This window comes from Qipengyuania citrea (genome assembly GCF_024171405.1).
GTDB classification, from domain to species: Bacteria; Pseudomonadota; Alphaproteobacteria; order Sphingomonadales; family Sphingomonadaceae; genus Qipengyuania; species Qipengyuania profunda.
On record NZ_JALJZT010000002.1, the window covers coordinates 899542 to 953976 of the forward strand.

Consider the following 54435-nt stretch of genomic DNA (forward strand, 5'->3'; position numbering starts at 1 on the left):
CTGCGCATCCGGACCCGAGATGAAGGAGGTCTGCGTCACCGCGAACTGCTTCTCGTCCTCGGTATAGCGCAGGCCGCCGGTCAGCTTGAGCGCAGGGGTGATTTCACCCGTCACCTGGCCGAATACCGCCCAGCTTTCATTGGTGTGGTTGACGGTGACCGGCGGCGGGAACGGGAAGCCGATGGTGGTGACGTCGAAATCGCTGTCGAAGTAGAAGCCGCCGACCTGCCATTGCACCGGGCCGTTCGAATTCGAGGCGATGCGGACTTCCTGCGTGAACTGCTCGAGATCGATCGAATCCTGCGTATCCGATTCAAACGGGATGAAACCGGGACCGGTCTCGATCACATCGCCATTTTCATCGCGAACGATCCATCCACCGTCGATATCGCCGCGGCTGCGGCCTTCGCTGTTGGCCCAGCTGGTGATGCTGGTGAAGGTCGCGAAATCGGCTTCGTAATCGACCTTGGCACTCGCGATCTCGGCCTTGTAGGCGGCTTCGTTACGCCCGCCGGCGTCGTAGAACACCGTGTCGCGGTCGTAATTGTCGTTCAGCTCGTTGTCGCCCGGGCCGAGGATATTGGCGCGGAACAGCGTCGACTGGCCGTCGAGGTCGCGGATCGAGTAGCTGCCGAGGATCGACAGGCGATCGCCGGGAGTGATGAGCAGCTGCGCGCGGCCGGCGACTTCGCTGTAGGCGCCATAGGCATCCTCTTCACCGGTGAAGCCGTTGTCGACCCAGTTGTCGCGCTGCTGCCACAGGCCCGACAGCCGCAGCGACACCACGCCGGGTGCGAGCGGCAGCGTCACGCCGCCATCGGCCGAGATGCTGTTGAAGCTGCCGTAGCTGACCGAACCGTCGACTGCGAATTCGTCACCCGGCTTGACCGTGTCGATCTTGACGATGCCGGCGGGCGTGTTGCGGCCGAACAGCGTGCCCTGCGGCCCGCGCAGCACTTCGATGCGCTCGACGTCGAAGATCGGGAAGGATTTGAGCGTGACGTTTTCCATCACGACGTCGTCCATCACCACCGAGACCGGCTGCGAGGCGGCGAGATCGAAATCGGTATTGCCGAGCCCGCGGATATAGAAGCGCGGTGCGGCGCGGCCGTTCGAGCTTTCGACGAACAGACCCGGCACGCGTGCGGCCAGCGCGGTGATTTCGGCACCGGCATCGAAGATCGTGCGCACGGTGCTGGCATCGAGAGTCGCAGCCGAAACCGCGACATCCTGCAGGTTTTCCTCGCGCCGGTTGGCGGTGACGATAATCGTGTTGAGCTGGCCCGCGCCGGCTTCTGCGGTGCCGGAGGTTTCGGCATCGACATCCTGCGCGAGGGCGGGTTGCGCAGCGAACGCCGCGAAGGCGAGCGTGCTGGCGCCGAGAAAACGGGCAGCGGTGGATCGAATGGTCATGTAGGGAAGTCCTGCTTGAGCGCGCACATGGGGGGCGGCATTTGGAGGGAAGCGGCACGATCGCCGTGCGCATCCCCTAGCAGGTTGCGCGGAAAATGGGCGTGCGACGGGCCGGATCGCGTCAGATTGATTGCAAATGTTGCAATCGCGCTACAATCCGTCGCGCATTTGTCACTCTGATGGCCATCCCCGCTGCGCATGCGCGCGGGCTTGAATGCGCGCGGGTGCTGCGCCATAGGCGCGCCAACACGAAAGGCCTGTCGATGAATATCCGCGTCCATGTTTCGCTCAAGCCCGGCGTCCTCGATCCGCAGGGCCGCGCCGTCCACCATGCCCTCGAAGGGCTTGGTTTCGACGGGGTTGCCGATGTTCGCGTGGGCCGGCTGATCGAACTCGAAGTCGCCGATGGCACGAGCGACGCGGCGCTGACCGATATGTGCGAGAAGCTGCTCGCTAATACGGTGATCGAAAACTACCGCATCGAGAAGGTCGGCTGATGGCCCTGCGCGCCGCCGTCATCACCTTCCCCGGTTCCAATTGCGACCGCGACATGGCGGTGGCGATCGAGCGGGTTACGGGCACTGCCCCGCTGCGGGTCTGGCATGCCGATGCCGAACTGCCCGAGCGGCTCGATTTCATCGCCCTGCCCGGCGGCTTCTCCTATGGCGACTACCTGCGGTCGGGCGCGATGGCGGCGAACAGCCCGGTGATGCGCGGGGTCAAGCAACAGGCCGAACGCGGCGTGCCCGTGCTGGGCGTGTGCAACGGCTTCCAGGTGCTCACCGAAGCCGGCCTCCTGCCCGGTGCGCTGATGCGCAATGCCAGCCAGAACTTCATCTGCCGGACCGTCCCGCTGACGGTCGAGAACAACCAGTCGCTGTTCACCGGCGGCTACGACCAGGGCCAGACGATCCATATCCCGGTGGCGCATCACGATGGCAATTACTTTGCCGACGAGGATACACTCGACCGGATCGAGGGCGAAGGCCGCGTGGCGTTCCGCTATGTCGAGAATTGCAACGGTTCGCGCCGCGACATCGCGGGCGTGCTCAATGCCGCGGGCAATGTGCTCGGCATGATGCCGCACCCCGAACGCGCGGTCGATCCGGCGCATGGCGGAACCGATGGCCTGGCGCTGTTCGAAAATGCCCTGAAAGCGCTGGCCGAAGCCTGATCAGGCGCTTTTGAGCCGCTGCTCCGCTGCCCGGCGGGTAAAGACGCCCGCAACGTCGTCGCGCGGCATCGGGCGACCGAAGTGGAAGCCCTGGATCTTGGTGCAGCCCATGCTGCGGATCATTTCCGCTTCTTCCTCGTTCTCGACGCCTTCGGCGGTCGTGGTCATGCCGAGACTGTCGGCCATGGCAACGACAGCGCGAATGATGGCAATCGATTCGGGGCTCTGCTGCGCGGCACCCTGTACGAAGGTGCGATCGACCTTGATGGTCGAGAACTTGAGCTTGCGCAGGTAGCCGAGCGAGGAATAGCCGGTCCCGAAATCGTCGAGCGCGACCGAGCATCCCAGTGCCATGCATTCTTCGAGCGCGTTACGCGCCACGCTGGCATCGCGCAGGAAGATGCTTTCGGTCACCTCGATCTCGAGCCGCTTGGGATCGAGCCCGCTGTCCGACAGCGCGCGCACGACCGTGGCGGAGAAATCGGTTTCGAGCAGCTGTTCGGGCGAGACGTTGACGTTGACCTTGATGTTGGTCGGCCAGTTCTCGGCTGCCTCGCGGCAGGCCTCTTGCATCACCCAGGTGCCGATCGGCACGATCAGGCGGGTATCTTCGGCCAGCGGGATGAACTTGCCCGGGCTGACGAAGCCGTGATCGGCGCTGTCCCAGCGGATCAGCGCTTCGAAGCTGACGATCTCTTCGGTCGTGGCGTCCACCACCGGCTGGTAGTGCAGCAGCATCTCGTCGCGTTCGAGCGCATTGCGCAGCGAATGTTCGAGCTGGCGTTTCTCTTCGGCATTGGCGTGGAGCGAGGGTTCGTATTCGCGGTGCATGCCGCCGCCTTCACCCTTCGCACGGTACAGCGCGAGATCGGCGTTGCGGAGCAATTCCTCGACCGTGCGCCCGTCGCGCGGACCCAGCGCCGAACCGACGCTGGCACCGACATAGAGCACCTGGTTTTCGATGTGATAGGGTTCGGAAAGCCGCTGGATGATGTCACGCGCCAGCGTGTCCATGCGTTCGCGGTTGGCAATGTCGCGGATGACCACTGCGAATTCGTCGCCGCCCAGGCGGCCCACGACCTCGCCTTCGACGACCAGGCTTTTCAGCCGCGCGGCGACTTCGCCAAGCATCCGGTCGCCGACCAGGTGTCCAAGCGAATCGTTGATTGCCTTGAACCGGTCGAGGTCGATCATGAGAAACGCACAGCGCGAGCGCCATTCGGCGGCATATTTGAGCGCCTCGCCCAGCGCCTCGTTGAGCATGCGGCGGTTGGGCAGCTGGGTCAGCGTGTCGTAGCGCGCAAGATATTCGATCTTCTCCGAGGATTCGCGCTGCTCGGTGACATCGGAGCCGACCCCGCGGAACCCCTGATAGGTTCCCATTTCGTCGACGATCGGTGTGCCCGACAGCTCCCACCAGCGGTCCTGGCCGTCGATCGAGACCCTGACCACGAGGTTGGAGAAATTCTTCTTTCGCTTCAGCTTATCGGCCAGCTCGTGCAGGCTCGGCGGGAAGCGGCCGGTTTTCCAGCCGTCGCCCGAAATCAGCTGGAGGAAGGATTCCCCCTCGATCTCGCTGGGCTGCTTGCCCAGCGAAAAGGCGAAACGCGGCGATACCGACTTCAGGCGCCGGCGCGGATCGATCTGCCACAGCCAGTCGGCCTGGCCTTCCTCGAATTCGCGCAGCAGCATCGAGACGACTTCGCTCTTCTCCTGCATCGCCGATTCGGCGAGCCGTGCAGCCACGCGGATTCGCGCGCTTTCGATAACGCCGAAGATTGCCAGCAGCGTCGTCAGGAAGACCACCGCGGCGAGCGCGTACTGGGAGGTGATCAGGCTGGCTGCGAGGCCGCCTGCTCCGGCGGCCAGCGTAAAGGTAATCGAGCTGAGCGGCGCGCCGAAGCGGCTCGCGCTGCTCGCCACGACCAGCATGGCAACGACGGCCCAGACGAGCACGACCGATGCCGGATCCGCAAGCCAGGCGCAAGCAAGCATGCCCGCCGACCACACCGCACCCTTGGTGCCCGTGGCCATCGCATGGGATTTCATCTCTCCGAGTTCGATAAAGCGATTGTCGGCATCGCCCAGCCCGAGGTCGGAGCGGGAGGCGAAGCCCACCGCAACAAGCAGCGCAAGCCCCCACAACCCCAGCACTACTGTCGGAAGCGAACCATAGAGCGTCACCGCAACCAGCACGAAGCTAGTCAGATGCAGGCCGATACGGACCTTCACCCGTTCCTGCAGCAAGGCATATTGCTGCCCGTGAACCACGCCCCAATCGGAGCCCTCGGGCGCTTCAAGCCCGATGACCTGCCGAGTCGACAGCGCAGGTGCACTGGTTTGTTGGGGGTTTACCGGCTCGCTCACCCGGGGACGATTAACCGCAAAACCTTATCCTCTGGTAAAAGACGGACCAAACAGTTGAGGCAGGAAAAAACGGTTAAACCGGCCCTAAGTTACTCCACAGTAACGGATTTCGCCAGATTTCTCGGCTGATCGACATCGGTGCCTTTGACGCAAGCCACGTGATAAGCGAGCAATTGCACCGGTATCGCGTAAACCAAAGGTGCGATCAGCGGATGGACGCGCGGCATCTCGATCGTCGCGAGACAGCCCTCGCCCGCAGCTTCCAAACCCTCGGCATCGGAGATCAGCACGATCTGTCCGCCACGCGCACGTACCTCTTCCATATTCGACACGGTCTTTTCGAACAGCGGACCCGAAGGCGCGAGCACGATCACCGGAACATCGTCGTCGATCAGCGCGATGGGGCCATGCTTCATTTCCCCGCTGGCATAGCCCTCGGCGTGGATATAGCTGATCTCCTTCAGCTTCAGCGCCCCTTCGAGCGCGAGCGGATAATCAGGTCCCCGGCCCATATAAAGAACGTCGCGCGCCGGGGCGATCAGATGCGCCATGCTAGCGATATCGTCATCATGGTCGAGCGCGGCGTTGAGCGCGGCAGGCGCTTCGAGCAGATGCGCGACCACTTCCTGCTCCTCGGCGCGGCTCATCAGCCCCTTCTTCACTGCCATATGGGCGGCGAGCGCGGCGAGCACGGCAAGCTGGCAGCTGAAGGCCTTGGTCGAGGCGACGCCGATCTCGGGCCCGGCATGCGTCGGTAGCAGCAGGTCCGCCTCGCGCGCCATCGAACTGGTCGGCACGTTGACGATCACGCCGATCGTCTGGCCGTTTTGCTTGCAGTGGCGCAGCGCAGCGAGCGTATCGGCGGTTTCGCCGCTCTGCGAAATGAACAGTGCCAGTCCGCCTTCCTCCAGCACCGGCTCGCGATAGCGAAACTCCGATGCCACATCGATATCGACCGGCACGCGGGCGAAGCGTTCGAACCAGTATTTTGCCACCATGCCGGCATAGAAGGACGTGCCGCAGGCAACGATGGTGATGCGCCTGACGCTGGAAATGTCGAAATCGAACTGCGGCAATGCGACCGAATTGTCCGACTGGCGCAGGTAGGAGCCGAGCGTCTGCGCGACCACGGTCGGCTGCTCGAAAATCTCCTTCTGCATGAAGTGGCGGTAATTGCCCTTCTCGACCGCCGCGGCCGAGGCACCCGAACTGCGCACCTCGCGCTCGACCGCCTGGTTCTCCGCGTCATAGATAGCGGCGCCATCGCGCGACACGACCACCCAGTCGCCTTCTTCGAGATAGCTGATCTGTTGCGTCAGCGGGGCCAGCGCCAGCGCGTCCGACCCGATATAGGTCTCGCCATCGCCATAGCCGACGACCAGCGGCGAGCCGCGGCGGGCGCCGATCAGCAGATCGGGATGGTCGCGGAAGGCGATCGCCAGCGCAAAGGCCCCGCGCAGGCGCGGCAACACCGTGGCGACGGCTTCCTGCGGACTGCTGCCCGTTTCGACCAGCCGCGACACCAGATGCGCGACCACTTCGCTATCGGTATCGCTTTCGAGCGTGCGGCCATCTGCGCGCAATTCGGCGCGCAGCTCCTTGTAATTCTCGATGATCCCATTGTGCACCAGCGCCACCTGCCCGGTCGCATGCGGATGCGCATTCTGCGCAGTCGGCGCGCCGTGCGTGGCCCAGCGCGTATGCGCGATCCCGGTGTCGCCGGGGGCGGGATTGCCCGCCAGTTCGACCACCAGATTGTTGAGCTTGCCCTCGGCGCGCCGGCGGATCAGTTCGCCCTGGTCGAGCGTGCAGATCCCGGCGCTGTCATAGCCGCGGTATTCCATCCGGCGCAGGCCATCGACCAGCCGTTCCGCGACGGGTTCTGCCCCGACGATCCCGATAATTCCGCACATGCGCCGTATTCTCCGATTGGCTGTGTGGCGCGAGACTTAGCGGTTCCTGACGGGCAATCAATCGGTCCGGCAGAATGGGCGCGCGCGGTACGCCTTCATGATGGGCAATCGCCGCGCGCGAAGGACGTGCTTACGCGTCACCCCCTATTAGGGAATAATCAAGGTTTCCAAATTATTCACCACGCTTCGAGAGGCGGACTTGGGCGCATAAGCGCAAGGTTCCGCTGGGCGAATCAAGAGTTTCTTCGGGGGTTACCGGAATGAGCGCATTCGGACGGAAAAACGGGCCGGCAGGTATGGGCGCCGGTGCCCGTCCGCAATTTGGTGTGGCCAAACCCATGCGGGGCGGCTCGCCCACCCCTTCGCCATCAAAGCCCGACCGGGACGATGGCGGAGACCAGTTCCCCCCGCTGCCTGAAAACGACGTACCTTCCGCCGCGCCTAACAGCACCGGCGATGCGATGTCGCGGCTCGAAGAGCGGATGAATTCCACGCATTCGGGCCAGAGCGAAGTCGGCGGGTTCGAAGCCAGCGTCCACAAGATCAAGGAACAGGTGCTGCCGCGCCTGCTCGAACGCGTCGATCCCGAAGCCGCGGCGACATTGTCCAAGGATGAACTGTCGGAAGAATTCCGCCCGATCATCATGGAAGTGCTGGCCGAACTGAAGGTCACGCTGAACCGCCGCGAGCAATTCGCGCTCGAAAAGGTCCTCGTCGACGAACTGCTCGGCTTCGGTCCGCTCGAGGAACTGCTCAACGATCCCGACGTCTCGGACATCATGGTCAACGGCCCCGACCAGACCTATATCGAGAAAAAGGGCAAGCTGATCATCGCGCCGATCAAGTTCCGCGACGAGACGCACCTGTTCCAGATCGCGCAACGTATCGTGAACCAGGTCGGCCGCCGCGTCGATCAGACCACGCCGCTGGCCGACGCCCGTCTAAAGGACGGCAGCCGTGTCAACGTCATCGTTCCGCCGCTGTCGCTGCGCGGCACTGCGATCTCGATTCGTAAATTCTCCGAAAAGCCGATCACGCTCGACATGCTCAAGGACTTCGGTTCGATGAGCGACAAGATGTGTACCGCGCTCAAGATCGCCGGTGCCTGCCGGATGAACGTGGTCATTTCGGGCGGTACCGGTTCGGGTAAGACGACCATGCTCAACGCCCTGTCGAAGATGATCGACCCGGGCGAGCGCGTGCTGACGATCGAGGATGCGGCCGAATTGCGCCTGCAGCAGCCGCACTGGCTGCCGCTCGAAACGCGTCCGCCCAACCTCGAAGGCCAGGGCGCGATCACCATTGGCGACCTCGTCAAGAACGCCCTGCGTATGCGTCCCGACCGCATCATTCTGGGCGAAATTCGCGGCGCGGAATGTTTCGACCTGCTCGCCGCGATGAACACGGGCCATGACGGTTCGATGTGTACGCTGCACGCCAACAGCCCGCGCGAATGCCTCGGCCGTATGGAAAACATGATCCTGATGGGCGACATCAAGATCCCCAAGGAAGCCATCAGCCGCCAGATCGCCGAAAGCGTCGATATCATCGTTCAGGTCAAGCGCCTGCGCGACGGTTCGCGCCGGACGACCAACATCACCGAGGTCATCGGGATGGAAGGCGACGTGATCGTGACGCAGGAACTGTTCAAGTTCGAATATCTCGACGAGGGCGATGACGGCAAGATCATGGGCGAATACCGCTCGTCGGGCCTGCGTCCCTACACGCTCGAAAAAGCGCGCCAGTTCGGCTTCGACCAGGCGTATCTGGAAGCGTGTCTCTGACGCGCGCCCTCTGGTGCAGACGATCTAAACCCGCGGAATTGTAAGAACGCGCCGCACAAAGGCGACTTCTTACAATCACGTACCGTCCGGCCGGCGTATACCCGCTTTAAGGGTAGGAACACGCCATGTTGAACAAGCTTCTCTTTCTGGGCCACCGCAAACCGAAGCGGGACACGCTGCGCGACCTCGCGCGCGAGCGGCATTTCGAGGCGCTGTACATGCAGAGCTTCACCGAAATGCGCGCGCGCAGCCCCAAGGCCGAGCACGCTATCCCTGGATGATCGCGGGGATCGACGCTGCCAGCAGTCCGCCGGCAAACACCGCAAAGGTCAGGAACAGCCCCGTCCACGGCATCCAGCCGACGCGGTTGAGCACCGTCCGCTTCATTCTGCGCCGCTCCATCGCAAGACAGAATAGCGCCGCCACCAGGAAGGCCGCGGCCCAATAGGCGGCGAGTTCGGCATCGCTTGCGAACAGCAGGAAATCGGGTTCTTCCATTACGCGGCCATATGGGCAGACCATGCACCGCCTGCAATCTCCCGTTTGCACACCGCCATGGCTGGGCTAACCGCCCCGTGCGATGCAGCCCGAAAGCGATCATCCCCACCATCGGCCCCTGCTCGCGCTGGGACTGCGTCTTGCCGCCGCTTTCGTGCTCGCCGCGCTGCTCGCCTGCGTCAAGCTGGCCAGCGACAAGGGCATCCATCTCGCCGAAATCATGTTCTGGCGGCAATTGCCGACGATCCCGATCCTGTTCGGCTGGTTCGCGCTGCGCGGCCGACTCGATGTGCTCGCCACGCGCCGCACCGGATCGCACCTGCGCCGCTCGGGCTTCGGCCTCGTCGGCATGGCGATGAATTTCGGCGCGGCGACCCTGCTGCCGCTCGCGGTCGCGACCACGCTCAATTACAGCTCGGCGATCTTCGCGGTGCTGCTGTCCGCGCTGATCCTGCGCGAACCGACCGGCGTGTGGCGCTGGAGCGCGGTTGCGCTGGGCTTTGCCGGCGTGGTGCTGATCGCACAGCCATGGGGCGGCGAACTGCCGCTGTTCGGCGCGGCGATCGCGCTCGGGGCCGCGCTGATGATCGCCCTGATTTCGGTCCAGTTGCGCGATCTGGGGCGAACCGAGCATCCCTTCACCATCGTGTTCTATTTCTCGCTCTTCTCGGTCCCGGTGCTCGCGCTGGCAATGCCCTTCATCGGCAAGGCGCATGCGCCCGAGGAGTGGCTGCTGCTGCTGGCCTGCGGGGTCATCGGACTGCTGGGGCAGGTGCTGCTGACCGCAGCGCTGCGCTACGGCGCGGTCGCGAATGTCATCGTGATGGATTATTCGGGGCTGATCTGGGCGACGCTGTTCGGCTGGCTGGTGTTCACCAGTCTCCCGCCCGTCTCCTTCTGGTTCGGCGCGCCGCTGGTGGTGGGGGCCGGACTGCTGATCGCCTGGCGTGAACACCGGCTCGGCCTGGCGCGCAGGGCATTGATGGAACCGAAGGAAGCATGATCCGTTGAATCTTTCGCACCCCGCGATGGGAGCCCTTTGGGAAGGAAACGATGATGATCAAGAAAATCCTGCTCGCCCTCGGCATCACCACGATGACGCTGACCGCCGCCGCCTGCAACACCGTGCGCGGTGCGGGCGACGACCTGCAATCGGCCGCCAACACGGTCGACGACGCGACCTGAGCCGAGCCAACAGTTGACAGCGAGACGCCCGCCCTCACCGGCGGGCGTTTTCGTATGCGGGCTATTTCCCCGTCAGGCGTTTCCACACCCAGCGCCAGAAGCGGGCCTCGAGTACCATCAGCCGCGCGATCACCGGCGGGATGCCTTGCCGTTCGAGGGCGGCAGCGCTCGGCACTGCGCCAAAGACGATCCGCAACATGGCCATGATCGCGGCGGCTTCGAACAATAGCAGTACGATAAGCCCGACCCAGCGCAGACCCGCGCCGAAACCCAGCAAGCTGTGCGCATCGGGAGGGACGATCTGGCCCGCCAGCCAGATACCGCCGCAAAACAGCGCAAGCATGCGCAGCGCGAGCGCCCGGCGCGGCATGTCGCGATAACAGATCGCGAACAGCACCGGCATGAAGATGCACCAGTCGAACAGGATGATCGCTTCGCCCAGCCGCGGTTGCTGGTTCCACATAGGCGCCCCGCGCAAGGACCAGGAGGCGGCAAGCCACACGGGCAGCAGCAGATAGAACCAGTGGCGGCTGGCGAGTTCACGAATGGATAGGGCGGTCATGAGACGTCTCCCTCCTGCGACACTCTATCTGCGGAACGCGGCGGTGCAAGGATGCTCATCCGGAGCAGGAGACAATCGGGCCGCCTGCGATCAGCCCGAATCAGACGGTTCGCGAGTGGTGGGCGGTGGTCGATTTGCGCGGGCAATGCGCAGCTGTCCCGGCAGCGACCTGCAATCCAGTGCCAATACGGCCGACAGTGCGACCTGAGCCGGGCTCGCATGGCATGAGTTCTGCTTTGGGGTGGAAAGCGGAAATCGCGAAAGCTAGACAAACGAGGCTATGAACCACCCTCAGATGCTCATTGAAATTGACGTCAGCCAGCTTGCAGACGCCTTCCCCATGTCGATGAGGACAAACGCGGTCGAAGTCGGCAAGGTGGTCCATGGCCTTCTTGATCCACGACAATGGGCCAAGTGAGCCTTCTAGTTGGCGGAGAGAAAATACTCGTGCCGCGACGGCTGCGATATAGCGAGGCCCAAAGCGCATCCTCGAACGACGGCCGTATCGCGCAAATGGCCGCCTGTCTCCAAACTCAGAGTTCCAACGGCTTTGACCGGCAGCGTGCTTTGCGATCACTTCTACCCGCGGTGCAGCCATGGTCTGCACCCTTTGTGGTAACCCTGATCGGTGAGTATGTCGTCGAGATCATCGAGGACATCGCAGGTGCGACCACTCCGTCAAATGTTGACGCGATGATCTCATTTATCTCCGAAAATTGTGACTATTGGGAACTGACTAAGCAGCGCGTGGCCAGTTACTGGAATGCCTACTACAGACATAAATACACAAAGCTGAATTACCCCGGATTTCAGCTAGTGAGGACACTTGAGACTAGCCTACGCGCACGCGCTGCATGATGTCCGGGTTCGGGTCGTTAGCCGGCATTCCCCCTTAGCCTCGCCGGTAGACCAGCGCCAGATTGTTGGCAGGCATCGCGTGGCGCGCAGTTCGGCGCAGGCCGTGGTCTGCGGCCAGCGCGTCGAGATCGGTAAGATCGCGCAGGCCCCATTCGGGATTGCGCTGTTTGAGCGACTGGTCGAACGCCAGGTTCGACGCCGCGGTTTCCTGTTCGGGTTCGATGAAGGGGCCGTAAAGCACCAGTGGTGCGCCGCTGGCCAATATCCGCCCCGCCCCCGCAAACAGCCCGACCGCCGCGTCCCACGGGCTGATATGCACCATGTTGACGCACAACGCCGCATCCGCCGCCGCGATCGGCCAGTCGGCCTGCGCGGCATCGAGTGCGATTGCAGGGCGCAGGTTCGCGCAGCCGCCTTCGGCCGCCCAGGCATCGACAGAGGCCAGTGCCTCCGCGTCCCGGTCGCTCGGTTGCCAGCCCAGCGCGGGAAAGCGCCGCGCGAGGAACACCGCGTGTTCGCCGCTCCCGCTCGCGATTTCGAGCACCAGCCCGCTCGCGGGCAATTCCTCCGCCAGCACCCCGGCCAAGGGCTCAGAATTGCGCGCGGTGGCGGGTGCGTGGCGCTTCAATTGACCTGCCTGTCGCGCCCTTCCCAATAGGGGGCGCGCAATTCGCGGCGCAGGATCTTGCCGCTGGCGTTGCGCGGCATTTCGGGAATCACGTCGACCGTCTTGGGGACCTTGAAGCCCGCCAGCCGCTCGCGCGTGAAGGTGATGATATCCTCGGCATCCACTTCGCTGCCCGGCTTGGCCACGACGCAGGCCTTGACCGCTTCGCCCCAGGTATCGTCGGGCACGCCGATCACTGCGACTTCGCCTACCGCCGGGTGACCGTAGATCGCGCTTTCGACCTGCGCGGGATAGACATTCTCGCCGCCCGAGATGATCATGTCCTTGATGCGGTCCTGGATATAGACGTAGCCGTCTTCGTCCATATAGGCGGCGTCGCCGGTGTGCATCCAGCCGTCCTTCAGCGCGCCGCGGGTGGCATCGGGCAGGTTCCAGTACCCCTGCATGTTCGACGGGCTCTTGCAGATCAATTCGCCCACCTCGCCGCGCGGAAGTTCGGCGCCGTCTTCGCCGACGACCTTGAGCTCGGCACCCGGTACGGCCTTGCCCGCACTGCGCATGCGCTGGTTGCCGTCGAGTGCGTGATCCTCGGGCGGGAGCATGGCAATGGTGCCGGTCGTCTCGGTCATGCCGTAGCATTGCAGGAAGCCCGCACCGGGAATGGTCTGGACCGCCTCGCGCAGGAGGTCGAGCGGGATCGGCGCGGCGCCATACATGACGTATTTGACCGCCGACATGTCGGTGTCCTTCGCGCGCGGATGCTGCACCACCATCTGCAGCGCGGCGGGCACGATGAACAGCCGCGTGATCCCCTGTTCGAAGCCGTCGAGCACGCCATCGGGCGTAAACTCGGACTGGACGATCCCGCGGATGCCCGCCGCGATCGCCATGATGCCAAGCCCGGTCCCGCCGATATGCGCGCAAGGCATGCAGATCAGGATCGCCTCGTCCTCGTCCCAGCTCGACCATGGCTGTGCCGCCGCTTCGGCGGGCTGGCGCAGCGAGAAGAGGTTGGCATTGGTCAGCACCGCGCCCTTGGGATTGCCCGTGGTGCCCGAAGTGTAGAGCTGGAGTACTGGATCGTCGGGTCCCGCACCGTCGAATGCATCGGCAGGTGCGGCGGCGATTTCGCGCTGGGCTGTCGGTGTGTCGATGATCTCGGGGGGCGTAGCCAGTTCGCCGCAGGCCTTGGCGGCAAGTTCGCCGAACCCTTCGTCGATGAACACCAGCTTCGCGCCCGTATCGCCGAGGATATAGGCGATTTCGGGCGCCGCGAGACGCCAGCCGATCGGCACCATGACCACCCCGATGCGCGCGGCGGAATAGAACAGTTCGAAATAGTGGCGCGCGTTCTTGCCGAGCCAGGCGATCCGGTCGCCCTTGCCCACCCCGTGCGCGGCGAGCATCGCCACGATCCGGCGCGAGCGGTCCTCCAGCTCGGCAAAGGTCAGCGCAGCGCCATCCTGTTCGAGCGCGACCTGATCGGGCTTTTCCTGCGCCCAATGCGTGATGAGCTCATCGAAAGTGAGCTTTTCGGTATCTGCCATATATCCTCTCCGCTGTTTTCAGCAGTTGGAGGCATCATGGCAGGTCGGTTGCGTTGCGCAACCCGATTCCGACAGGCGTTACTGCCAGCGTCCGCCAGCCCGCGCGCGGCGTTCGCGAATGGCCAGCCAGAGGAACAGGCCGAGCGGCCCGGCAAAGAAGGTCGCGAGCAGGATCGGTGCCTGCAGCAGCCGCGAAAAGCCCTTGGCATCGGTATCGCGCGCAATCCACAGACCGGCGAAGAGATCGAAGGCAAGGTAGTGGATCCAGCCGACGGTCACGCCGCCATCGCTGGAGAAAATCGCGCGGACGCCCTCGATCGTCGAGAAGCTGGCGGCTTCATCCGAGCCGAGGGGAACGGGGTCGAAGGCGCCCGCCAGGATGCCGACCAGCCCAACCGTATAGGCAAGGCACAGCAGCCCCACCCCGGCATAGAGCACCGCCGCCAGCAGCGCGGGCCAGCGCGGCAGCAGGATCAATCCGGCCCACATGACCATGGCGAGCGCATTGGCTGTCCCGAAAGCCGTATCCCACATCAGAGCACCTCATGTTCGATTTGCGGCAGCGTATGCGCCGCGCGCTGGATGGCGTCGTTATCATGCACGAAGCGGCCGCGTGCGGCCCGCTTTGCAAGCGCCAGCGCCGCGCGGGCAACGACATCGGCCTTGATACCACGATACTGGCGATATTTGCCATGGAGCAGCAGGTTCGCGACCGGCGCTGCCGCGATACCCAACCGCTCGGCAGGTCGGCGATCATTCTCGCGCGTGCCGCGCAGCAGGCCGGGGCGCAGGATGTCGAGCCGATTGAACCGCAGCTTGGTCAGCTCGCGCTCGACCTCGCCCTTCACCCGCAGGTAGAACGGCTTCACCATCGGATCGGCGCCGACCGAGCTGATATGGACGAAGCGTTCGACCCCCAGTTCGCGCGCCGCGCGTGCTGTGTCGAGCACGAGGTCCTGATCGACCGCGCGAAACGCCCCCTCGTCCGCGCCCGCCTTCTTCCAGGTCGTGCCCAGCGCGCAGATGATCGCCTTGGGCTGGACCGCCTCGATCACCTCGCCCCATTTGGCGGGCTCGGCCACGAACAGTTCCATACGGATACCCCGCGGCAGCGCCACCTCGCGCCGCGCGATGCCGGTAAGACGCAGGTCCTCGCGCCCGACGCATTGCCCGATTACGCTCGAACCGACGAGCCCGGTGGCGCCGATCAGGGCGATGCGAACCGCGTCAGACATTGCTCAACCCTTCGGGCGTGCTGCCGTAGATGCGGTTGCACTGGGTGATCGCATAACGATCGGTCATCCCGGCGATGAAGTCCGCGATATGGCGGCTGCGCTGCGGTACCTGCGCGGGCAGCGTGGCGAGCCAGTCGTCAGGCATGGTGCGCGGATCGGCGTGATAGGCCGCGAACAGCCGCGTGATCACGTCGCGCGCGCGCTCGGCGGTGGCGAGCTGTTCCTCGTGATAATAGAGCCGGTCGTACATGAAGCGCTTGAGCACGCGTTCGCGTTCACCCATCGCGGGCGAGAACCCGGCCAGCTGGCGGCCCGCGCCGCGCACTTCGTCGACGCTGGCAATACCCTGCACCTGTTCGCGCGTATGCGTGAGGACATCGTTGACCATCAGCCCGATCTGCGTGCGGACCAGTTCGCGCAGCTGGCGATCGCGCGGGGCGGAGGGAAAGCGTTTCTCCACCGCGCGCCACTGATCGGCCATCCAGTCGAGCGCGAGCAGATCGTCGAGTTCGAGGAAGCCGGCGCGCAGGCCGTCGTCGATGTCGTGATTGTCGTAGGCGATGTCGTCCGCCACCGCCGCGACCTGCGCCTCGAGCGAGGGCCAGGTCGCGAGATCGAGCGGGAACGCGTGGTCGATTTCGGCCAACGCCCAGCTCGGCGCGGCGACCGGGCCGTTGTGCTTGGCCAGCCCTTCGAGCGTCTCCCATGTGAGGTTGAGCCCGTCGTGGTCGCAATAGGGGCTTTCGAGCCGCGCAAGCGTGCGCAGGCCCTGCGCATTGTGGTCATAGCCACCGGCATGGACCATCGCTTCTTCAAGCGCCTCCTCGCCCGCATGGCCGAAGGGCGGGTGGCCGATGTCGTGACCCAGGCACAGCGCTTCGGTCAGGTCCTCGTCCAGTCCTAGCTCGCGCGCCAGCACGCGGCCGACCTGCGCGACCTCGAGACTATGCGTCAGGCGGGTGCGGTAATGGTCGCCATCGGGCGAGACGAACACCTGCGTCTTGGAACGCAGGCGGCGGAAGGCGATCGAATGGACGATGCGGTCGCGGTCGCGCTGGAATTCGCTGCGCGGGCCGCGCGATCCCTCGCGTTCCTCGGTGAATTCGCGCCCGCGGCTGGCGGCGGGATCGGAAGCGTAGGGGGCTGTGTGCATGCCCGCCGAGGCTTAGGTCAGCGCCGGGTGGGCGACAACGTGAACGAAAGGCGAACCCGGCGGGTTTTCGGCAGAATGTGCGCGCGGACAGCCGGGTTCGCGGGTTTGCGGATTCAGCCCAGGATCCAGTCCGCCGCGGCGCGGCAGTGGATATCGGTGGAATCGTAGACCGGCAGCACGTTGGCGTCGGTGTCGACGACCAGCTCGAGCTCGGTACAGGCCAGCACGATCGCCTCGGCGCCGTCCTTTTCCTTCATCGTGATGATCGTCTTGAGCGCACGCTCGGCATCGCGGGTCACGCGGCCGAGCATCAGTTCCTTGTAGATGATCCCGTCGACCAGTTCGACATCATTGGGATCGGGCGGGAGCAGATCGACGCCGTGGCCGACCAGCCGCTGGCGATAGAAGCTTTCGGTCATCACGAAGCGCGTGCCAAGCAGTGCGGCGCTCTTGCAGTCGGCGTCTTCCATCGCCTGGCCGACGCTGTCGGCGATATGCAGCACTGGGATCGAGACCGCTTCGGTCAGCCGGTCATAGACCTTGTGCATGGCATTGGCCGCGATCACCAGGCCTTCGGCCCCGGCGCTTTCGAGCCGCCGCGCGGATTCGACCAGCGTGGCGGCGATCGCGTCCCAGTCATCGGCATTCTTGGCCGCGGCGATGGGCGCGTAATCGAGGCTTTCGATCAGCAGCGGCGGGCTGGCCAAGGGGGCCGCCCGCTTCTGCACCGATTTGTTGATCCGTTCGTAATAGGCGCGGGTCGAGATCCAGCTCATCCCCCCGATAATGCCAAGCTTGCGCAACCGTTTGTCCCCTATTCCGCCCTGATGTTCGCACGATCGCGGTGTGCCCGCGTATCAGGGCCTTACAACGGGCGGGTCACGAGGCGGTTCCTTCGTCCGCGACATCTTGCGAGGCGAGCACTTCGCCCAGCCAGATCCGCAGGTCCGCAACGCTTTGTTCGGGCGCTTCTTCCATCGGGATATGGCCGACGCCGGGATAATTCGCGAGCGTCGCATTGGGCAGGTGTTCCATGTACCAACCGGCCGCCGCATAGGGGATCAGGCTGTCTTCCTCGCCCCACATCACCAGCGTGGGAACTGTCACCGCCGCGATCTGCGCAGCGTCGAAATTCCGGCGCGGCGTTGCAAAGCGCTGGCGCGTCGCATTGCGGTTGCCGGGATAGCGGGCAAGCTCCCAATAGCGGTCGACCGTGCCGGGGGTCACGACCGCCTGGTTGGAAACGCTTTGCGACAGGCTGCGCTCGACCAGCGAACGCGGCAGCAGCTGGCTCATCACATTGCCCACACCGGGCATGGCGGCCAGCTGGAAGGCGAGATTGCCACCACCGTCGCGCTCGACTGGCGCGCCGGCGGCATCGACCAGCACCAGTCCATCGAGCCGGTCCGGATTGGCGATCGCATAACCCATGGCGATGGCCCCGCCCATCGAATTGCCCGCCAGCGTGAAGCGTTCGACATTGAGCGCGTCGGCGACCGCGTCGATATCTTTCACGAAGGCATCGAGCGCGTAATCGCCATCGGCCGCAGGACCGGTCAGCCCATGCCCGCGCTGGTCGAAACGGATCACGCGGTAGTCGCTTTTGAGCGCGTCGGCCCAGGCCTGCCAGGTGTGGAGATCGGCATTCGAGCCATGCAGCAGGATGACGACCGGTGCATCGCGCGGACCTTCGTCGCGGACATGCACGCGGCGGGTCCTGTCGATTCCCAGCATCTGCGATGGCGGGGTGCCATATTTAGCATACATGGCGCCGGCATCGGTATCGGGTACGCGCAGGACGAAGAATGCGGCCACAAGGACGAGCGCCAACCCGCCCAGAATGCGCCAGAACCATTTCACGGGGCCATCTCCTCGATCCAGCGGCGCACGATGGTGAGCCCTTCTTCATCGACCGTCGCCTTGCCCAGTTCGGGCATCGCCACACCGGGTTCGGGGCTGGCCATGCGATAGGTGAGGATCGACGCATCGGGCGATCCGGGCACGATATCGAACAGGTGTCCGCCCGCCCCGCGCCCGGCCGCCACGGGTCGCTTGCCGATCCCCAGTGCCTCGGGCGCCTGTTGCTCCCACCTCAGGTCGAGCCCGCTGTTCGAGGCGGTCGCGCCAGGCTGGTGACAATGCGCGCAGTTCACGTCGAGATAGGCGCGCGCGGCGGCGGACAGCGGCGCGCTTTCACGCTCCTCCCACAGCGGCAACTGGTCGGCATCCTGCGGCATGGTATCGAGATGCCCGTCCGCGACCATCCGGCTCAACCAGGCGTGCGACAGATTGCGCGCCTTGGGGCCGATGGGCACCACTTCACCGCTCAGCCCGTGACATTCCTTGCACTGGTTCTTGTTGGGGACGCGGTAACTGATCGCCTGCCCTGCCGGAGTGGTCAGGGCGATCCGCGCACCGACCACTGCCAGCCGCGCATCGGTCTGCGCCTCGTTCCACAGATAGGGCAGCGCCAGCCAGCCGTCCGCGCGGTGCAGCAGCACACGCGTTTCGATCAGCCGCCGGTCGCTGCCCTCGCCGAAGGCAAAGGTCTTGATCAGCGCCGTACCCACCGGCAGGTCGAGCAAGCCTTCACCCTGCGCGCCGAACTGCGTCCCCGCTGCGCGGTAGACAAACCGCAGTTTCTCCGCGCCATCGGAATAGAGCGGCGTGTTCAGCCGGTACGGATAGACATGCGGCACGGGCACCTGCGCGCCCGGATCGTCGAAAAAGCCGTAGTCCGACAGCAGGCGCGGCATCCCGTCGCCCATGATCGCGGCATCATTGACGTATTCGGGCGGCGGCGGGGTCGCGCGCGCGACCATCGCGCCCGAAAGCGCGACAGCAGCACAGGCGAGCCAGCCGGCTGGCCTCACCCGCCAAGCCGTTGTTCGAGTTCGGCGGGTGCGCCGATCCCGCTGCGATCGAATTCGCTGGCGGGGGTCCCGACTGCCAGCGGACCGGGCTGCGCCGCGCCGAGGCCCTTGCCCGCTTCGGTCAGGTTGAGGTTCCAGCCCGCGGTCCCCTCGACTGCCGACAGCGACCCGAGGCCGTCCCACAGCACCGGCGGCAGTTCGCCGCCGAAGGCCGCGAGCAGCATGTCCGCACCCTCGAGCTGCGGATCGTAGCCGCCGCCGTCATAGCGGTTTTCGCCCACCACCACGTCGCGCGGCAGCGGATTGTACCGCTCGTCCTCGAACTCCTGCGTGTAAGCGATGACCATGATCGGCGCGGTCGGATTGCGCGACAGGATGTTGTCTTCGATCAGCACCTTGTCATTGGCCATCACCATGATCCCGGTGCCGCGCGGTACGCCTGCCACGATATTGCCCGGGGGCGCGAAATTGGGCGTGTCGTTGGCGATCACCAGGTTGTTCGCGACCACCACATTGCCGCCGCCCATCACGGGCAGATTGGGCAGGTCGAAGACCAGGATCCCGCCGGTGTTGCGCGTGACGAGGTTGTGTTCGACCAGCGCATTGCGGCTGTTCTCGATCTCGATCCCGGCGACATTGGCCTCGGCAATCGAATTGCGCACGGTGATGTTGTACGACTGGCCGACATAGATGCCCGCATCCGATGCGCCGGTGACCTTGACGCCATCGACCAGTACGCCGTCGCTTTCGACCGGATAGACGCCATAGGCGCCGTTTTCGGGATGCGGACCGCGCGTCCAGGTCACGCGGATGCGGTAATAGACGATATTGTCCGCGCCCTTGGATTTCACCCCGTCGCCCTTCGGGTTCTCGAGCGCAAAATCGCGCAGCGTTACGCCGTCGCTGGTCACCAGCAGCCCTTCGCCCGCGCCCTGCTGGGCGGTGAAGTCGAGCACGGTGCCATCCATCCCGGCGCCGCGCACGGTCACATCGTCGACATCGAGGCTGAGACCATCGGTCAGCGTATAGCGGCCCGCGGCGAGCACGATTTCGTCACCCGGCTCGGCAAGGATCAGCGCTTCCTGCAAGGCTTCCTGCGCGCCTTCACCCGGTGCGACATTATGCGTGGCGGCAAAGGCAGGCGCAGCGCTTGCAAGTAGCGCGGCGGCAATCGACAGTCTGATCATCATGAGTCTCTCCCTTGCAACCTATAGTGCCGCAAGGACCGGCGATTGCAAGCGTAGCGGACGCCTCAGCGTCCCGCGAAGGCACAGACGGCGGCAGAGCTGGCCGCGACCTCCAGCACCTCGCTGTCGCCCACGCGGCGAACACGTTCGAGCAATTCGGCGATGCTCAGCGGAACGTCCGCTTCGCCGTCTTCGGCGCGCAAGTTTTCCAGCTTGCGCAGCTGGGTAACCGAAAGCCGCTGCGCCATTCGTCCGGCCATGCATTCGGCCATCGGCTGCGGCAATCCGCGCGCGACGAATTCATCCTCCAGCCGGTCCTCGACCGTGGCCTGCAGCCCGCCGCCCACAGTCGCCCAGAGGACCAGCCCGCCGACGACCAGCAGCGCGAGTACGATCAGGATGCCTTTCATCTCAGTCGAGCGCTTTCACGATTTCCTCGACCATCTTCTTCGCATCGGACAGCAGCATCATCGTCTGATCCATGTAGAAGACGTCGTTATCGACCCCGGCATAGCCGACACCGCCCATGCTGCGCTTGATGAAGAACACCTGCTTGGCCTTGTCGACGTCGAACACGGGCATGCCGTAGATGGGCGATGACTTGTCGGTCTTGGCCGCGGGATTGACCACGTCGTTGGCACCGATGATGAAGGCGACGTCGGCCTGCGCGAACTCGCTGTTGATGTCCTCCAGCTCGAACACCTTGTCGTAATCGACCGATGCTTCGGCGAGCAGCACGTTCATGTGCCCGGGCATGCGGCCCGCCACCGGGTGGATGGCGAACTTCACTTCTACACCCTTTTCCTCGAGGATATCGGTCATCTCGCGCAGCGCGTGCTGCGCCTGCGCCACCGCCATGCCGTAGCCGGGGATGATGATGACCTTCTCCGCCTGTTCGAGCATGAAAGCCGCATCCGCCGCGCTGCCCTGCTTGTAGGGGCGCTGTTCGCGCGGTTCGCCGCCAGCCGCCCCGCCGTCCTCCGCGCCGAAGCCGCCCGCGATCACGCTGAGGAAGCTGCGGTTCATAGCGCGGCACATGATGTAGCTGAGGATCGCGCCCGAAGAGCCCACCAGCGCGCCGGTAATGATCATCGCGCTGTTGCCGAGCGTGAAGCCCATCGCCGCCGCGGCCCAGCCCGAATAGCTGTTCAGCATCGACACCACGACCGGCATGTCCGCCCCGCCGATCGGGATGATCAGCAGGAAGCCGATCAGGAATGCCAGCACGGTCAGCGCAATGATCAGAGGCATGGTTTCCGCAGGCCCGCTCGCCATCGCGAACAGCGCGGTCAGCACGATGATCGCCGCCAGCGTGCCGAGATTGATGACATGGCGCGCAGGCAAAAGGATCGGCGAACCGCTCATGCGACCCGAGAGCTTGGCAAAGGCGATGACAGAACCGGAGAAGGTGATCGCGCCGATGGCGATGCCGAGACCCATCTCGACCTTTGACACCGCGCCGATGCTGCCATCGACCAGCAGTCCGAAAGCACCCGGATTGAGATAGGCCGCCCAGCCCACCAACACTGCGGCCAGGCCGACCAGCGAGTGGAAGGCCGCGACCAGCTCGGGCATCGCGGTCATGGCGATGCGGCGGGCGATGGTGATGCCTACGATTGCGCCGATAGCGATGGCGGCGAGAATCTCCAAACTGGTTCCTATGTCGGGATAAACACTGCAATCGAAGCAGAACTCATTTCCGGTTTCATCAATAAGTGGGAAATGGGTCACAAGTGTTGTGATGACCGCTATCGCCATCCCGAGAATACCGTAGCGGTTGCCTGCACGGCTGGTAGCAGGACTTGAAAGGCCACGCAGCGCGAAGATGAAAAGCACACCTGATAAAAGATAGAGAAGCGGGACGATGTTGCTGTCACCGAAACTCGGGTGCGCACGTACCGCTTCAGTTGACCCAGCCATCAAAAAAGAAAGGACGCTCACTTTGAAGCCTCCTTTTCAGCGTTTGGTTTTTCCTTCTTCTTGTACATCGCGAGCATTCGCGCGGTCACCGCAAAGCCGCCGAAGATGTTCACGCTCGCGAGCACGATGCCGAGCAGCCCAAGCCACTTCGCCCCTGGTACTTCCGCCGCCGCCGCCGCGATTAGCGCGCCGACGATGATCACCGAGGAGATCGCATTGGTCACCGCCATCAGCGGCGTGTGCAGCGCGGGCGTGACCGACCAGACCACGTAATAGCCGACGAAACACGCCAGCACGAAGATCGACAGGATCGAAATGAAGTCCATGTGCGGCCCCTCCCCGGGCCCGGATTACGCGGTGGTCAGTCTCTCGTTCACGACCTTGCCGCCCTGCGTCAGCCGCACGGCATCGCCGATTTCTGCGTCGAGCACCGGCTTGCCGACCTCCTCGTCCCAGAAGGCGGACAGGAAATTGTAGAGATTGCGCGCGAACAGCGCCGAAGCGTCCGCCGCCAGATGTCCGGCGGTGTTCGAATAGCCGACGATCTTGACGCCGTGTTTCTCAACCACTTCGTCGGGCTTGGAGCCCTCGACATTGCCGCCTTGCGCAACGGCTAGGTCGAAGATCACGCTGCCCGGCTTCATGCTGGCAATCTGCGCATCCGAAATCAGCCGCGGCGCGGGCCTGCCCGGGATCAGCGCGGTGGTGATGACGATATCCTGCTTGGCAATATGGCTAGAGACCAGTTCGGCCTGCGCGGCCTTGTACTCGTCGCTCATTTCGGTGGCATAGCCGCCCGATCCTTCGCCTTCGATGCCCGCGACATCCTCGACGAAGATCGGCTTGGCGCCGAGCGACTGGATCTGCTCTTTCGTCGCCGACCGGACATCGGTGGCCGAGACCTGCGCGCCAAGCCGCTTGGCCGTGGCGATCGCCTGCAGGCCCGCCACGCCCACGCCCATCACGAAGACCTTGGCCGCCTGGATGGTACCGGCAGCGGTCATCATCATCGGAAAGGCGCGGCCATAGACATTGGCCGCAGTCAGCACCGCCTTGTACCCGGCGAGGTTCGACTGGCTGGAGAGCACATCCATGCTCTGCGCGCGGGTGATGCGCGGCATGAATTCCATCGACAGCGCTTCGAAGCCGCCCTTGGCATAGGCTGCGACCAGATCGCCATTGCGGAACGGGTCGAAGGTCGCCGCGATCAACGCGCCGGGTTTGGCCCCCGCGAGCGCCATGACCTCGGGTGCCTGCACGCCGAGCACGATATCCGCCTCCGCGACCGCCTGCGGCCCGGTGAGCACTTCGGCCCCGGCGTCGCGATAGGCCTGGTCGGTGATGGCGGCGGCCAGACCGGCGCCCTCCTCCACTGCGACTACAGCCCCGAGAGCAGCAAATTTCTTCGCCGTTTCGGGGGTCAGCGCGACCCGGTTCTCGCCCGGTGCGCGCTCTTTCAGCGCCGCGATGCGTAGCGCCATGCGGCTAGTCGGCAATCAGGATGACGACGACCAGCGTGATGATGGCGATCAGCGGGACCGACCATTTGAGCGTGTCGATGAACGAGCCGTAGGTCTGGTTGTGCGCCTTGTGGTCGTTGGCGGATTCCATGTCGATAAGTCCCTGTGTGGCAGTGATGTGTGAACGGGTGTTGCGGCGGGGTCTATCGCGGCGGGGCCGGGTGCTCAAGCCCCGCAATCACCGCCATCATCGAAACAGGCTTAATCCGGTCTTTACCCGTTTCGGTTAGGGCACTTTGCACAAGGGCGTGGTCTGCATGCCCGAGGGGTCCAAGGGAGTTTGGCGAGACAGATGGCGACACAGCAATCACGCGTGTTGATGCTGATCGACGACGAGCCGGCACAAAGCCGGCTGTTGTCCGCGCTTGCCGCGCGCGACGGCTGGCGCACGCTGACCGTTGCCGATGGCGAACAGGCGCTCGCGCTGCTCGCTTCGCCCGAAGGCCGCGACATCACGGCGATCCTGCTCGACCAATGGGTGCCGGGCGACCGCGCCTGCGACCTGATCCGCGATTTGCGCGCCGCGCGGCCCGATGCACCGCTGCTGATGCTTACCGCCAGCGCCTCGCCCCGGCTCGCCGTCGAGGCGATGCGCGCGGGCGCTACCGATTACGTCGTCAAACCGGTCGAACCCGACCGCCTGCTGCAGGCCTTGGCAAGCGCCACGCGCGCCGGACGGCCCACCGCCGAACTCCAGCCGCTGGCCGAGAAGCTTCCCCACCCGGTGGACTTCGACGGCATGGTCGGCACCGCCGCCCCCTTCCGCACCGCGCTCGCCAAGGCAGCAACCGCCGCGCGCGGGCACGCGCATGTGCTGGTCGAGGGCGAAAGCGGATCGGGCAAGGACATGCTCACCAATGCGATGCATGCCGCCAGCACGCGCGCCAAGGCCGCGATGCGCAAGGTCCATTGCGCCGGGATGCCGCCCGCCTCGCTCGAATCGCTGTTGTTCGGTCATGAACAGGGCGCCTTCGCCGGGGCATTCGACCGCCAGCGCGGATTGATCGAGCATTGCGACGGCGGCACGCTGATCCTCGACGATGTCGACCGCATACCCGCCGACCAGCAGGAGCGCCTCGCCGAAGTCCTCGCCACCGGGATCGTCCGCCCGACCGGCGCCGCGCACGGCTTTCGCGTCGATTTGCGCATTTTCGCCACCAGCGATTTCGCGCTGGCCGAGCTTGCCGCGACGGGCGGGTTCTCGCAGGCCCTTTACGACCAGCTTTCGGCCACCCGCATCCGCATGCCCGCGCTACGCGAGCGACTGGGCGACCTCCCCGGACTGACACGCTATTTCCTCGCCAAGATTGGCGAACAGCCGGGGCTCCAGCATCATTCGATCGCCGACAGCGGGCTGAGCCTGCTCGAAGCCTATGACTGGCCGGGCAACGTCCGCCAGTTGCAGGCGGTCTTGTTCCGCGCCTGCGTGTTCGAACAGCGCGAGGCGCTGACCGCGCACAGCTTCCCGCAGCTGGCCGAACTGCTCGGCGACCAGGCCGATCGCGGCGAGAGCCGCGCGCGCGGGCTCGGCGTGCTACTCTACACCGATGACGGCAATGTCCGCCCGCTGGAAGAGATCGAGGCCGACATCATCCGCCTCGCCATCGGCCATTACCGCGGGCGCATGACCGAAGTCGCACGCCGGCTCGGCATCGGCCGCTCGACGCTCTACCGCAAGCTCAGCGAGCTCGGCATCGACAACGCCGCCTGAGCGGACTAGCCCTTGGCCATGGGCAAGCTCGACGACATGCTGTGCGTGGTCACCGGCGGCGCACGCGGCATCGGCAAGGCGATATGCGCCGCATATATGGCCGAAGGCGCGCGCGTCGTGCTCACCGATATCGACGAGGACGAAGGTAGGAAAGCCGCCGCCGAGCTCGGCTGCAGCTTCCACCGCCTCGACGTCGCCAGCGAAGCCGAATGGGACGCGCTGGCTGCGGCCTTCCCCGCGATCGACGTGCTGGTCAACAACGCCGGGATCACCGGGTTCGAGGACGGCCCCGCGCCGCATGATCCCGAGAACGCCAGCTTGGCCGAATGGCACCGCGTGCACAGCGTCAATACCGACGGCTGCTTCCTCGGCTGCCGCTATGCCCTGCGCGCGATGAAGGCCAAGGGCACGGGGTCGATCATCAACATGTCTTCGCGCTCGGGCCTCGTCGGCATTCCCGGCGCGGCGGCCTATGCCGCGAGCAAGGCGGCGATGCGCAACCACAGCAAGTCGGTCGCGCTCTACGCCGCGCAGCAAGGCTGGGCGATCCGCTGCAATTCGGTCCACCCCGCCGCGATCCTCACCGACATCTGGGAGCCGATGCTGGGCGACGGGCCCGACCGCGACGCGAAGATGGCCGCGCTGGTCGCCGATACGCCGCTGAAGCGCTTCGGCACGGCCGAAGAGGTCGCCGCGGCCTGCGTCTACCTCGCCAGCGCCGACAGCGCCTATATGACCGGCGCGGAACTCACGCTCGACGGCGGTCTGCTCGCCGGCAGCGCCGCTTCGCCCGGAAGCTAGCCAGGCAGCTAGGCGGGCAGGTCGGCGAAGTCGGTCAGCGCGGCATCGCGCAGGCCGCGCCAGACATTGCGCGCCTGCACCGTCTCCGCGACATCGTGGACCCGCACCATCTGCATGCCCGCGCGCATCCCCTCGAGCGCCAGCGCCACGCTGCCGCCCAGCCGCTGTTCGACCGGCGCTTCCTTCGACAGCGCGCCGATTATGCGCTTGCGGCTGGCCCCCAGCAGCAGCGGATGGCCCAGCGCGTGGAACAGCGGCAGCGCGTTCATCAGCGCGAGGTTCTCCGCCAGGCTCTTGCCGAAGCCGATCCCCGGATCGAGCACGATGTGCTGCGCCGCGATCCCCGCTTCGAGCGCCGCGTCGCGCCGCGCGCGCAGCGCGTCGAAGACGTCGAACACCACGCTGGCATAGTCGGCGCCCGTGTGCAGGTCTTCCTGCGCGGCACCCGGCGCATGCATCAGCACCACCGGGCAGCCGGCGCGTGCGACCACTTCGGCGCTGCGCGGATCATGCGCGAGGCCCGAGACGTCGTTGACCAGATGCGCGCCCGCTTCCAGCGCGGCCTCCATCACCGCTGCCTTGCGCGTGTCCACGCTGACCGCCGCGCCCATTCCGGCGCAGGCCTCGATCGCGGGCACGACGCGCTTGATCTCGTCGCCTTCCCACAGCGGCTTGGCCCCCGGCCGCGTGCTTTCGCCGCCCACGTCGATCAGCGCGGCACCGGCCTCGACCATGGCGGCGGCGTGGTCACGGCCGGCCTCGGCATCGTCGAGGAAGCGCCCGCCGTCGCTGAAGCTGTCGGGGGTGACGTTGAGGATGCCCATCACCTGCGGCTGGTCGAGCGGCACGGTCCGCGCACCCAATTGCAATGGCGGATGCGCGAGCGTCAGATTGGCCCATTGCGCCTCGCCCTCGGCGCCAAGCTCTTCGGGCAGGCGGCCGAGCGCTTCGGCCATGGTGTCCGGCGCCGCAAGCCAGCGCTCGACCACCTCGCCATCTCGCCGCTGGATCACCGCGAAGCGGCTGGCATAGACCATGGTGCCTGCCAGCCGGATCGCATTGCCATGTTCGGACTGCGGTCCGGGGACGAGACCGATCGGCCGGATATAGACCTGCCCACTCATTGTTGGACTTCCCCAGAACAAGCACCGCGACATGGACCGGGTGTTACACGGTCCAATGCGAAAAAAGCCGCGGAGGGGTTTTGCGGTGCGAGGCGGAACGGGGCGTGAGCTGTGAGGCGCTGGATCATGCGCGGAGTGTTAGCGCGCGAATGCACTGTAGGACAGTCACCCTATGGCGGTTTGCTACTCCCCTGCCCCGGTACGGAGCGCAGTTCCTGCATGAAGCGGGCGCTTCATTTGCGGGAAAGCAGGCAATATGAGGGTTGGCGCGACGACTTCCGTATCGTTTGTGAAGCCTCCCGAATACCTAAACCGACTTTCCGAACACGGCCAGCCACTGGATGCGCACTCGAACGCTTCCGTTTTCTGGCAGCCGTGTAGCCGTCGCGATCATACGGTAGGGATTGTCCCACCATCGATGACATACTCGGATCCAGTGATCGTCGCCGCTCGATCGGAAGCAAGAAAAGCAACCAGATTTGCGATCTCCCCGGGTTCGGATGGGCGACCGATCGGCACGCCCCCAAGCGAGTCCATGATCAGCTGCTTTCCCTGCTCTACGCTTACGCCATGATCAGCTGCGAGGCGTGCTGCGAGAGCGATTGAGCTTTCTGTCGCGATCCAGCCGGGCGAGACGCGAACAACGCGAACGCCCTTGGGCGAAACCTCCTTCGAAAGCGCCTTGCTATAGGTCGATAGAGCGGCCTTGGCTGCAGCGTAGGCGGTTGTAGCCTCGGGCAATGGCAGCTCGTTCTGGATCGACGTGACGTGGATTACGACGCCGGATCCTCGCGTCGTCATCGAAGGAAGCAATGCCCGGTCGAGGCGAACTGCGGGCATCAAGTTGAGGTCGAGTTCTCGGTACCATTCTTCATCGGTGAGCGCTTGATACCCACCGGCCGGTGCAGAAGAACCGCCGAGCATGTGCACAACGATATCAACCCCGCCAAGGCGATCGAATACGGCGCGCGCCACGCGAGCGCATCCATCCGGAGACGTGAGGTCGGCCGCCACGAAGTTCGCCGCCTTCATGTCCTCTGGCTTGCTCCTCGCTGTAGTCAGGACGCGGGCGCCGAGTTCGGTTAGAAGTGCGACGGTCGCGGCACCTGCTCCGCGGGTCCCCGACGTAACGAGCGCCCGCTTGCCGCAGAGCGAGAGGAAGTCGCTCATGGCACGATCTCAAGTCGGGCGATCTTGTCGTCTGCGAAGGCGAAGATGTAACGCAGATCGACCGGGCTACCGGGGAAATTGCCCGCCAGATGTCCTGTCACGACAATCCGACCGTGCTCGGGAGCGATGGCGATCGGCTTGACGGTGTAGGTATATTGAGTGGAGGCATTTGCCATCCACTGGCGGATGGCTTCGCGTCCCGTGTAGGTATTCCCTTCGTCGATCACGACCGCGTCTTCGGCGAAGCATTGGGCGATCGCATCGGGATTTGAAGACTTGTCGGCCTCGAAATACTCGCGGACCACGTCAGGCAAATGAATAGGCATTATCATTCTCCAGATTGGTTTGGTGTTCGGCGAAGAGCACCGGCCTGTTCGGCACCATCCGAATAGGCCTTTACCTGCATCCCGATAATTGAGATAAATCTGGATGAGCCATCTGGATTTTGAGGACAATGAGCGGCTACAGCTTGAGCGATTTCGAAGCCGTCCTTGCGATTGGTCGCAAAGCATCGTTTCGCGCAGCAGCGGTCGATCTGGGGATCTCGACTAGCGCATTGAGCAGCGCAATCGCCAAGCTGGAGAGCCAGTTGGGTGTTCGCTTGTTCAATCGTACGACCCGTAGCGTTGCTTTGACAGAAGCAGGCCGCCGGTTTGTCGATCAGGTCACCCCCGCCTTACGGGACGTCCATCAAGCGCTCGACACCGTCCGATCGCAGCAGGACACACCTTCCGGGACATTGCGGATCAACACTTTCCCCACTGCCGCTCGCGAGATCATGGCACCACTCGTCTTGGAGTTCCTGAGACGCTTTCCCGAGGTCCATATCGATCTGGTCACGGAGGGCAATCTTACCGACATCGTCGCAGCCGGCTTCGACTTCGGTGTAAGGAGCCGGGACCTGGTTCCGTCAGACATGATCGCCATTCCGATCACTCCAGCCAGGCGGTACGTCGTGGTGGCTTCCCCAGCATATCTGGCTGAACGAGAACGCCCGCAAGTACCGGCAGACCTACTCTCTCATGTATGTATCCGCATACGCCTTCCGAACGGAGCAATGTACCGCTGGCATTTCGAATCCCAGGGCCAGCCAACGCAAGTCGATGTCCGAGGTCCGATCATCCTCGATGAGGCAAGCGTGGCTCGCATGGCCGTCCTCGAGAATGTCGGCTTCGGGTTCTTCATGGAATCGGATGTCCGGTCCGACATCGATGCGGGGAGGATGGTGCAGGTTCTGGAAAACTGGACCCCCGCGCTTGCGCCCTTGTGCCTCTATTATCCTAGTCGTCGCAACCCACCTGCGGCGGTCAAGGTCTTTGTTGATCTCGCCCGCGAACTCGCACGCGCGGCAAAACAGAACTAAAAGCCAGAAACCATGATTCAAGGCCCGAATGCCCCCTCTTGCAGGCTAGCGGCCCAATGACGTTCGGCCACCGGCATGGGCCTCTGCCGAGCGGGGACATGCAACTCCCGTTGGGTCTGCCTAATCATATTTCACCACCGCCAGTTGAGCTGGCGCGCGCGGCGCCGATGGGTTTGATTACGACGTCCTGTGCGAAGTGCCAGAAGGCCCAGCCATATCCGTTTCACGCGCTGCTTGGTGCTGTGCATTCGTAATTACTGCGCGCGCCGACAATTAGCCGCGGAAACGACACCCGACAGGCGTATCCTGCCGCCTGCGACTCGGGCCGACAGCGGCCGTTCGCCACCCATGCTTGCCGTATTTCACCCTCCCACACGCAAAGGAGACCGGAAATGCCGTTTGTCACCACTCAGGACGATGTCGAAATCTTCTACAAGGATTGGGGCCCCAAGGAGGCGCAGCCGATCGTGTTCCATCATGGCTGGCCGCTCAGTTCCGACGACTGGGACGCGCAGATGCTGTTCTTCCTGTCGCATGGTTTCCGCGTTGTCGCGCATGACCGCCGCGGGCATGGCCGCTCGGCGCAGGTCGATCACGGTCACGACATGGATCATTATGCCGCGGATGCCGCAGCCGTGGCGGCCGCGCTCGACCTGCGCAATGCGGTGCATATCGGCCATTCGACCGGCGGCGGCGAAGTCGCGCGCTACGTCGCCCGCCATGGCGAGCCCGAGGGGCGCGTGGCCAAGGCGGTGCTCGTCGCCGCGGTCCCGCCGCTGATGCTGAAAACCGACGACAATCCGGAAGGCACGCCGCGCGAAGTGTTCGACGGTTTCCGCGCCGCGCTGGCGGGCAATCGCGCGCAATTCTTCCGCGACGTTCCCGCAGGCCCCTTCTACGGCTTCAACCGCGAGGATGCGGAGACGATGGAAGGCGTCATCCAGAACTGGTGGCGCCAGGGCATGATGGGCGGCGCCAAGGCGCATTACGACGGGATCGAGGCGTTCTCCGAGACCGACCAGACCGGGGATCTGCAGGCGATCACCGTGCCCACGCTGGTGCTGCACGGCGAGGACGACCAGATCGTGCCGATCGCCGCCTCGGCGCACAAGGCGGTTGGCTTGCTCGCAAACGGCACGCTCAAGACCTACCCGGGCCTGTCGCACGGCATGCTGACGGTGAACGCCGAGCAGCTCAACGCGGACATGCTGGAATTCATCACCGGCTGAGGCGTGGCGCCCCCCGGTCCGCCAAGCGGCCGGGGGATGCGCGCGCTATCCGGCGAGGCCGCGCAAGAGGATCAGTCCTCCACCGCCAGCAGGTATAGCTGCCGCGCGGCGTCGATCGGCTTGGCTTCTCCTTCGACTTCGTAGTGCCAGAAGGTCCAGCCGTTGCAGCTGGGCGCGCCTTGCAGCTCCTTGCCGAGGCCGTGGATGCTGCCGGTCTGTTTCTCATGCGCGAGCGAGCCGTCGGCGCGGACGGTGGCGGTCCAGCGGCGTTTCTTGTCGAACACTTGCGTGCCGGGCTTGATGAAGCCGTTTTCGACCAGCGCGCCGAAGGCCACTTTGGGCGCGCTGCGGCCCGCCTGCATCGTGGTGAGCGCGCTTTCGTCGAGCGGGAGTTCCTTCTCGATCCGCTTGATCGCGGCGTCACGGTAATTGCCTTCGCGTTCGCAGCCGATCCATTCGCGGCCCAGCCGCTTGGCCACCGCGCCGGTGGTGCCGGTGCCGAAGAAAGGGTCGAGCACCACGTCGCCGCGCTCGGTGGTGGAGAGCAGCACGCGGTAGAGCAGGCTTTCGGGCTTCTGCGTCGGGTGGACCTTGTGGCCGCCCTCTTTCAGCCGTTCGGCGCCGTTGCAGATCGGCAGGACCCAGTCGCTGCGCATCTGCAGCTCGTCGTTGAGCGTTTTCATCGCGCGGTAGTTGAAATGGTACTTGGCCTTTTCGCCCTGGCTGCACCACAGCAGCGTTTCATGCGCATTGGTAAAGCGCGTGCCGCGGAAATTGGGCATCGGGTTGGACTTGCGCCAGACGATGTCGTTGAGGATCCAGAAGCCCAGGTCCTGCAGGATCGCGCCGACGCGGTAGATGTTGTGATAGCTGCCGATCACCCACAGCCCGCCATCGGGCTTGAGCACGCGCTTGGCCTCGGTCAGCCATTCGCGGGTGAAATCATCGTAGATCTTGAAACTGTCGAACTGGTCCCAGTGATCGGTCACCGCATCGACATGGCTGCCGTCGGGCCGGTTGAGATCGCCGCCGAGCTGGAGATTGTAGGGCGGGTCGGCGAAGACGAGGTCGACCGAAGCGGTGGGGAGCGAGCGCATGGCTTCGACGCAGTCGCCATCGAGAATGCGCCCGAGCGGCAGCAGTTCGCGCGGCGTTTCGGCCGGTTTTACAGCCGCTTTCGCGCGACTCTTCGTGGTCTCGATGACCCCCATCATATGCATCCCTGTCCTGAGTTATCCACAGGGTGAGTCCAAACGGAGTCGCGGTCAAGCACCAATATTCCGCGCGCCGCGAGGTGCGGCGGAATGCCCAGAGAGAACAGAAGGTGTCCGCTACAACATGTTGAGTCCCCCGCGAATCTGCGGACTCAAGATGCTGCGGTGTGGCCGCGAGGACTCTATCGCGCGGCCTTCGCAGCATTTCTTAGGCGATCGGCCTGCGCTGTGGTACAAGCGCTGCTGCTACCGGTCGCGAACGACGGGTCTGGGGGTCCCCTGGCAAAGGGCACCCGCCTCCTTTCCGCCTTCTAGCTACAGCCCCCGCCACTCGGGCCGGGTTGTTGTGCTATCCGCAAGGAGCCTGCCCATGAAACTCGCCGACCGCCTGTCGAACCTGTTCCGCGTCTCGCGTCGCAAACAGGACCCCGCGCCCGCCAACGATGCCCTGCCGTGGGTCGGCAGCGATCCGGAAATCGACCGCCAGATCGCCGAATGGCATGCGCTGATCGAACAAGGTCAACCGAGCGCCGGAGCCACCGGCAGCGACCAGCCGCGCAAATAAGCGTTTGGTATCGGCAGGCGCGCGTGCTAGTGCATAATTGCTGACGTCGAATTATGCGACGGACTTCGGGTTTTGACGACCGCCGCTTGCTTTCAGTAGCCCCGGCGCAAACCAGACGACGACTTCCTTTCATTGGACGATTTTAAGCACGACCGCTCCACATGTTGTGGCGCGGCAACCTCTCGCGTTCTCGAAAGGAACCATCATGAGCAAGACCGGAACCGTAAAATTCTTCAACACCGACAAGGGCTATGGCTTCATCCAGCCCGACGACGGTTCGGACGACAGCTTCGTCCACATCAGCGCAGTGCAGGCCGCCGGCATGCAGTCGCTCGATAAGGAACAGCGCCTCAATTACGAAGTCGAAACCGGCCGTAATGGCAAGGCAAGCGCCGTGAACCTCTCGGCTGCCGATTGATCTCACGCGGCCGCGCGGCGTCGTCCCCACGGATGACGCCGCGCAGCCCATCCCTTCTGCAGCAACGGAGATGATCGATGGCGAATCCGACCTACGAATTCTATTCAACCCGTGCTGCCGAATCCGCAGCGGAGGCCAAGGCGGCGACGCTGGATAATGTCCGCGATCGCGCCTTGCGGTCCGAAGCGACCTGGCAGGCGCTAGCCGATCAGGCCCGCGCCGTAGCGCGGCAGCGCAAGAAGATCGAAACCGCCAAGGCCGAAGCGCGCGAAGCCGAAGCCCGCGATCTCGCCGAGCGCGAAGTCGGCGTCCCTACGCCACCCTACTCGTAAACAGATCCGCCTGCGCCACGGGCGCAAAACTGCGCCTGTGCAAGGGCGTGGGCCCATGCACGCGCAGTGCCTCGACATGTTCGGCGGTGCCATAGCCGGCATTGCGTTCCCACCCGTAATGCGGGTGCCGCGCGGCCGCAGCGCGCATCAGCGCATCGCGATGTTCCTTGGCGATGATCGAGGCGGCGCCGATACACCTCTCCTTGCCGTCACCGCCGACGATCGGCCGGGCCTGTGCCCAGCGCCACTCGGGATGACGCCCGTGCGGGGTCATGTTCCCGTCGATCAGCACCGCTTCGGGTTCGCACCCCAGCGCCGCGACCAGCCGCGACACCGCCACGGTCATCGCCAGCATGGTCGCGTTGAAGATATTGAGCCGGTCGATCTCCGCCGGCTCCACCACCGCCAGGCCCCACGCACAGCGCGCCATGATCTGCGGCTCGAGCGCCGCGCGTTTCTTGGGTGAAAGCCGCTTGGAATCGTCGAGCCCGCCAGGGCATGGCTTGCATAGCACCACCGCGGCTGCGACAACCGGACCGGCCAGGGGCCCGCGCCCCGCCTCGTCGACGCCGATCACCAATGGCGCGGCACCAAGCCCTCGTTCGGGAGTTGCACTGAACATGAAAAAGACCTCAATCCTTGCCGCCACTTTATCGCCCCTCCTGCTCGCTTCAAGCTGCGGCTCCACCGGATCGGGGGATAGCCCGCCGACGCAGGCATCGCCTTCGGGCGAGACCGGCGGCACATGGGACGGCGGCTTCGTAACCACCGAACACGGGAGTTTCGCCGAACCATGGGCGGCGGCCTTCGTCCCGGGTACCGCGATGCTGTTCGTCACCGAAAAGGCGGGCACGGCGAAGATCGTCGATACGGCAAACGACCGGGTCATCCCCGTCACCGGCCTGCCCGAAGTCGATTACGGCGGTCAGGGCGGGCTTGGCGATGTCGCCTTCCTGCCGTCGCAAAGCGCCTCCACCATCGGTCGCCGCGCGATCTATCTCAGCTGGGCGGAAGCCGGCGAAGGCGATACGCGCGGCGCGGCCGTGGGTCGCGGCGAACTGGTCTGCGCAGCATCGGACAGCTGCCGCATTGACGGCCTCGAGGTCATCTGGCGCCAGACCCCCAAGGTTTCCGGACGCGGTCATTATTCGCATCGCCTGGTGCTGAGCCCCGACGAGCAGCACCTGTTCGTCGCCAGCGGCGAACGCCAGAAACAGACCCCCGCGCAGGACAAGCAGAGCCATCTGGGCAAGATCGTCCGGCTCACCCTCGATGGCAGCCCCGCAGGCGATGGGGCGATCGGCGGGGCGCTGCCCGATATCTGGTCGATGGGTCATCGCAACATCCTCGGCATCGATTTCGATGCGCAGGGGCAATTGTGGGAAGTCGAGCACGGCCCCAAGGGCGGTGACGAACTCAATCTCGTCCGGCGCGGCCAGAACTACGGCTGGCCGGTGCGGTCGAACGGGGTGAACTACGACGGCTCGGACATTCCCGACCATTCGGCGGATGACGGCTTTGCCAAGCCCGCAGTAAGCTGGACGCCGGTCATCGCGCCCGGAAACATGATCTTCTACACCGGCGACCTGTTCGACGGGCTGGCGGGCGATCTGCTGATCGCGGGCCTCAAGACCGAAGCGATCGTGCGCGTCGCAACCGATGGCGACACGGCGCGCGAGACCGCCCGCTATGATATGGACAACCGTATCCGGCAGATCGTCGAAGGACCCGATGGTGCGCTGTGGGTGCTCGAAGACGGCGACGGCGGACGGCTGCTGGAACTTCGCCCCTGATAAGGCGAAATTGATCGACACCGGCCATGGGCAGCCCTAATCGGCGCGGCCCATGGCTAGCCTCGTCCCCCTTTCCGCAATCGATCCGGCGCTGGTCGAGCAATTGCTCGACGCGGCGTTCGGCGAGGAGCGGCATGCACGCACCGCCTATCGCATCCGCGCGGGGATGGACTGGCTCGAAGGCGCGAGTTTCGCTGCGCTCGACGACGAGGATTACCTCGCCGGGACGATCCAGCTGTGGCCGGTGGCGCTGACTGACCCCAAGGGCCGCGCACACCCGATGATCATGGTCGGCCCCGTCGCGGTCATGCCCGGGCGACAGGGCGAAGGCTTCGGCAAGGCGCTGATGGCCGCCAGCCTCGGCGCCATCGACGCAGGCTTCGAAGAGGGCGCAGCCCCGCTGCCGCAAGTGATGATCGGCGATCCCGACTATTACGACCGCTGGGGCTTCTTGGCCGATCATACGGGCGGCTGGCACTGCCCCGGCCCCTACGACCGGGACCGGCTGCTGGCGCGCACGGGCAATCCGGCGGTGCTGCCTGCCGAGGGCATGCTGGGGCCGTGGAATTCCTGATGCGTGCGTGAAGCGCAGCCGCGCTTCCCTTGGCTGCGCAGCGACTGACGCAGTCAGCCGCGAACAGACGCCATCTTTGCGCCGTCATCCCTGCGCAGGCAGGGATCCAGATAACCTCGCCTGATGAGCTGACGTGAAGGCATCCGGGCCCCCGTCTGCGCAGAGGCGACGGGGTATTGAGTGAGCGGGAGTGTTCTGCCATCGCTCGCGTCGTGCCCTATACTCCGCCCCCCGAACTTGCCGGAATGTCGCTGGCCCAGATCGCGGAAGCGGTTGCCGCGCGCAAGCTGCCCCCGGTCGAGCAATGGTCGCCCGACAATACCGACGACAGCCATATGCGCATCGCCGCCGATGGCACCTGGTATCACGAGGGCTCGCCGATCAGGCGGGGGGGCATGGTCCGCGCCTTTGCCGGCCTGCTCAATCGCGAGGACGATGGCAGCTACTGGCTCGTCGTGCCCTATCAGAAGCTGTCGATCGCGGTGGACGATGCCTGTTTCATCGCGACCGACGTGTCCGAGACCGAAGGCGACCTCGCCTTCCGGCTCAATACCGACGAACTGGTGGTGGCGGGTCCGGGCCATGCGATCCGCGCGGCGGGCGATCCCGATAGTCCCGCGCTCTATCTGCACGTGAGGCGCGGCTGCGAAGCGCGGCTCAACCGTTCGACCTATGAACAGCTCGCGCGCATTGCGCTGGCGCGGGGCGACGACTGGACCGTGGCCAGCGGCGGCGAAACCTACTCGCTCCTGCCCGCATGAGCGCGATCTTCGATCGGCTGACCACGCTGTTCCAGCAGGGGCATACGCGCGAATTCGACGATTTGCTGTCCGACAGCCGTTTTGCCGATGCCAGCCGCACCGCCGACGCGGCGGTGCTGATCGCGGTGACCGAGCAGCCCAATCCGACCGTTCTCCTGACCCAGCGCCCACGCACCATGCGCGACCATCCCGGCCAGGTCGCCTTTCCCGGGGGCAAGCTCGACCATGGCGAGGACGCAGTGCAGGCGGCGCTGCGCGAAGCATGGGAAGAACTGTCGATCGAGCCTGAGCACGTCCGCCTGATCGGGACCACCGACCGCTACCAGACCGGGACCGGTTTCGACATCACCCCGGTGCTCGCCACGGTGCCGCATGACCTGCCCATCCGCCCCGATCCGCGCGAGGTCGAAAGCTGGTTCGAATGCCCGCTCGACAAGCTGATGGATGCATCGCAATGGAGCCGCAATTCGGTGTTCTGGAAAGGCGCGATGCGCGAATATCTCGAAATGAACCATGACGGCTACCGGATCTGGGGCGTTACCGCGGCGATCTGCTGGAACCTGTCGCGCCGGGTCGAATGGCTGCGGGCGCAGGATGACTGAGCACCTTCCGCAGGCCGAATGGACGCAGCGTGCCAGCCTCGCGAAGCTGGTCGAGGCGCTGGGCGCGGAGGATCTGCGCTGGGTCGGCGGCTGCGTTCGCGACACGCTGCTGGGCTATCCCGCCAACGATATCGATGCCGCCACGCGCCACCTGCCCGCAACCGTGATCGATCGCTGTCGGTCTGCGGGTATCCGCACCGTGCCCACCGGGATCGACCACGGCACGGTGACCGCCATCCTCGAGGATGGCCCGGTCGAGATCACCACCCTGCGCCGCGATGTGGCGACCGATGGCCGGCGCGCGACGATCGCCTTCTCCGAAGATTGGCGCGACGATGCAGCGCGGCGCGATTTCACCATCAACGCGCTCTATGCCCACCCCGAAACGCTGGCGATCGACGACTATTTCGGCGGGCTGGACGATCTGGCCGCGCATCGCGTGCGCTTCATCGGCGATGCCGCAACCCGGATCCGCGAAGACCATCTGCGCATCCTGCGCTATTTCCGCTTCGCCACGCGCTTCGGCGACGATTGGGATGCGGAAGCGAGCCGCGCCTGCAGCGAGCTGGCGCCCACGCTCAAGGGCCTCAGCCGCGAACGCGTGGGCTGGGAGTTGCAGAACCTGCTCGCGCTGCCCGATCCCGCGGCCACGGTGGACCGGATGCGCGAATTGGGCGTGCTGCAGGAAGTGCTCCCCGAAAGCGGCCGGCGCGAGGTCGCGCAGCTCGCCCGGCTTGTCGATGCCGAACGCAGCGCCGCAATCGCCCCCGCAGCCATGCGCCGGATGGCCGCGCTGCTGCCCCCCATCGTTCCGGTCGCGGAGACAGTGGCTGCACGCCTGCGCCTTTCGCGCAGCCAGCGCAGCCGGCTGACCTGTATCGCCCGGCGCGAGCCGCAGGACGCAGCGCATCCGCAGGGGCTTGCCTATATGGTCGGGCGCGAATGCGCGGTGGACCGCCTGCTGATCGGCGGGGCCGATCCGGCCCCGATCATCGACTGGGAGGCCCCCGCCTTCCCGCTCAAGGGCGGCGAGATCGTCGCCCGCGGCGTCGCCAGGGGGCCCGAGGTCGCGCGGATGTTGCAGTGCATCGAAAAGCGCTGGGTGGCGGAGCGTTTCCCCTCCCGCGAACGGGTCGAGCAACTGCTCGACGAAGAGCTGGCCGCGCGCTGAACCCCGCCTTCGCACGGCTTCAGCGTGGCTTAAGGTGCAATGCACCATAAATGCCCCGCGGTTGCGAAATGATGCAATCCGTGAAATAGAGAAGCCGTTCTCCCCTGGGGGACTGCGGGGGGCGCAGATCACCATTCTCGTCCGCTCTTTCCAGTTTAGTCGGCTCGATCGCGCGTTTCGCGTGTGGGAGAGCCGCGAGTTCCGAATAACAAGCCTTGGAGTTGCATATGAAAATCGCGAAACTGGCGCTCGCCGCCGTTGCCCTCACCACCACCGCCGCTGTCGCCCCGGGCGTCGCTACCGCGCAGGAAGCTGCCGCCGGTGTGACCGCCGGCGCCACCGTTTATGGCAATGACGGCGTCGAAATCGGCACGGTCGAAAGCGTCGAAGGCGAAACCGCGGTCCTCGTGGTCGACGGCATGAAGGCCCCGGTCCCGGCGGCTGCTTTCGGCACCGGTGAACAGGGCGCCACGCTCAACGCCACCAAGGCGCAGATCGTCGGCATGCTGGAGGCCGCGCATCAGGAAGCCATGGCCAAGCGCGACGCCGCGCTGGTTGTCGGCGCCGAAGCCGTGACCGCCAAGAATGCGCCGCTCGGCACCGTGCTCGAGATCGAAGGCGACAATGTCATCATCGCCCGCGGCGGTGACGAAACCAACAAGATCACGCTGCTGCGCGAACATTTCGCCGCTGCGCCCGACGGCGCGCTGATGGCGTTGATGACCAATGCCCAGATCGATGCCGCGATGGCTGCATCGGCCCCGGCTGCCGAAAGCGCTGGCGAATAATACGACAGCCCTTCAAGGGTCGCATGAAGGCCGGGGACGAGCGATCGTCTCCGGCTTTTTTGTTGGGTGCGTCTCTTCTGCGTGCGCTAGCGGCATCCGCCGCCAGCTTGCGGCTGTTCCGTCCCACGCCCCCCCTCCCGGCCACCCATAGAATACCGTGCCGTGGGTGGCCGGGAGGGGGCGTGGGACGGAACAGCAAGGTCAGGACGGATGTCCTGACCGCACCCGACAAACCTCAACCAAACTTGTTATCCCGCGGGAAGCCCTGCGGCGGGAGGCGGCCGGCGCCGCCGCGCGCGACTTTCCATTGCCACATCTCGCCCTCGGTACGGGTGCGGTCGCCCTTGCCGCCCATCTGCCATGACAGGCCGTCCTCGAGCCGGAAGGTGGTCGCATCAGCCAGCCCGCCATCGCGATAGCGTTGCAGCGTCACCCCTTGTCCGCGGGCGAGTTCGGGCAGTTCCTCGAGGTTGAACACCACCAGCTTGCGATTGTCGCCGACCACGGCGACATGATCGTGCCCTTCGGCGATCGCGCGCGCGACGACCAGCTTCGCACCGTCCTTGAGATTGACCACCTGGCGCCCCTTGCGCGTTTCGGCGAGCAGATCGTCGGTGGTCGCCCCAAAGCCCTTGCCGGTATCGGCGGCGAGCAGCAGCCGCTGCCCCGGCTTGTGCACGATCACCGTCATGATCTGCGCGCTGGCGTCGATATCGAGCGTGTTGCGCACCGGTTCGCCAAAGCCGCGCGCGCCGGGCAGCTTGTCCGCGCCCAGCGTGAAGAACCGGCCCTTGTCGGTCGCCAGCAGCAATTTGTCGGTCGTCTGCGCGTGGAAGACGAAGGCCGGCCCGTCGCCTTCCTTGTATTTGAACTCCTGGTCGAGCGGCAGATGCCCCTTGGCCCCGCGGACCCAGCCCTTTTGCGACAGGATCACCGTCACCGGCTCCTTCTCGATCATCGCATCCATGCTGAATTCCACCGCGGGCGCCGCTTCCTCGATCGCGGTGCGGCGGCGGCCGAGCGCGGTGTCGGGGCCGTATTCCTTGCGCAGCGCCCCCAGATCGCGCTTCAGCCGCGTGCGCTGGCGGGCGGGCGAACCGAGCAGCTTCTCGAGTTCGTCCTGCTCCTTGAGCAGATCGTCCTTCTCGCCGCGCAGCTGCATTTCTTCCAGCTTGCGCAGCGACCGCAGCCGCATGTTGAGGATCGCCTCGACCTGCCGGTCGGTCAGCTTGAACTCCTCCATCATCACCGTTTTGGGATCGTCCTCGGTGCGGATGATCTCGATCACCCGGTCGAGGTTGAGGAAGGCGATGATATAGCCTTCGACCAACTCCAGCCGCCGCGCGATCTGGTCGAGCCGGTGCTGGCTGCGCCGTTGGAGGATATCGATCTGGCTGGCGATCCAGTGGTTGAGCAGCTCCTTGAGCCCCATCACCATCGGCGTGCGGCTGGCGTCGAGCACGTTGAGATTGAGCCCGAAGCGCGTTTCCATATCGGTCAGCTTGTAGAGGCTTTCCTTGAGCAGGTCGGGATCGACATTGCGGCTGCGCGGGACCAGCACGATGCGGATCTGCTCGTCGCTTTCATCGCGCACATCCTCGAGGATCGGCAGCTTGCGATCGCCGATCGCGGCGGCGATCTGCTCGATCAGCTTGCCCTTGGCGACCTGGTAGGGGATTTCGCTGATGACCAGCTGCCATTGCCCGCTGCCAAGCCGCTCGATCCCCGCCTCGCGGTCTTCCGCCTTTTCGGCTTCGGCGGCGTGGAAGCTGCCGCGCACGCGGAACGACCCGCGCCCGGTCTCGTAAGCGGCGGCGACCGTCTCGGCGCTTTCGGCAACGATCCCGCCAGTGGCGAAATCGGGGCCCTTAAACAATTCCATCAGCCGCGCATGTTCGACATGCGGATTGTCGATCACCTCAAGCGTCGCATCGACGATCTCCGCGACATTGTGGCTCGGGATATTGGTCGCCATGCCCACCGCGATGCCGCTGGCACCATTGGCCAGCAGATTGGGGAACAGGCCGGGCATGATCTCCGGCTCTTCTTCCTCGTTATTGTAGGTCGGGATGAAATCGACCGTGCCCGCGTCGAGACCTTCCATCAGGCGCATCGCGGTCTTCGTCAGGCGGGCTTCGGTATAGCGGTAGGCAGCCGCGTTATCGCCGTCGATATTGCCGAAATTGCCCTGCCCTTCGACCAGCGGATACCGCAGCGAGAAATCCTGCGCGAGGCGGACCATCGCGTCATAGGCCGCGGTGTCGCCATGCGGGTGGTACTTGCCGATCACCTCGCCCACCACGCGCGCCGATTTCTTGAAGCCGCTGGAAGGGTCGAGCTTGAGCTGCCGCATGGTCCACAGCAGGCGGCGATGGACCGGCTTGAGCCCGTCACGCAGGTCGGGCAGCGAGCGCGCGGTAATCGTGCTCAGCGCATAGACGAGATAGCGCTCGGACAGCGCCGAATCGAACGGGGCATCGACAATCGCGTCGAACGGGTCTTTTTCACTGTCGAGAGTGGTGTCGTTAGCGGCCATGCGATCCGCCCTATCACCGCCACGCCCTACCTAGAAGAACGGAACGGTGCGCTTTCCCCACGCGTTGCAAGGGCAACATCAAATCAAGGAGTTCCCCTATGACAAAGCGCGTAATGATCCTCGCCACCGATGGCTTCGAACAGTCCGAACTGATGAAGCCCAAGGCCAATCTCGAAAAGGCCGGCATCGAAACCGAAGTCGTCAGCCTCGAGGAAGGCTCGATCCGCGGCTGGGACCAGAAGGATTGGGGCGAAAGCGTCGCGGTCGACAAGACGGTCGATGCGATCGAGAATTGCGATGGCTACGATGCGCTGCTGCTACCGGGTGGCCAGATGAACCCCGACATCCTGCGCATGAACGAGCGCGCAGTCGCCATCGTCCGCGAATTCGCCCTGGCGGACAAGCCCATCGCGGCGATCTGCCATGCCCCGTGGCTGCTGGCCGAAGCCGGCCTGATCGACGGCAAGACCGTCACCAGCTGGCCCTCGATCCGCACCGATCTCAAGAATGCGGGTGCCAATGTGATCGACCAGGAAGTCGCCACCGATGGCAAGTTCATTACCAGCCGTAACCCCGACGACATCCCCGCCTTCAGCAAGGCGTTGATCGACATGCTGGGCGAAACCGTTGCGGATGACGAGCTCGAAGCCGCCTGAGCCATACGACAATTTGAAGCATGACCCCGCTGCGCTCGCGTAGCGGGGTTTTGTTTGTTCGGGACCAATCGCAGCCGCGGTGCATTCGGACCGCATGGGCAATCGTCACACCAGCTTCATCCGCGCGCTCATCGCGCTGTTCTACGCGCTGTTCGCCTTACAGGCGGTCGCCCAATCCGATCGCACGGTCGCGGAGGATTCGAAAGCCTTCGTCTATGAGGTGGAGCGGCTCGACAACGGCACGCCCGCCGGCCGGATCCCGCTCGATCTCGATACACCGATGGGGCTCATGGAAAGCTTCATGGCCGCAGGCGCGGAGGAGGACTGGACGCGCGCCGCCGCGGCGCTCGATCTGGCGAATGTCGATGCGGCGGAGCGCGATCCGGACCGCTTCGCTGCGCGGCTCTACGACCTCATGCACCGGTCGGTCGCGTTCGACTGGGCCTTACTGCCCGACCGCCCCGACGCGGTCGACACCACCACCACCTCGAAGGACCCGATGGCGGGGGTTGCGCGCCGTTCGCTGACCATCGGCCATCTCGAACTGGCCAATCGCACGGTCCCGATCCGGCTTGCCCGCGTGCAGGCGCCGGGAGGCGAACCGGTATGGGTCTTCAGCCGCCAGACGGTCGAGAATGTCCCCGCGCTCTACGATATTTACGGGCCGACCCGGTTCGAGAAGAGCCTGCCCCCCGTACTCCGCCAGCAGGCGTTCTGGACGCTGGCGTGGTGGGAAGCGATTGCGCTGCCGCTGATTCTGTTCGTGGCGGCGCTGGCGGCAGCGCTGACCTATCTGGGCATCGCTCGCTTGCGGCGCCGGCAGGAAGAGGATTCGCGGCTCTATGGCGTGTGGCAGGCGATCCACGTTCCCGCCACGCTGCTGGCCTTCGCGGGCACCTTTGCGCTGGTGCGACTGACGCTGTTCCGCCTGTCGGGCCCGGTCAAGGACCTGCTCGATCCGCTCCAGCTGGTGCTGATCATCGCGGCCATCGTCGGCATCGCGCTGTCGGTGATCGAGGCGCTGTTCGATTTCGCGACCTCGCAGCGCACCGATGAACTGGAATCCCCCGAGAACAATCCCGACCGCAATTTCTACACCAAGATGAGCGCGATCCGGCGGATCGTGACCGTCATGATCCTGCTGGCCGGCATCGGCTTCCTGCTGGTCGCCAGCAATCTGTCGAGCACGCTAGGGTTCTCGATCATGGCCTCGGCGGGCATCCTGGGCCTCGTGCTGGCCTTTGCCGCGCGCAAGGTGCTGGGCGATATCATGGCGAGCGTGCAGATCGCTTTCGCCCAGACCGCCCGGATCGGCGATGCGATCCGCTATGACGGGCAATGGTGTTATGTCGAAAAGATCGGCTTCACCCATCTGCGGCTGCGGACCTGGGACGAACGCCGCCTGATCGCGCCGGTCAGCGATTTCACCAGCGACAGTTTCGAGAACTGGACCAAGCAGGAATCGCGGCTGATGATGCATGTCGAGCTGGAATTCGACAACCGTGCCGATGTCGAGGCGCTGCGCCGGCCGTTCCGCGAGTTCGTGGAGAATGACGAGGATGTCGTCGATCCCGAAGACGCGAAATGCCAGGTCATCGCGCAGAACGCGCAGGCGATGACGGTGCGCTTCATGGCCCGCTCGACCGATCCGAAATGCGGGTGGGACATGCATTGCCGGCTGCGCGAACACATGCTGCGCGCCGCTTCGGAAATGGATGCTGCGGCCGAGCGCGAACCGGTCCCTGCCTATCTTCCCCGCGAACGCGAAGTGCGGATGGATCTGACGGCGGCCGAAGAAGCCTGACCGCCGGCCTAGCGGCTCATATCGTAGCTTTCGGCAGGGATGCGTACTTTCAGCCCGTCGAGTTCGGGGGTGAGGTCGATCTGGCAGGACAGGCGGCTGGTGCGCGCGACGCCGGCGGCGAGGTCGAGCATGTCCTCTTCCTCCTCGCTGGCTTCATGGAGCAGGTCGAACCAGTGGGGTTCGACGATCACATGGCAGGTCGAACAGGCCATCTGGCCTTCGCAGGTTCCCTCGAGCGGGAGCCCCGCGGCCTGCGCCACACGCAGGAGGTTGTCGCCGGGTTCGGCCTCGGCGGTCACCACCTCGTCGGTCGCGGTAACGAATTCGATCTTCACAGCCCTTGCGCCTCCGCTGCAGCGTTGATCTTGCCCGCCGCTTCCTCGATCTCTTCCATGGTGGTGTAGCGCCCGAAGCCGAGCCGGATCGAGCTTTTCGCCTCCCTGTCGGACAGGCCGATGGCCTTCAGCACGTGGCTGGGACGGCCCGAGCCGCTGGCGCAGGCACTACCGGCGGAAAACATCACGTCGCGGACATCGCTCATCAGCCGGTTCACATCGAGCCCATTGCGGCGGATGTTGAGATTGCCGGGCCAGCGCGCGTCCTCGCTGCCGTTGAGCGTCCAGTCTCCGAACAGGCTGCGCGCGCGCGTCCACAGCGCATCGATATGGTCGCGGTCCTGCTCCACCCGGTCCCTCGCCTCGGCAGCCGCCGCGCCCATTCCGGCGATCAGCGCGGGGCTGAGCGTGCCCGAACGCAGGCCGAATTCCTGCCCGCCGCCGGTCTGCACCTCGTGCAGATCGACCCCGTCGCGCAGCCACAGCGCACCGACGCCCTTGGGGCCGTGGAACTTGTGCGCCGAAATCGCGATCATGTCCGCACCGGTCACTGCGATCCGGCCATAGGCCTGCACGGCGTCGCACAGGAACAGCGCATTGTGCTGCTTGGCCTTGCGATGCCATTCGATCGTCGGCTGGATCGTGCCGATCTCGTTATTGACCTGCATCACGCAGACCAGCCGCGTGTCGGCGGGCAGGTCCTGCTTCGTGTTGCACTGGCCGTTGCTCGCGACATTGAGCACATGGCTCTTGCCCGCAGCTTGCGCGGTATCGCCGACCGCCGAATGCTCGATCGCGGAGTAGGATACGGTGCCGCCCTCGCCCGACCCGCGGATCGCGAGGTTGAGCGCCTCGGTCGCGCCCGAAGTGAAGATCACGCGGCCACCCGCGGGCAAGAGCGCGGCGATTTGGTCGCGCGCCAGCTCGATTGCCGCCTTCGCCTGACGCCCCATGCGGTGCGCGCTGTGCGGATTGCCGAAGCCGGTCCCGCCGGGTCCGTCGAGCCAGCGCAGCATCGCATCGCGCGCTTCGGGCGCAAGCGGGGTGGTGGCCTGGTAGTCGAGATAGATCACAGGGCTCTCATACAGTCATTGCGCGCAAAGCGAAGCCATCCAGTTCTGGCCGGGCTGGATTGGCGCGGAGCCTGCGGCCACCCGCAAGGGCTGGTCGGCTATGCACCGGCCAGATCAAGCCAGACCTCGCAGAAGCGCTCCACCTCCGCGCGGGTGGTATTCCAGCCCACCGACACGCGGATGGTATTGGCGGCGATGTCCGGTTCGACCTGCATCGCTTCGAGCACGCGGCTGGTCTTCATCGTCCCGCTGGAGCACGCGCTGCCCTGCGACACAGCGATCCCCGCCATGTCGAAGCGCATCACCTGCGCGGTGGCGCTCATCTTGGGCATGGCGATCGCGCGGATATAGGGGGTCGGGTCGGACAGGCGGTCGGACAGCCAGGTGCCGCCGATCCTGCGGCATTCCCCGGCCAGCGCGTCGAGCGGTTCGAGCACCTGCGGATCGACATAGAGATCACCGCAAGCCTCGAGCGCCGCCGCCATGCCCATCACCCCGGGCAAGTTCTCGGTCCCGCGCCGATAGCCGCGCTCCTGCCCGCCGGAAGGGGCAAGCACGGCATAGTCCTTGACCAGCAAGGCCCCGACGCCGATCGGCCCGCCGAATTTGTGCGCCGAGATAATCGCCATGTCGCAGGACGGCAGCGCGAAGCGGCCCGCACCTTGCGCGCAATCGGCGAGCAGCAGCCCCCCGGCCTGGTGGACGATACCGCCGATGGCGGCGAGATCCTGGCGATTGCCGGTTTCCGAATTGACCTGTTGCACCGCCACCAGCGGGCGCTCGCGCTGGACTGCCTCGGTCAGCACTTCGAGATCGAGCGCGCCGTCGCTCCGCACCGGCAGGCGTTCCGCGGCGAGAGCAGCCTGCAGCACGCAGTCATGTTCGACCGAGGCCACCAGGCGCGCACCAGCCTGCGCATGGCCCAGCGCCAGCGCCGCCGCCTCGCTTGCGCTCGAAGTAAAGATCACCTCGCCCTGCCAGCCGAGCGCCGCCTTCACCCGCTCGCGCGCGTCTTCGAGCAGGCTGCGCGCCTTGCGCCCGGCGGCATGCGGGCTGCTCGGATTGGCCCAGAGCGCGAAGCCGTCTTGCATCGCCTGCAGCGCTTGTGGGCGCAGCGGCGTGGTGGCGGCATGGTCGAGATAGAAGGGCGTGGAAATGGCGGATGCTCGAAAATATTGCGAAATGGGTGTTAATCACTATATAGCGCGCCACTTCGCGCAAAGCTTCATCCGGTTCAAGCCGGGGGTGCCCGCGCCCCGACATTTTCCGACAGGGTATACCTCTCCATGCCGACCGTGATCTTTCCCGGCCCCGAAGGCCGCCTCGAAGGCCGTTTCTCCCCCGCCCCGCGCCCGCGCGCACCGGTGGCGATGATCCTCCATCCGCACCCGCAGGGCGGCGGGACGATGAACGAGCAGATCACGCAGCGGCTCTACAAGACTTTCGTCAATCGCGGTTTCGCCACGCTGCGGTTCAATTTCCGCGGCGTCGGGCGCAGCCAGGGCAGCTTCGACAATGGCGTCGGCGAATTGTCCGATGCCGCCAGCGCGCTCGACTGGATGCAGCAGGTCCACCCCGAAGCGCAGGTGACCTGGGTCGCCGGCGTCAGCTTCGGCGCGCTGATCGGCATGCAGCTGCTCATGCGCCGCCCCGAGATCCGCGGCTGGATCAGCATCGGTGCGCCCGCGAGCATGTACGATTTCTCCTTCCTTGCCCCCTGCCCCGCCAGCGGCATCTTCATCCACGGCGCGCAGGACACGGTGGTCCAGCCGCAGGCGGTGACCAAGCTGGTCGAGAAACTGCGGACGCAGAAGCACATTACCGTGCATCACGAAGAAATTCCGCGCGCGAACCACTTCTTCGAAAACGAGCAGGAAGAGCTGATGAAGTCGGTCGACAATTATCTCGACTTCCGTCTCGACCCGAGCTGTCCGATCAAGTGATCGGGCGGCCCCGGATGCGGGCCACACCCGGCGTTCGAAACGACTAAGGTTGCGTAATGCAACGCGAAATCGCTTCGTCCAAGGATAGTAATGTTGTAACATCTTTCATGTGAGGAGGCATCAAAGCCTCCCGCATGGAAGAGGAGCAACACCATGTCCTATACCGACCAGACCCGCGGGCCCTCGCCCGCCAGCATGGCGGCGGTGATCGGGGTTCACGCCGCCATCGGCGCGATCCTTGTCGCCGGGCTCACCGTGAGCGGTACGGTGCCCGATATCATCACGCCGATCGACGCGACCAATATCCCGATCGACCCGCCCCCGCCTCCGCCCAAGCCCCCCGAACAGGTGCAGCCGACCCCCCGCGACACTGCCCAGCCAGTTCCGAAACCGCCGGTGCCCCCGATCGACATCACGAACACTGCGTCGACCCGGCTCAAACCGCTGCCCATGCCGACCTTCCCACCTGTGGATTTTCCATATGGCAAGGAAGCCGCCAAACCCGAACCGATCAGCAGCTTCACCCCGGTCGGGGCCAAGCCGAGAAACGATCCGGCGGCGTGGCTATCGACCGATGACTATCGCCCGAGCTGGGTCAGGCGCGAACTGACCGGCCTGGCGCGGTTCCGGCTCGAGATTGCGGCAAACGGGCGCGTTACCGATTGCACCGTCACCGGTTCGACCGGCCATGGCGTGCTCGATACGGCGACCTGCACGCTGGTCACGCAGCGTGCGCGGTTCGAACCCGCGCGCAGCGGGACGGGCGAGGCGGTGGCGAGCAGCTACTCAGGCGCAGTGCTCTGGCAGCTGCCTAAATAGTCGCGCTTTACCCGGGGTCCTGCTCGAGCTTGTCGAGCGGGGCCTCGCCCTTTGCATCGGGCAACACCCAGATCGCCACATTGGCCAGCGCAACCGCGGCCAGCAGCACCATCAGCAGCGCATTTTTTACGTTGCCGGTCCGCCGCCAGAGAAAGAAGGCGCCCACCAGCAGGAGGATCGCGGCCAGGACGGTGATCGAAAGCACGGTGTCGAGCATGCCTTTCCCATAGCCCGCTGCCCCGCCGCCGCAAGTCATCAAACCGGAACGCGGCGACGCTCTACCCGTTCGAACAGATGAAGGAGACGGCAGCATGAGCATTTTCGGCAAGATCAAGGACGCGGTTTTCGGCAAGAAGGCCGAAGCGCAGGACACCCCCAAACCCGCGCCCAAGCCGACCGGCAATGCCTGGGCCGATGCCCCGGTGGTCGAACAGAAGGCCAGGCCGGTGGTCGATATCGAGAACAATCTCGACAATATGCCCGGCGCCGACACGCTCAACTGGCGCACCTCCATCGTCGATCTGATGAAGCTGATCGGGGTCGATTCCGATTACGAAAGCCGCAAGGCGCTCGCCGTCGAGATGGGCCGCGAGGATTATGCCGGCAGCGCCGAGGACAATATCTGGCTGCACCGCCGCGTCATGAACGAGTTGGCCGCCAATGGCGGCAAGGTCCCGCCCGAATTCCTCGATTGATTTGACAGGCTTGCACGCGGGAAGCACACCCGTGGGCATGACCCAGACCAGCACCGCCATCACCCGCCGCCAGGCCCTTGCCGGCCTTGGCGCAACCTCCGCCCTTGCCCTGTCGGGATGCGCCGCCACCGCGCGGCCCGAGGCGATCGCCCGCGCGCAGGCGATCGGTGCGCAGCGCCTGCTCGAAGTGGTCGGCTACAATCTGCTCGCGCACGAACCCGAACGGGCGACCGCGCTGGGGGTGGACACCGGCCGCTATTATAATTTGCGCGGCAAGCTCGAAGACCAGTCGCCCGCGGGCCAGGCCGCCTATGCCGCGACGCTCAGGCAGGATCTCGACCGGGTGCGTGCGCAGCCGCGCGATGGTCTCGACAGCGCGACGGTGACCAGCCTCGATGTCGTCGAAAGCGCCTATGAACTTGCGCTCGACGGCTTTGCGCTGCCCTATGGCGATACGCCGGTCGGCAATTGGCGCACTGCGCCCTATGTGGTGATCCAGAACGTCGGCGAATATCTGGCGCTGCCGCGCTTCATGCAGTCGAACCACAAGCTCGAGCATGGCGACGATGCCGACGCCTATATCGAACGCATGGAAGCGATGCCCGCCACATTCGATGGCGAGCTGGCGCGGATCCGCCAGGCACGCGGCATGGGCGTGGTCCCGCCCGCCTTCCTGCTCGACAAGGCGCTGCGCCAGATGGAACAGACCATCGCCAGCGCTGGCAAGGGTGAGCTGTTCGCCGACGATCTGCGCACCAAACTGCAGGCCGCAGGCATGCCCGAAAGCCACGCCAATCGCGCGCTGGCACTCGAAAGCGGACCGATCGCCGAAGCGCTGACCCGCCAGCTCGAGGAACTGCGTGCCGAACGCGCCGTCGCCAGCGATGCGCCGGGCATGTCCGCGCGCCCACACGGCGAGGAATTCTATGCCTGGGCGCTGCGTTCGAGCACGACCACGCGCCTGTCGGCCGATGAGGTTCACCGGCAGGGCCTCGAGGAACTCGAAACGCTGCATGCGCGCATGGATCCGATCCTGCGCAGCATCGGCTATACCAGCGGCTCGGTGGGCGAACGCATGCAGGCGCTGGCCGCCGACCCGCGCTACAAATTCGCCGAGGGCGACCCCGGCCGCGCCGAGATCATGGATTTCATCGCCGAGCGGGTCGAGTGGATCAAGGCGCAGATGCCGCGCGCCTTCAACACGCTGGTCGATCCGAACATGGAGGTGCGCCGCATCCCCCCGGCCGAGGAAGTCGGTGCGCCGGGCGCCTATGGCGGCGCGGGCAGCAAGGACGGCAGCATCCCCGGCCGCTTCTGGATCAATCTGCGCAGCACCGATCTGCACCGCAAATACGACCTCGCCGATCTCACCTATCACGAGACGATCCCGGGCCACGTCTGGGAAGGCGAATATTCGAACCGCCTGCCGCTGATCCGCTCGATCCTCGCCTTCAATCCGTTCAGCGAAGGCTGGGCGCTCTATGGCGAGCAGATCGCAGACGAGCTGGGCGCCTATGACGGGTTCGAGGTCGGCCGGCTGGGCTATCTGCAGAGCCTCGCCTTTCGCGCCTGCCGCATGGTGGTGGATACCGGTCTGCACGCCAAGGGCTGGAGCCGCGCGAAGGCGGTCGATTTCTTCGTCACGCGCAATGGCAGCAAGCCCGCGGAGGTCGAGAGCGAGGTCGATCGCTATTGCAGCTGGCCCGGACAGGCGACCGGCTACAAGCTGGGCCACAGCCGCATCGTCGACCAGCGCGCGCGGGCACAGGCGGCGCTCGGGTCAGCCTATGACTTCAAGGCGTTCAACGACGCGGTGGTGCTGGGCGGCAATGTCCCGATGGATGTGCTGGAAAAGAACGTCGGCCGCTATATCGCAAGGGCGGGCGCATGATCTCTCGCGGGCCCGCGCAGCTCATCGCTGCATCATCGGTAGCGGTCGCACTCGCAACGGGAAGCGAGGCCACGGCCAGCAGCCCCTATCAGGTCGAGGTGACGTGCGCGGTTGGCGGCGAGCAATTCGAACACACCGCGACCGCCAGCTATTCGACCTGGGGATCGCGGCCCGATGGAAAACCCTATGGTAGCTGGGTCTTCCCCGGCCCGCTTCCCGAATGTCCCGGCAACAAGCTGGTTATGTACCGCGAGTTCACGCCGCAGGAGGTCGCACAGCTCGAGACGCTGATCGCAAGCAACGACTACCGCGCGTTGCACGATGAAACCGACTATTTCCGGGCGCAGTGGATCGAGGATCGGCTTGCCATCGAGCTGCCGGAGCCCTGGCTGCTCATGCGCGCAACCTGGCAGACCGATCGCGATCCGGCCTTGCGGAAGCGTTATCTCGAAGCCTTTATCGCACGGGCCGCGCTGGTCGAGGTCGATGGCGCAGACCTCGATACGCTTGCACTGCGCTACCTGCTCGCCAATGCATACCGCGAGACTCGGTCGTTCGACGAGGCACTCCTGACGCTGGAGACCATTCCGCTGGCCGTGCTCGCTGTCGAGGTTCCGGATAAGAAAGAGGCTGGCTGGAATGCCTATCGCGAAGCCAAGGACCGTTTGTGGTTGGCAAGGCAGATCGCCATCATGCGCGATGTGATTGCCGAAGGGAATGCTTCGCGCGAACCGCTGCGCCTGATCCCCGAGGCCATGGCGGCCTATCGCTGCAAGGAGATGATCGGGTCCGGCGAGCCTGGGATCGATGAATTCTGCTATTCAGAGCAGGTCCAGGCGGAAATCGCAGGAAGAGCATCGGGGTCCGGCGCCGCAAGCGAGGCCGCGGCGGCAGCCTCTGACGCTGCGGACGCGATGGCAAATATTGAAGCCGCTGGCGACTGGGAGTAGCGAACCGAGCCATGGAAGCATTGGGCGAAAACCTCGAGACCATGCCGCGCGTGCCGCTGGCCGACCATCATGTCGCCGCGTTGCACCGGCTGGGCCGGATCAGGACCTATGCCGAGGGCGAAGTGGTGGTCGAGGCGGGCGATCCGATGGACAGCTTCGTCTATGTCCTCGAAGGCGAAATCGAGGTGGTCGATCCGCGCTCGCGCAACCGGCTGATGGAAAGCTCGATCGGCCCGACGCAGTTCATGGGTGAGATTGCCTTCCTCAACGCAGGGGCGAACATCCTTCCGATGCGCGCGGCCAAGCCGACCCGTACGCTCGAAGTCCCGCGTCAGGCGATGCTCGACCTGATGGCGCGCGTGCCCGAATTGTCGGACCATGTCATCGGCGTGTTTTCCGCCCGGCGGCGGCGGCAGTTCGAGCTGAAGAACAGCGCGGTCAAGCTGATCGGCGCAGACCGCGACGGGGCGGTACAGAAGGTCGAACAGTTCCTCAGTCGCAACCGCATCCCGTTCGAGAGCCTCGATCTCGACGGGAGCGACAGTGAAACGCTGGCTGCCTGCAACCTTACCGGTCACCGCCCCAGCGTCATCCTGGGCCAGGACCGCGTGCTCGACGACCCCACTCCGCGCAAGGTGGCGCAATATCTCCATCTCGATTTGGATGTCTGCCGCGAGACGCTTTACGACCTGCTGATCGTCGGCGGCGGCCCCGCGGGTGTGGCCGCATCGGTCTATGCGGGTAGCGAAGGGCTGTGCGCGCTGACAATCGAAGACACCGCGATCGGCGGGCAGGCGGGCACCAGCAGCCGGATCGAGAATTACATGGGCTTCCCCACCGGGATCAGCGGGGCCGACCTCGTCTATCGCGGGCAGATCCAGGCAATGAAATTCGGCACGCGCTTCGCCATGCCGCGCAGCGTCGAGGGGCTGGTCCGGCGCGGCGACGGGACGTTTTGCGCGCAACTGGACGATGGCGACGAGGTTTGCGCCAAAGCGGTGCTGGTCGCCACCGGGGTGCAATACCGCCGCCTGCCGCTCGACCGGCTGGAGGCGTTCGAAGGCGCGGGGATATTCTATGCCGCGACCGATATGGAGGCACGTTTCTGCCACAACACCGAAGCGGTGGTGGTTGGCGGCGGCAATTCGGCGGGGCAGGCGGCAATGTATCTCAGCCGCACCGCGACCTGTGTCCACGTTGTCGTCCGCGGCGACAGCCTGGCCGCGTCGATGTCGAACTATCTCACGCAGCGGCTGGAAGCCGACCCGGCGATCCAGATCCATTACGACACCGAGATCACCGATCTGCATGGCGATAGCCATCTCGAAGCCGTGACCTTCACCACCCCCGCGGGCGACCGCGTGATCGACACGCGCGCGCTGTTCGTGATGATCGGTGCCGCGCCCAATACCGGCTGGCTGTCGGGCCTAGTGGAAACCGATGACCGCGGCTTCGTGAAGACCGGCGCGCAGGTCGGGCGCGAGACGCCGTACGAAACCGCCACCGACGGCGTCTTCGCGGTTGGCGACGTGCGCTCGGGATCGGTCAAGCGCGTTGCCAGCGCGGTTGGCGAAGGCTCGGTCGTGGTGAGCCGGATCTGGAGCTATCTCGACCGGCTGGCGGTGCCCGCCAGCACGGTCTGAGCCGCGGCTACTTCTTGCCGAACAGTCCGCTGGCCATTCCGGCGATATCGTCGAGCGGATTGCCGTCGCCATCGAGGTCGAGCATGCTGGCAAACTTGGCCAGCGAGCCTTCGCCGCCGATCGCATCGCGGATCTGTTCGAGCAACTGCGTGTCCATCCCGGTCTTGGCCGAAGCGACCTCGATCGTGTCGCCCGGATCCTGATGCGCCTCGCCCAGCGCCGCGACGGCCTTCGCCGCGAGTTCGGGATCGATGCCGAATTTCTCTGCCATGTTGGTCACGGTCGGATTGTCACCGACCTGGCTGAGGATGCTGTCGAAAAGGCCCATCGCGCGTATCTCCTGCGGTAAAGTGCGCGCACAATGGCAGCTGGACGGACAATATTAAAGCCCCCGGTCCGCATCGCTGCGGCCGGGGGCCTCCTCTCCGACTGGTGCGCTCCCGAGCGGAGCGAAACGGTTCAGGCGGCGACCGACTTGCTGGGCGCCGCGTCGCGCACGCCCTGGTCGACATGCGCTGCAAAGGGTTCAAAATTGTCGACGAAAAGCTGCACCAGCTTGCTGGCGGTGCGGTCGTATTCATCCTTGTCCGCCCAGGTCGAGCGCGGGTCGAGAATGCCCGTATCGACGCCCGCAACCGCGACCGGCACTTCGAAACC

The 54435-nt window shown here is 65.2% G+C and carries 59 protein-coding genes (2 of these 59 cut by a window edge); 28 read left to right on the forward strand and 31 right to left on the reverse strand.

The window, feature by feature from the left end; all coding sequences use genetic code 11:
* Nucleotides 1–1413 carry the 5' portion of a TonB-dependent receptor gene (locus tag J2S32_RS05385; protein WP_253517558.1) on the reverse strand. The gene continues 846 nt to the left of window position 1, outside the view, so only the first 1413 of its 2259 coding nucleotides appear in the window; the start codon lies at nucleotides 1411–1413; its stop codon lies beyond the left edge, outside the window.
* A gap of 263 nt (nucleotides 1414–1676) precedes the next feature.
* Here J2S32_RS05385 and purS point away from each other — a divergent pair, with 263 nt between their 5' ends.
* Complete coding sequence (gene purS / locus J2S32_RS05390; protein ID WP_253522952.1) at nucleotides 1677–1910, forward strand: phosphoribosylformylglycinamidine synthase subunit PurS; 234 nt, start codon at nucleotides 1677–1679, stop codon at nucleotides 1908–1910.
* Between the two features lie 5 nt (nucleotides 1911–1915).
* Nucleotides 1916–2587 (forward strand): phosphoribosylformylglycinamidine synthase subunit PurQ, encoded by a 672-nt coding sequence (gene purQ, locus J2S32_RS05395; RefSeq protein ID WP_253522954.1) that lies wholly within the window; start codon nucleotides 1916–1918, stop codon nucleotides 2585–2587.
* On the opposite strand, the gene J2S32_RS05400 is transcribed toward purQ, so the two are convergent.
* Together J2S32_RS05400 and glmS are read right to left on the reverse strand one after the other, a co-directional pair.
* Nucleotides 2588–4954: a putative bifunctional diguanylate cyclase/phosphodiesterase gene (locus tag J2S32_RS05400; protein WP_253517561.1), complete on the reverse strand. Its 2367-nt coding sequence runs from the start codon at nucleotides 4952–4954 to the stop codon at nucleotides 2588–2590.
* A gap of 89 nt (nucleotides 4955–5043) precedes the next feature.
* Entirely contained in the window at nucleotides 5044–6867 is a 1824-nt protein-coding gene (gene glmS, locus J2S32_RS05405; protein ID WP_253517564.1) for a glutamine--fructose-6-phosphate transaminase (isomerizing), read from the reverse strand.
* Between the two features lie 260 nt (nucleotides 6868–7127).
* On the opposite strand from glmS, the gene J2S32_RS05410 reads away from it, so the two are divergent.
* Nucleotides 7128–8651 carry a CpaF family protein gene (locus J2S32_RS05410; protein WP_253517597.1) on the forward strand — a complete coding sequence of 508 codons (1524 nt, stop codon included), beginning with the start codon at nucleotides 7128–7130 and terminating at the stop codon, nucleotides 8649–8651.
* Between the two features lie 125 nt (nucleotides 8652–8776).
* Nucleotides 8777–8932, forward strand: a complete 156-nt coding sequence (locus J2S32_RS05415; protein ID WP_253517602.1) for a hypothetical protein — start codon at nucleotides 8777–8779, stop codon at nucleotides 8930–8932.
* Here J2S32_RS05415 and J2S32_RS05420 read toward each other — a convergent pair.
* Complete coding sequence (locus tag J2S32_RS05420; RefSeq protein WP_253517605.1) at nucleotides 8919–9149, reverse strand: hypothetical protein; 231 nt, start codon at nucleotides 9147–9149, stop codon at nucleotides 8919–8921. The two genes, J2S32_RS05415 and J2S32_RS05420, sit on opposite strands and share 14 nt — an antisense overlap.
* 82 nt (nucleotides 9150–9231) lie before the next feature.
* Between J2S32_RS05420 and J2S32_RS05425 the strand changes: the two genes are divergently transcribed.
* The gene (locus tag J2S32_RS05425) at nucleotides 9232–10152 is read left to right on the forward strand and encodes a DMT family transporter (RefSeq protein WP_253517610.1); all 921 of its coding nucleotides are present in this window, start codon (nucleotides 9232–9234) and stop codon (nucleotides 10150–10152) included.
* 50 nt (nucleotides 10153–10202) lie between these two features.
* On the forward strand, nucleotides 10203–10334 hold the full coding sequence (locus tag J2S32_RS15695) for a hypothetical protein (RefSeq protein ID WP_301299260.1): 132 nt from the start codon (nucleotides 10203–10205) through the stop codon (nucleotides 10332–10334).
* 61 nt (nucleotides 10335–10395) lie between these two features.
* Here J2S32_RS15695 and J2S32_RS05430 read toward each other — a convergent pair whose 3' ends face one another.
* On the reverse strand, nucleotides 10396–10896 hold the full coding sequence (locus J2S32_RS05430) for a hypothetical protein (RefSeq protein ID WP_253517614.1): 501 nt from the start codon (nucleotides 10894–10896) through the stop codon (nucleotides 10396–10398).
* A 295-nt stretch (nucleotides 10897–11191) separates the two neighbouring features.
* Between J2S32_RS05430 and J2S32_RS15700 the strand changes: the two genes are divergently transcribed.
* Complete coding sequence (locus J2S32_RS15700; RefSeq protein ID WP_301298635.1) at nucleotides 11192–11314, forward strand: hypothetical protein; 123 nt, start codon at nucleotides 11192–11194, stop codon at nucleotides 11312–11314.
* A gap of 474 nt (nucleotides 11315–11788) precedes the next feature.
* On the opposite strand, the gene J2S32_RS05435 is transcribed toward J2S32_RS15700, so the two are convergent.
* The 14 genes from J2S32_RS05435 to J2S32_RS05500 form a co-directional block, all read right to left on the reverse strand.
* Nucleotides 11789–12382, reverse strand: a complete 594-nt coding sequence (locus tag J2S32_RS05435) for a DUF938 domain-containing protein (protein ID WP_253517678.1) — start codon at nucleotides 12380–12382, stop codon at nucleotides 11789–11791.
* On the reverse strand, nucleotides 12379–13929 hold the full coding sequence (locus J2S32_RS05440) for a fatty acid--CoA ligase (protein WP_253517681.1): 1551 nt from the start codon (nucleotides 13927–13929) through the stop codon (nucleotides 12379–12381). Before J2S32_RS05440 ends, J2S32_RS05435 begins: the two co-directional genes overlap by 4 nt.
* Before the next feature lie 78 nt (nucleotides 13930–14007).
* Complete coding sequence (locus J2S32_RS05445) at nucleotides 14008–14463, reverse strand: ABA4-like family protein (protein ID WP_253517684.1); 456 nt, start codon at nucleotides 14461–14463, stop codon at nucleotides 14008–14010.
* Nucleotides 14463–15164: an NAD(P)H-binding protein gene (locus tag J2S32_RS05450; protein ID WP_253517689.1), complete on the reverse strand. Its 702-nt coding sequence runs from the start codon at nucleotides 15162–15164 to the stop codon at nucleotides 14463–14465. Before J2S32_RS05450 ends, J2S32_RS05445 begins: the two co-directional genes overlap by 1 nt.
* On the reverse strand, nucleotides 15157–16317 hold the full coding sequence (locus J2S32_RS05455; RefSeq protein ID WP_253517692.1) for a deoxyguanosinetriphosphate triphosphohydrolase: 1161 nt from the start codon (nucleotides 16315–16317) through the stop codon (nucleotides 15157–15159). Before J2S32_RS05455 ends, J2S32_RS05450 begins: the two co-directional genes overlap by 8 nt.
* A 113-nt stretch (nucleotides 16318–16430) precedes the next feature.
* Nucleotides 16431–17120, reverse strand: coding sequence for an aspartate/glutamate racemase family protein (locus J2S32_RS05460; RefSeq protein ID WP_301298639.1), 690 nt, complete (start codon nucleotides 17118–17120; stop codon nucleotides 16431–16433).
* A 76-nt stretch (nucleotides 17121–17196) separates the two neighbouring features.
* A complete protein-coding gene (locus tag J2S32_RS05465) occupies nucleotides 17197–18177 on the reverse strand; it encodes an alpha/beta fold hydrolase (protein WP_253517715.1) in 981 nt (326 codons plus the stop codon).
* The gene (locus tag J2S32_RS05470; RefSeq protein WP_367398972.1) at nucleotides 18174–19190 is read right to left on the reverse strand and encodes an SO2930 family diheme c-type cytochrome; all 1017 of its coding nucleotides are present in this window, start codon (nucleotides 19188–19190) and stop codon (nucleotides 18174–18176) included. Before J2S32_RS05470 ends, J2S32_RS05465 begins: the two co-directional genes overlap by 4 nt.
* On the reverse strand, nucleotides 19187–20377 hold the full coding sequence (locus J2S32_RS05475; RefSeq protein ID WP_253522959.1) for a parallel beta-helix domain-containing protein: 1191 nt from the start codon (nucleotides 20375–20377) through the stop codon (nucleotides 19187–19189). Before J2S32_RS05475 ends, J2S32_RS05470 begins: the two co-directional genes overlap by 4 nt.
* A 65-nt stretch (nucleotides 20378–20442) precedes the next feature.
* The gene (locus J2S32_RS05480) at nucleotides 20443–20787 is read right to left on the reverse strand and encodes a hypothetical protein (RefSeq protein ID WP_253517720.1); all 345 of its coding nucleotides are present in this window, start codon (nucleotides 20785–20787) and stop codon (nucleotides 20443–20445) included.
* Nucleotide 20788: 1 nt separating this feature from the next.
* The gene (locus J2S32_RS05485; RefSeq protein WP_253517738.1) at nucleotides 20789–22297 is read right to left on the reverse strand and encodes an NAD(P)(+) transhydrogenase (Re/Si-specific) subunit beta; all 1509 of its coding nucleotides are present in this window, start codon (nucleotides 22295–22297) and stop codon (nucleotides 20789–20791) included.
* A 17-nt stretch (nucleotides 22298–22314) separates the two neighbouring features.
* Nucleotides 22315–22623, reverse strand: a complete 309-nt coding sequence (locus J2S32_RS05490) for an NAD(P) transhydrogenase subunit alpha (protein ID WP_253517741.1) — start codon at nucleotides 22621–22623, stop codon at nucleotides 22315–22317.
* 24 nt (nucleotides 22624–22647) lie between these two features.
* Complete coding sequence (locus J2S32_RS05495; protein ID WP_253517744.1) at nucleotides 22648–23778, reverse strand: NAD(P) transhydrogenase subunit alpha; 1131 nt, start codon at nucleotides 23776–23778, stop codon at nucleotides 22648–22650.
* 4 nt (nucleotides 23779–23782) lie between these two features.
* Complete coding sequence (locus J2S32_RS05500; RefSeq protein WP_253517747.1) at nucleotides 23783–23908, reverse strand: aa3-type cytochrome c oxidase subunit IV; 126 nt, start codon at nucleotides 23906–23908, stop codon at nucleotides 23783–23785.
* A gap of 201 nt (nucleotides 23909–24109) precedes the next feature.
* Here J2S32_RS05500 and J2S32_RS05505 point away from each other — a divergent pair, with 201 nt between their 5' ends.
* Entirely contained in the window at nucleotides 24110–25528 is a 1419-nt protein-coding gene (locus J2S32_RS05505) for a sigma-54-dependent transcriptional regulator (RefSeq protein ID WP_253517751.1), read from the forward strand.
* Between the two features lie 18 nt (nucleotides 25529–25546).
* On the forward strand, nucleotides 25547–26329 hold the full coding sequence (locus J2S32_RS05510) for an SDR family oxidoreductase (protein ID WP_253517754.1): 783 nt from the start codon (nucleotides 25547–25549) through the stop codon (nucleotides 26327–26329).
* A gap of 8 nt (nucleotides 26330–26337) precedes the next feature.
* On the opposite strand, the gene folP is transcribed toward J2S32_RS05510, so the two are convergent.
* The 3 genes from folP to J2S32_RS05525 all read right to left on the reverse strand — a co-directional run bounded on the left by folP (nucleotide 26338) and on the right by J2S32_RS05525 (nucleotide 28949).
* A complete protein-coding gene (gene folP / locus J2S32_RS05515) occupies nucleotides 26338–27453 on the reverse strand; it encodes a dihydropteroate synthase (RefSeq protein WP_253517758.1) in 1116 nt (371 codons plus the stop codon).
* Nucleotides 27454–27843: 390 nt separating this feature from the next.
* Nucleotides 27844–28623 (reverse strand): SDR family oxidoreductase, encoded by a 780-nt coding sequence (locus J2S32_RS05520; RefSeq protein WP_253517761.1) that lies wholly within the window; start codon nucleotides 28621–28623, stop codon nucleotides 27844–27846.
* Nucleotides 28620–28949 (reverse strand): nuclear transport factor 2 family protein, encoded by a 330-nt coding sequence (locus J2S32_RS05525; RefSeq protein ID WP_253517763.1) that lies wholly within the window; start codon nucleotides 28947–28949, stop codon nucleotides 28620–28622. The genes J2S32_RS05520 and J2S32_RS05525 overlap by 4 nt, the downstream gene beginning before the upstream one ends.
* A 128-nt stretch (nucleotides 28950–29077) precedes the next feature.
* Between J2S32_RS05525 and J2S32_RS05530 the strand changes: the two genes are divergently transcribed.
* Both J2S32_RS05530 and J2S32_RS05535 read left to right on the forward strand, forming a co-directional pair.
* Nucleotides 29078–29986, forward strand: a complete 909-nt coding sequence (locus J2S32_RS05530) for a LysR family transcriptional regulator (protein WP_253517768.1) — start codon at nucleotides 29078–29080, stop codon at nucleotides 29984–29986.
* A gap of 392 nt (nucleotides 29987–30378) precedes the next feature.
* Complete coding sequence (locus J2S32_RS05535) at nucleotides 30379–31215, forward strand: alpha/beta fold hydrolase (protein ID WP_253517773.1); 837 nt, start codon at nucleotides 30379–30381, stop codon at nucleotides 31213–31215.
* Between the two features lie 71 nt (nucleotides 31216–31286).
* Here the strand turns inward: J2S32_RS05535 and J2S32_RS05540 are convergent, their stop codons facing one another.
* Entirely contained in the window at nucleotides 31287–32426 is a 1140-nt protein-coding gene (locus tag J2S32_RS05540; protein ID WP_301299051.1) for a site-specific DNA-methyltransferase, read from the reverse strand.
* A gap of 373 nt (nucleotides 32427–32799) precedes the next feature.
* Between J2S32_RS05540 and J2S32_RS05545 the strand changes: the two genes are divergently transcribed.
* The 3 genes from J2S32_RS05545 to J2S32_RS05555 all read left to right on the forward strand — a co-directional run bounded on the left by J2S32_RS05545 (nucleotide 32800) and on the right by J2S32_RS05555 (nucleotide 33744).
* On the forward strand, nucleotides 32800–32994 hold the full coding sequence (locus tag J2S32_RS05545; RefSeq protein WP_253517777.1) for a hypothetical protein: 195 nt from the start codon (nucleotides 32800–32802) through the stop codon (nucleotides 32992–32994).
* Nucleotides 32995–33199: 205 nt separating this feature from the next.
* Nucleotides 33200–33412: a cold-shock protein gene (locus tag J2S32_RS05550; RefSeq protein ID WP_253517780.1), complete on the forward strand. Its 213-nt coding sequence runs from the start codon at nucleotides 33200–33202 to the stop codon at nucleotides 33410–33412.
* Nucleotides 33413–33489: 77 nt separating this feature from the next.
* Nucleotides 33490–33744, forward strand: a complete 255-nt coding sequence (locus J2S32_RS05555) for a hypothetical protein (protein WP_253517784.1) — start codon at nucleotides 33490–33492, stop codon at nucleotides 33742–33744.
* Here the strand turns inward: J2S32_RS05555 and J2S32_RS05560 are convergent.
* Nucleotides 33725–34366, reverse strand: a complete 642-nt coding sequence (locus J2S32_RS05560; RefSeq protein WP_253517820.1) for a ribonuclease HII — start codon at nucleotides 34364–34366, stop codon at nucleotides 33725–33727. The genes J2S32_RS05555 and J2S32_RS05560 overlap by 20 nt on opposite strands.
* Here J2S32_RS05560 and J2S32_RS05565 point away from each other — a divergent pair.
* From J2S32_RS05565 to J2S32_RS05590, 6 genes are all read left to right on the forward strand, one after another.
* Nucleotides 34365–35537, forward strand: a complete 1173-nt coding sequence (locus J2S32_RS05565) for a PQQ-dependent sugar dehydrogenase (RefSeq protein ID WP_253517823.1) — start codon at nucleotides 34365–34367, stop codon at nucleotides 35535–35537. The two genes, J2S32_RS05560 and J2S32_RS05565, sit on opposite strands and share 2 nt — an antisense overlap.
* A gap of 52 nt (nucleotides 35538–35589) precedes the next feature.
* Nucleotides 35590–36111, forward strand: coding sequence for a GNAT family N-acetyltransferase (locus tag J2S32_RS05570; protein WP_253517826.1), 522 nt, complete (start codon nucleotides 35590–35592; stop codon nucleotides 36109–36111).
* Between the two features lie 212 nt (nucleotides 36112–36323).
* Nucleotides 36324–36872 (forward strand): DUF1285 domain-containing protein, encoded by a 549-nt coding sequence (locus J2S32_RS05575; protein ID WP_253517830.1) that lies wholly within the window; start codon nucleotides 36324–36326, stop codon nucleotides 36870–36872.
* On the forward strand, nucleotides 36869–37474 hold the full coding sequence (locus J2S32_RS05580; RefSeq protein WP_253517865.1) for a CoA pyrophosphatase: 606 nt from the start codon (nucleotides 36869–36871) through the stop codon (nucleotides 37472–37474). Before J2S32_RS05575 ends, J2S32_RS05580 begins: the two co-directional genes overlap by 4 nt.
* Nucleotides 37467–38645, forward strand: a complete 1179-nt coding sequence (locus tag J2S32_RS05585; RefSeq protein WP_253517868.1) for a CCA tRNA nucleotidyltransferase — start codon at nucleotides 37467–37469, stop codon at nucleotides 38643–38645. The genes J2S32_RS05580 and J2S32_RS05585 overlap by 8 nt, the downstream gene beginning before the upstream one ends.
* Nucleotides 38646–38872: 227 nt before the next feature.
* Nucleotides 38873–39433: a hypothetical protein gene (locus J2S32_RS05590; protein WP_253517871.1), complete on the forward strand. Its 561-nt coding sequence runs from the start codon at nucleotides 38873–38875 to the stop codon at nucleotides 39431–39433.
* Nucleotides 39434–39668: 235 nt separating this feature from the next.
* Here J2S32_RS05590 and parC read toward each other — a convergent pair whose 3' ends face one another.
* Nucleotides 39669–41969 carry a DNA topoisomerase IV subunit A gene (parC, locus tag J2S32_RS05595; RefSeq protein WP_253517874.1) on the reverse strand — a complete coding sequence of 767 codons (2301 nt, stop codon included), beginning with the start codon at nucleotides 41967–41969 and terminating at the stop codon, nucleotides 39669–39671.
* Between the two features lie 98 nt (nucleotides 41970–42067).
* Between parC and J2S32_RS05600 the strand changes: the two genes are divergently transcribed.
* The gene (locus tag J2S32_RS05600) at nucleotides 42068–42625 is read left to right on the forward strand and encodes a type 1 glutamine amidotransferase domain-containing protein (RefSeq protein ID WP_253517877.1); all 558 of its coding nucleotides are present in this window, start codon (nucleotides 42068–42070) and stop codon (nucleotides 42623–42625) included.
* A gap of 94 nt (nucleotides 42626–42719) precedes the next feature.
* Nucleotides 42720–44429, forward strand: coding sequence for a mechanosensitive ion channel family protein (locus tag J2S32_RS05605; protein WP_253517880.1), 1710 nt, complete (start codon nucleotides 42720–42722; stop codon nucleotides 44427–44429).
* Between the two features lie 8 nt (nucleotides 44430–44437).
* Here the strand turns inward: J2S32_RS05605 and J2S32_RS05610 are convergent, their stop codons facing one another.
* The 3 genes from J2S32_RS05610 to J2S32_RS05620 form a co-directional block, all read right to left on the reverse strand.
* A complete protein-coding gene (locus J2S32_RS05610) occupies nucleotides 44438–44764 on the reverse strand; it encodes a 2Fe-2S iron-sulfur cluster-binding protein (RefSeq protein WP_253517884.1) in 327 nt (108 codons plus the stop codon).
* Complete coding sequence (locus tag J2S32_RS05615) at nucleotides 44761–45837, reverse strand: cysteine desulfurase family protein (protein WP_253517888.1); 1077 nt, start codon at nucleotides 45835–45837, stop codon at nucleotides 44761–44763. The genes J2S32_RS05610 and J2S32_RS05615 overlap by 4 nt, the downstream gene beginning before the upstream one ends.
* A 98-nt stretch (nucleotides 45838–45935) precedes the next feature.
* Complete coding sequence (locus J2S32_RS05620) at nucleotides 45936–46994, reverse strand: cysteine desulfurase family protein (protein WP_367398989.1); 1059 nt, start codon at nucleotides 46992–46994, stop codon at nucleotides 45936–45938.
* A 129-nt stretch (nucleotides 46995–47123) separates the two neighbouring features.
* Between J2S32_RS05620 and J2S32_RS05625 the strand changes: the two genes are divergently transcribed.
* A complete protein-coding gene (locus tag J2S32_RS05625; RefSeq protein WP_253517895.1) occupies nucleotides 47124–47780 on the forward strand; it encodes an alpha/beta hydrolase in 657 nt (218 codons plus the stop codon).
* Nucleotides 47781–47933: 153 nt separating this feature from the next.
* The gene (locus J2S32_RS05630) at nucleotides 47934–48599 is read left to right on the forward strand and encodes an energy transducer TonB (RefSeq protein ID WP_253517897.1); all 666 of its coding nucleotides are present in this window, start codon (nucleotides 47934–47936) and stop codon (nucleotides 48597–48599) included.
* A 7-nt stretch (nucleotides 48600–48606) separates the two neighbouring features.
* Here J2S32_RS05630 and J2S32_RS05635 read toward each other — a convergent pair whose 3' ends face one another.
* Nucleotides 48607–48816, reverse strand: a complete 210-nt coding sequence (locus J2S32_RS05635; protein ID WP_253517900.1) for a hypothetical protein — start codon at nucleotides 48814–48816, stop codon at nucleotides 48607–48609.
* 94 nt (nucleotides 48817–48910) lie between these two features.
* Here J2S32_RS05635 and J2S32_RS05640 point away from each other — a divergent pair, with 94 nt between their 5' ends.
* The 4 genes from J2S32_RS05640 to J2S32_RS05655 are packed head-to-tail and all read left to right on the forward strand — an operon-like array spanning nucleotide 48911 to nucleotide 53778.
* Entirely contained in the window at nucleotides 48911–49294 is a 384-nt protein-coding gene (locus J2S32_RS05640) for a DUF3597 domain-containing protein (RefSeq protein ID WP_253517903.1), read from the forward strand.
* Between the two features lie 37 nt (nucleotides 49295–49331).
* Nucleotides 49332–51185 (forward strand): DUF885 domain-containing protein, encoded by a 1854-nt coding sequence (locus tag J2S32_RS05645; RefSeq protein WP_253517907.1) that lies wholly within the window; start codon nucleotides 49332–49334, stop codon nucleotides 51183–51185.
* On the forward strand, nucleotides 51182–52135 hold the full coding sequence (locus J2S32_RS05650; protein ID WP_253517910.1) for a hypothetical protein: 954 nt from the start codon (nucleotides 51182–51184) through the stop codon (nucleotides 52133–52135). Before J2S32_RS05645 ends, J2S32_RS05650 begins: the two co-directional genes overlap by 4 nt.
* Before the next feature lie 11 nt (nucleotides 52136–52146).
* On the forward strand, nucleotides 52147–53778 hold the full coding sequence (locus J2S32_RS05655) for an FAD-dependent oxidoreductase (RefSeq protein WP_253517913.1): 1632 nt from the start codon (nucleotides 52147–52149) through the stop codon (nucleotides 53776–53778).
* A gap of 7 nt (nucleotides 53779–53785) precedes the next feature.
* Here the strand turns inward: J2S32_RS05655 and J2S32_RS05660 are convergent, their stop codons facing one another.
* Complete coding sequence (locus J2S32_RS05660) at nucleotides 53786–54106, reverse strand: hypothetical protein (RefSeq protein ID WP_253517916.1); 321 nt, start codon at nucleotides 54104–54106, stop codon at nucleotides 53786–53788.
* A 131-nt stretch (nucleotides 54107–54237) separates the two neighbouring features.
* Nucleotides 54238–54435, reverse strand: the 3' portion of a protein-coding gene (locus tag J2S32_RS05665) for a phosphoenolpyruvate carboxykinase (RefSeq protein WP_253517919.1). 1401 nt of this gene lie beyond the right edge of the window; the window shows 198 of its 1599 coding nt (coding positions 1402–1599); its start codon lies off the right edge, out of view — the gene reads right to left on this strand; its stop codon occupies nucleotides 54238–54240.

What these genes read in the sequence shown, in the direction of transcription:
- J2S32_RS05420 (WP_253517605.1), bottom strand. Translation starts at nt 9,149, where the DNA reads ATGGAAGAACCCGATTTCCTGCTGTTCGCAAGCGATGCCGAACTCGCC.
- parC (WP_253517874.1), bottom strand. Translation starts at nt 41,969, where the DNA reads ATGGCCGCTAACGACACCACTCTCGACAGTGAAAAAGACCCGTTCGAC.
- J2S32_RS05640 (WP_253517903.1), top strand. Translation starts at nt 48,911, where the DNA reads ATGAGCATTTTCGGCAAGATCAAGGACGCGGTTTTCGGCAAGAAGGCC.
- J2S32_RS05580 (WP_253517865.1), top strand. Translation starts at nt 36,869, where the DNA reads ATGAGCGCGATCTTCGATCGGCTGACCACGCTGTTCCAGCAGGGGCAT.
- J2S32_RS05510 (WP_253517754.1), top strand. Translation starts at nt 25,547, where the DNA reads ATGGGCAAGCTCGACGACATGCTGTGCGTGGTCACCGGCGGCGCACGC.
- J2S32_RS05430 (WP_253517614.1), bottom strand. Translation starts at nt 10,896, where the DNA reads ATGACCGCCCTATCCATTCGTGAACTCGCCAGCCGCCACTGGTTCTAT.
- J2S32_RS05500 (WP_253517747.1), bottom strand. Translation starts at nt 23,908, where the DNA reads ATGGAATCCGCCAACGACCACAAGGCGCACAACCAGACCTACGGCTCG.
- J2S32_RS05660 (WP_253517916.1), bottom strand. Translation starts at nt 54,106, where the DNA reads ATGGGCCTTTTCGACAGCATCCTCAGCCAGGTCGGTGACAATCCGACC.
- J2S32_RS05590 (WP_253517871.1), top strand. Translation starts at nt 38,873, where the DNA reads ATGAAAATCGCGAAACTGGCGCTCGCCGCCGTTGCCCTCACCACCACC.
- J2S32_RS05540 (WP_301299051.1), bottom strand. Translation starts at nt 32,426, where the DNA reads ATGGGGGTCATCGAGACCACGAAGAGTCGCGCGAAAGCGGCTGTAAAA.
- J2S32_RS05450 (WP_253517689.1), bottom strand. Translation starts at nt 15,164, where the DNA reads ATGTCTGACGCGGTTCGCATCGCCCTGATCGGCGCCACCGGGCTCGTC.
- J2S32_RS05505 (WP_253517751.1), top strand. Translation starts at nt 24,110, where the DNA reads ATGGCGACACAGCAATCACGCGTGTTGATGCTGATCGACGACGAGCCG.
- J2S32_RS05455 (WP_253517692.1), bottom strand. Translation starts at nt 16,317, where the DNA reads ATGCACACAGCCCCCTACGCTTCCGATCCCGCCGCCAGCCGCGGGCGC.
- J2S32_RS05410 (WP_253517597.1), top strand. Translation starts at nt 7,128, where the DNA reads ATGAGCGCATTCGGACGGAAAAACGGGCCGGCAGGTATGGGCGCCGGT.
- J2S32_RS05535 (WP_253517773.1), top strand. Translation starts at nt 30,379, where the DNA reads ATGCCGTTTGTCACCACTCAGGACGATGTCGAAATCTTCTACAAGGAT.
- purS (WP_253522952.1), top strand. Translation starts at nt 1,677, where the DNA reads ATGAATATCCGCGTCCATGTTTCGCTCAAGCCCGGCGTCCTCGATCCG.
- J2S32_RS05625 (WP_253517895.1), top strand. Translation starts at nt 47,124, where the DNA reads ATGCCGACCGTGATCTTTCCCGGCCCCGAAGGCCGCCTCGAAGGCCGT.
- J2S32_RS05490 (WP_253517741.1), bottom strand. Translation starts at nt 22,623, where the DNA reads ATGGACTTCATTTCGATCCTGTCGATCTTCGTGCTGGCGTGTTTCGTC.
- J2S32_RS05485 (WP_253517738.1), bottom strand. Translation starts at nt 22,297, where the DNA reads ATGGCTGGGTCAACTGAAGCGGTACGTGCGCACCCGAGTTTCGGTGAC.
- J2S32_RS05415 (WP_253517602.1), top strand. Translation starts at nt 8,777, where the DNA reads ATGTTGAACAAGCTTCTCTTTCTGGGCCACCGCAAACCGAAGCGGGAC.
- folP (WP_253517758.1), bottom strand. Translation starts at nt 27,453, where the DNA reads ATGAGTGGGCAGGTCTATATCCGGCCGATCGGTCTCGTCCCCGGACCG.
- J2S32_RS05440 (WP_253517681.1), bottom strand. Translation starts at nt 13,929, where the DNA reads ATGGCAGATACCGAAAAGCTCACTTTCGATGAGCTCATCACGCATTGG.
- J2S32_RS05565 (WP_253517823.1), top strand. Translation starts at nt 34,365, where the DNA reads ATGAAAAAGACCTCAATCCTTGCCGCCACTTTATCGCCCCTCCTGCTC.
- J2S32_RS15700 (WP_301298635.1), top strand. Translation starts at nt 11,192, where the DNA reads ATGCTCATTGAAATTGACGTCAGCCAGCTTGCAGACGCCTTCCCCATG.
- J2S32_RS05480 (WP_253517720.1), bottom strand. Translation starts at nt 20,787, where the DNA reads ATGAAAGGCATCCTGATCGTACTCGCGCTGCTGGTCGTCGGCGGGCTG.
- J2S32_RS05520 (WP_253517761.1), bottom strand. Translation starts at nt 28,623, where the DNA reads ATGAGCGACTTCCTCTCGCTCTGCGGCAAGCGGGCGCTCGTTACGTCG.
- J2S32_RS05600 (WP_253517877.1), top strand. Translation starts at nt 42,068, where the DNA reads ATGACAAAGCGCGTAATGATCCTCGCCACCGATGGCTTCGAACAGTCC.
- glmS (WP_253517564.1), bottom strand. Translation starts at nt 6,867, where the DNA reads ATGTGCGGAATTATCGGGATCGTCGGGGCAGAACCCGTCGCGGAACGG.
- J2S32_RS05550 (WP_253517780.1), top strand. Translation starts at nt 33,200, where the DNA reads ATGAGCAAGACCGGAACCGTAAAATTCTTCAACACCGACAAGGGCTAT.
- J2S32_RS05475 (WP_253522959.1), bottom strand. Translation starts at nt 20,377, where the DNA reads ATGATCAGACTGTCGATTGCCGCCGCGCTACTTGCAAGCGCTGCGCCT.
- J2S32_RS05630 (WP_253517897.1), top strand. Translation starts at nt 47,934, where the DNA reads ATGTCCTATACCGACCAGACCCGCGGGCCCTCGCCCGCCAGCATGGCG.
- J2S32_RS05605 (WP_253517880.1), top strand. Translation starts at nt 42,720, where the DNA reads ATGGGCAATCGTCACACCAGCTTCATCCGCGCGCTCATCGCGCTGTTC.
- J2S32_RS05495 (WP_253517744.1), bottom strand. Translation starts at nt 23,778, where the DNA reads ATGGCGCTACGCATCGCGGCGCTGAAAGAGCGCGCACCGGGCGAGAAC.
- J2S32_RS05585 (WP_253517868.1), top strand. Translation starts at nt 37,467, where the DNA reads ATGACTGAGCACCTTCCGCAGGCCGAATGGACGCAGCGTGCCAGCCTC.
- J2S32_RS05645 (WP_253517907.1), top strand. Translation starts at nt 49,332, where the DNA reads ATGACCCAGACCAGCACCGCCATCACCCGCCGCCAGGCCCTTGCCGGC.
- J2S32_RS05650 (WP_253517910.1), top strand. Translation starts at nt 51,182, where the DNA reads ATGATCTCTCGCGGGCCCGCGCAGCTCATCGCTGCATCATCGGTAGCG.
- J2S32_RS05655 (WP_253517913.1), top strand. Translation starts at nt 52,147, where the DNA reads ATGGAAGCATTGGGCGAAAACCTCGAGACCATGCCGCGCGTGCCGCTG.
- J2S32_RS05525 (WP_253517763.1), bottom strand. Translation starts at nt 28,949, where the DNA reads ATGCCTATTCATTTGCCTGACGTGGTCCGCGAGTATTTCGAGGCCGAC.
- J2S32_RS05555 (WP_253517784.1), top strand. Translation starts at nt 33,490, where the DNA reads ATGGCGAATCCGACCTACGAATTCTATTCAACCCGTGCTGCCGAATCC.
- J2S32_RS05570 (WP_253517826.1), top strand. Translation starts at nt 35,590, where the DNA reads ATGGCTAGCCTCGTCCCCCTTTCCGCAATCGATCCGGCGCTGGTCGAG.
- J2S32_RS05635 (WP_253517900.1), bottom strand. Translation starts at nt 48,816, where the DNA reads ATGCTCGACACCGTGCTTTCGATCACCGTCCTGGCCGCGATCCTCCTG.
- J2S32_RS05530 (WP_253517768.1), top strand. Translation starts at nt 29,078, where the DNA reads ATGAGCGGCTACAGCTTGAGCGATTTCGAAGCCGTCCTTGCGATTGGT.
- J2S32_RS05445 (WP_253517684.1), bottom strand. Translation starts at nt 14,463, where the DNA reads ATGTGGGATACGGCTTTCGGGACAGCCAATGCGCTCGCCATGGTCATG.
- J2S32_RS15695 (WP_301299260.1), top strand. Translation starts at nt 10,203, where the DNA reads ATGATGATCAAGAAAATCCTGCTCGCCCTCGGCATCACCACGATGACG.
- J2S32_RS05425 (WP_253517610.1), top strand. Translation starts at nt 9,232, where the DNA reads ATGCAGCCCGAAAGCGATCATCCCCACCATCGGCCCCTGCTCGCGCTG.
- J2S32_RS05545 (WP_253517777.1), top strand. Translation starts at nt 32,800, where the DNA reads ATGAAACTCGCCGACCGCCTGTCGAACCTGTTCCGCGTCTCGCGTCGC.
- J2S32_RS05560 (WP_253517820.1), bottom strand. Translation starts at nt 34,366, where the DNA reads ATGTTCAGTGCAACTCCCGAACGAGGGCTTGGTGCCGCGCCATTGGTG.